The 55,597-nt window shown below is 59.6% G+C and carries 55 protein-coding genes and 2 pseudogenes (1 of these 57 running past the window's edge); 24 read left to right on the top strand and 33 right to left on the bottom strand.

Annotation, left to right across the window (positions count from 1 at the left end; all coding sequences use genetic code 11):
- Positions 1-93: 93 nt before the first annotated feature.
- Both metH and AB4P91_RS17470 read left to right on the top strand, forming a co-directional pair.
- Positions 94-3,804 (top strand): methionine synthase, encoded by a 3,711-nt coding sequence (gene metH, locus AB4P91_RS17475; RefSeq protein WP_395603302.1) that lies wholly within the window; start codon positions 94-96, stop codon positions 3,802-3,804.
- A gap of 143 nt (positions 3,805-3,947) precedes the next feature.
- Positions 3,948-4,166 carry a DUF2970 domain-containing protein gene (locus AB4P91_RS17470; protein ID WP_150592068.1) on the top strand — a complete coding sequence of 73 codons (219 nt, stop codon included), beginning with the start codon at positions 3,948-3,950 and terminating at the stop codon, positions 4,164-4,166.
- Between the two features lie 5 nt (positions 4,167-4,171).
- Here the strand turns inward: AB4P91_RS17470 and AB4P91_RS17465 are convergent, their stop codons facing one another.
- On the bottom strand, positions 4,172-5,245 hold the full coding sequence (locus tag AB4P91_RS17465; protein WP_395603301.1) for an ABC transporter substrate-binding protein: 1,074 nt from the start codon (positions 5,243-5,245) through the stop codon (positions 4,172-4,174).
- 523 nt (positions 5,246-5,768) lie between these two features.
- On the opposite strand from AB4P91_RS17465, the gene AB4P91_RS17460 reads away from it, so the two are divergent.
- Together AB4P91_RS17460 and AB4P91_RS17455 are read left to right on the top strand one after the other, a co-directional pair.
- Positions 5,769-7,427 carry a nitrite/sulfite reductase gene (locus tag AB4P91_RS17460; RefSeq protein ID WP_150597897.1) on the top strand — a complete coding sequence of 553 codons (1,659 nt, stop codon included), beginning with the start codon at positions 5,769-5,771 and terminating at the stop codon, positions 7,425-7,427.
- A complete protein-coding gene (locus AB4P91_RS17455) occupies positions 7,411-7,905 on the top strand; it encodes a DUF934 domain-containing protein (protein WP_042559417.1) in 495 nt (164 codons plus the stop codon). Before AB4P91_RS17460 ends, AB4P91_RS17455 begins: the two co-directional genes overlap by 17 nt.
- Positions 7,906-7,973: 68 nt before the next feature.
- Here the strand turns inward: AB4P91_RS17455 and sohB are convergent, their stop codons facing one another.
- Positions 7,974-9,005 carry a protease SohB gene (gene sohB, locus AB4P91_RS17450; RefSeq protein ID WP_395603300.1) on the bottom strand — a complete coding sequence of 344 codons (1,032 nt, stop codon included), beginning with the start codon at positions 9,003-9,005 and terminating at the stop codon, positions 7,974-7,976.
- A gap of 204 nt (positions 9,006-9,209) precedes the next feature.
- Here sohB and AB4P91_RS17445 point away from each other — a divergent pair, with 204 nt between their 5' ends.
- The 5 genes from AB4P91_RS17445 (at position 9,210) to AB4P91_RS17425 (ending at position 13,927) form a co-directional block, all read left to right on the top strand.
- Positions 9,210-9,920 carry a histidine phosphatase family protein gene (locus tag AB4P91_RS17445; protein WP_150592071.1) on the top strand — a complete coding sequence of 237 codons (711 nt, stop codon included), beginning with the start codon at positions 9,210-9,212 and terminating at the stop codon, positions 9,918-9,920.
- A gap of 64 nt (positions 9,921-9,984) precedes the next feature.
- Positions 9,985-10,299 (top strand): SCP2 sterol-binding domain-containing protein, encoded by a 315-nt coding sequence (locus AB4P91_RS17440; protein WP_007946492.1) that lies wholly within the window; start codon positions 9,985-9,987, stop codon positions 10,297-10,299.
- Positions 10,300-10,722: 423 nt separating this feature from the next.
- Positions 10,723-11,586 (top strand): LysR family transcriptional regulator, encoded by an 864-nt coding sequence (locus tag AB4P91_RS17435; RefSeq protein ID WP_150592072.1) that lies wholly within the window; start codon positions 10,723-10,725, stop codon positions 11,584-11,586.
- 122 nt (positions 11,587-11,708) lie between these two features.
- Positions 11,709-12,854: an SRPBCC family protein gene (locus AB4P91_RS17430; RefSeq protein WP_395603299.1), complete on the top strand. Its 1,146-nt coding sequence runs from the start codon at positions 11,709-11,711 to the stop codon at positions 12,852-12,854.
- Positions 12,851-13,927, top strand: coding sequence for an SMP-30/gluconolactonase/LRE family protein (locus AB4P91_RS17425; RefSeq protein ID WP_395603298.1), 1,077 nt, complete (start codon positions 12,851-12,853; stop codon positions 13,925-13,927). The genes AB4P91_RS17430 and AB4P91_RS17425 overlap by 4 nt, the downstream gene beginning before the upstream one ends.
- Before the next feature lie 131 nt (positions 13,928-14,058).
- Here the strand turns inward: AB4P91_RS17425 and AB4P91_RS17420 are convergent, their stop codons facing one another.
- The gene (locus tag AB4P91_RS17420) at positions 14,059-14,223 is read right to left on the bottom strand and encodes a hypothetical protein (RefSeq protein WP_181818482.1); all 165 of its coding nucleotides are present in this window, start codon (positions 14,221-14,223) and stop codon (positions 14,059-14,061) included.
- Positions 14,224-14,332: 109 nt separating this feature from the next.
- Positions 14,333-14,575: a DUF465 domain-containing protein gene (locus AB4P91_RS17415; RefSeq protein WP_150592075.1), complete on the bottom strand. Its 243-nt coding sequence runs from the start codon at positions 14,573-14,575 to the stop codon at positions 14,333-14,335.
- Between the two features lie 206 nt (positions 14,576-14,781).
- Here AB4P91_RS17415 and AB4P91_RS17410 point away from each other — a divergent pair, with 206 nt between their 5' ends.
- Entirely contained in the window at positions 14,782-15,303 is a 522-nt protein-coding gene (locus AB4P91_RS17410) for a DUF4142 domain-containing protein (RefSeq protein ID WP_150592076.1), read from the top strand.
- 63 nt (positions 15,304-15,366) lie between these two features.
- On the opposite strand, the gene AB4P91_RS17405 is transcribed toward AB4P91_RS17410, so the two are convergent.
- Positions 15,367-15,645: a hypothetical protein gene (locus AB4P91_RS17405; protein ID WP_395603297.1), complete on the bottom strand. Its 279-nt coding sequence runs from the start codon at positions 15,643-15,645 to the stop codon at positions 15,367-15,369.
- Between the two features lie 251 nt (positions 15,646-15,896).
- On the opposite strand from AB4P91_RS17405, the gene AB4P91_RS17400 reads away from it, so the two are divergent.
- Genes AB4P91_RS17400 through AB4P91_RS17375 form a run of 6 tightly spaced genes read left to right on the top strand, consistent with a single transcriptional unit; the run spans position 15,897 to position 21,303 of the window.
- Positions 15,897-16,748: an STAS domain-containing protein gene (locus tag AB4P91_RS17400; protein ID WP_150592078.1), complete on the top strand. Its 852-nt coding sequence runs from the start codon at positions 15,897-15,899 to the stop codon at positions 16,746-16,748.
- 4 nt (positions 16,749-16,752) lie between these two features.
- Positions 16,753-17,115 (top strand): STAS domain-containing protein, encoded by a 363-nt coding sequence (locus AB4P91_RS17395; RefSeq protein WP_150592079.1) that lies wholly within the window; start codon positions 16,753-16,755, stop codon positions 17,113-17,115.
- A complete protein-coding gene (locus tag AB4P91_RS17390; RefSeq protein WP_042559428.1) occupies positions 17,112-17,516 on the top strand; it encodes an anti-sigma regulatory factor in 405 nt (134 codons plus the stop codon). Before AB4P91_RS17395 ends, AB4P91_RS17390 begins: the two co-directional genes overlap by 4 nt.
- Positions 17,513-18,523 (top strand): ATP-binding protein, encoded by a 1,011-nt coding sequence (locus tag AB4P91_RS17385; RefSeq protein ID WP_395604972.1) that lies wholly within the window; start codon positions 17,513-17,515, stop codon positions 18,521-18,523. Before AB4P91_RS17390 ends, AB4P91_RS17385 begins: the two co-directional genes overlap by 4 nt.
- Positions 18,516-19,391: a sensor histidine kinase KdpD gene (locus tag AB4P91_RS17380; RefSeq protein ID WP_150597902.1), complete on the top strand. Its 876-nt coding sequence runs from the start codon at positions 18,516-18,518 to the stop codon at positions 19,389-19,391. The genes AB4P91_RS17385 and AB4P91_RS17380 overlap by 8 nt, the downstream gene beginning before the upstream one ends.
- Complete coding sequence (locus AB4P91_RS17375) at positions 19,381-21,303, top strand: response regulator (protein ID WP_150592081.1); 1,923 nt, start codon at positions 19,381-19,383, stop codon at positions 21,301-21,303. Before AB4P91_RS17380 ends, AB4P91_RS17375 begins: the two co-directional genes overlap by 11 nt.
- A gap of 121 nt (positions 21,304-21,424) precedes the next feature.
- Here AB4P91_RS17375 and AB4P91_RS17370 read toward each other — a convergent pair whose 3' ends face one another.
- From AB4P91_RS17370 to AB4P91_RS17360, 3 genes are all read right to left on the bottom strand, one after another.
- A complete protein-coding gene (locus AB4P91_RS17370; RefSeq protein WP_395603296.1) occupies positions 21,425-24,058 on the bottom strand; it encodes an excinuclease ABC subunit A in 2,634 nt (877 codons plus the stop codon).
- Between the two features lie 29 nt (positions 24,059-24,087).
- Positions 24,088-26,199: an ATP-binding protein gene (locus AB4P91_RS17365; RefSeq protein ID WP_395603295.1), complete on the bottom strand. Its 2,112-nt coding sequence runs from the start codon at positions 26,197-26,199 to the stop codon at positions 24,088-24,090.
- A 134-nt stretch (positions 26,200-26,333) separates the two neighbouring features.
- Positions 26,334-27,023 carry a GntR family transcriptional regulator gene (locus tag AB4P91_RS17360; protein ID WP_150592084.1) on the bottom strand — a complete coding sequence of 230 codons (690 nt, stop codon included), beginning with the start codon at positions 27,021-27,023 and terminating at the stop codon, positions 26,334-26,336.
- Positions 27,024-27,174: 151 nt separating this feature from the next.
- Here AB4P91_RS17360 and AB4P91_RS17355 point away from each other — a divergent pair.
- A pseudogene (locus AB4P91_RS17355) lies at positions 27,175-27,270 on the top strand (metal ABC transporter ATP-binding protein); the annotation flags it as partial.
- 17 nt (positions 27,271-27,287) lie between these two features.
- Here AB4P91_RS17355 and AB4P91_RS17350 read toward each other — a convergent pair.
- The 18 genes from AB4P91_RS17350 to AB4P91_RS17265 form a co-directional block, all read right to left on the bottom strand.
- Complete coding sequence (locus tag AB4P91_RS17350; RefSeq protein ID WP_150592085.1) at positions 27,288-27,947, bottom strand: DUF799 domain-containing protein; 660 nt, start codon at positions 27,945-27,947, stop codon at positions 27,288-27,290.
- Positions 27,944-28,312, bottom strand: coding sequence for a DUF4810 domain-containing protein (locus AB4P91_RS17345; RefSeq protein ID WP_150592086.1), 369 nt, complete (start codon positions 28,310-28,312; stop codon positions 27,944-27,946). The genes AB4P91_RS17350 and AB4P91_RS17345 overlap by 4 nt, the downstream gene beginning before the upstream one ends.
- Before the next feature lie 29 nt (positions 28,313-28,341).
- Positions 28,342-29,028 (bottom strand): CsgG/HfaB family protein, encoded by a 687-nt coding sequence (locus AB4P91_RS17340; protein WP_395604971.1) that lies wholly within the window; start codon positions 29,026-29,028, stop codon positions 28,342-28,344.
- A 198-nt stretch (positions 29,029-29,226) separates the two neighbouring features.
- Entirely contained in the window at positions 29,227-32,304 is a 3,078-nt protein-coding gene (locus AB4P91_RS17335; protein ID WP_395603294.1) for an error-prone DNA polymerase, read from the bottom strand.
- Positions 32,301-33,716, bottom strand: a complete 1,416-nt coding sequence (locus AB4P91_RS17330) for a Y-family DNA polymerase (protein WP_395603293.1) — start codon at positions 33,714-33,716, stop codon at positions 32,301-32,303. Before AB4P91_RS17330 ends, AB4P91_RS17335 begins: the two co-directional genes overlap by 4 nt.
- A gap of 7 nt (positions 33,717-33,723) precedes the next feature.
- Complete coding sequence (gene imuA / locus AB4P91_RS17325; RefSeq protein WP_115147025.1) at positions 33,724-34,341, bottom strand: translesion DNA synthesis-associated protein ImuA; 618 nt, start codon at positions 34,339-34,341, stop codon at positions 33,724-33,726.
- Positions 34,341-34,958: a transcriptional repressor LexA gene (gene lexA, locus AB4P91_RS17320; RefSeq protein WP_047301573.1), complete on the bottom strand. Its 618-nt coding sequence runs from the start codon at positions 34,956-34,958 to the stop codon at positions 34,341-34,343. The genes imuA and lexA overlap by 1 nt, the downstream gene beginning before the upstream one ends.
- Before the next feature lie 65 nt (positions 34,959-35,023).
- Positions 35,024-35,302: a DUF971 domain-containing protein gene (locus tag AB4P91_RS17315; protein WP_395603292.1), complete on the bottom strand. Its 279-nt coding sequence runs from the start codon at positions 35,300-35,302 to the stop codon at positions 35,024-35,026.
- Positions 35,299-36,261 (bottom strand): HEAT repeat domain-containing protein, encoded by a 963-nt coding sequence (locus AB4P91_RS17310; protein ID WP_395603291.1) that lies wholly within the window; start codon positions 36,259-36,261, stop codon positions 35,299-35,301. Before AB4P91_RS17310 ends, AB4P91_RS17315 begins: the two co-directional genes overlap by 4 nt.
- Positions 36,258-37,106, bottom strand: a complete 849-nt coding sequence (locus tag AB4P91_RS17305; protein WP_395603290.1) for an ABC transporter ATP-binding protein — start codon at positions 37,104-37,106, stop codon at positions 36,258-36,260. The genes AB4P91_RS17310 and AB4P91_RS17305 overlap by 4 nt, the downstream gene beginning before the upstream one ends.
- Positions 37,106-37,888, bottom strand: coding sequence for an ABC transporter permease (locus tag AB4P91_RS17300; RefSeq protein WP_395603289.1), 783 nt, complete (start codon positions 37,886-37,888; stop codon positions 37,106-37,108). Before AB4P91_RS17300 ends, AB4P91_RS17305 begins: the two co-directional genes overlap by 1 nt.
- Positions 37,889-38,153: 265 nt before the next feature.
- On the bottom strand, positions 38,154-39,557 hold the full coding sequence (locus tag AB4P91_RS17295) for an ABC transporter substrate-binding protein (RefSeq protein WP_395603288.1): 1,404 nt from the start codon (positions 39,555-39,557) through the stop codon (positions 38,154-38,156).
- A 233-nt stretch (positions 39,558-39,790) separates the two neighbouring features.
- Positions 39,791-40,036: a ferredoxin family protein gene (locus tag AB4P91_RS17290; protein ID WP_042559450.1), complete on the bottom strand. Its 246-nt coding sequence runs from the start codon at positions 40,034-40,036 to the stop codon at positions 39,791-39,793.
- A gap of 26 nt (positions 40,037-40,062) precedes the next feature.
- Positions 40,063-41,793: a fumarate reductase/succinate dehydrogenase flavoprotein subunit gene (locus AB4P91_RS17285; RefSeq protein ID WP_395603287.1), complete on the bottom strand. Its 1,731-nt coding sequence runs from the start codon at positions 41,791-41,793 to the stop codon at positions 40,063-40,065.
- Positions 41,790-42,542 carry a GntR family transcriptional regulator gene (locus AB4P91_RS17280; RefSeq protein WP_150687154.1) on the bottom strand — a complete coding sequence of 251 codons (753 nt, stop codon included), beginning with the start codon at positions 42,540-42,542 and terminating at the stop codon, positions 41,790-41,792. The genes AB4P91_RS17285 and AB4P91_RS17280 overlap by 4 nt, the downstream gene beginning before the upstream one ends.
- A 102-nt stretch (positions 42,543-42,644) precedes the next feature.
- On the bottom strand, positions 42,645-43,610 hold the full coding sequence (locus AB4P91_RS17275) for a Gfo/Idh/MocA family protein (protein WP_395603286.1): 966 nt from the start codon (positions 43,608-43,610) through the stop codon (positions 42,645-42,647).
- A 19-nt stretch (positions 43,611-43,629) separates the two neighbouring features.
- A complete protein-coding gene (locus AB4P91_RS17270) occupies positions 43,630-44,517 on the bottom strand; it encodes a Dyp-type peroxidase (RefSeq protein ID WP_150597917.1) in 888 nt (295 codons plus the stop codon).
- A 183-nt stretch (positions 44,518-44,700) separates the two neighbouring features.
- Positions 44,701-45,798: an AraC family transcriptional regulator gene (locus AB4P91_RS17265; protein ID WP_150597918.1), complete on the bottom strand. Its 1,098-nt coding sequence runs from the start codon at positions 45,796-45,798 to the stop codon at positions 44,701-44,703.
- A gap of 210 nt (positions 45,799-46,008) precedes the next feature.
- Between AB4P91_RS17265 and AB4P91_RS17260 the strand changes: the two genes are divergently transcribed.
- A complete protein-coding gene (locus tag AB4P91_RS17260) occupies positions 46,009-46,956 on the top strand; it encodes a transporter (RefSeq protein WP_395603285.1) in 948 nt (315 codons plus the stop codon).
- An 89-nt stretch (positions 46,957-47,045) separates the two neighbouring features.
- Here AB4P91_RS17260 and AB4P91_RS17255 read toward each other — a convergent pair.
- Positions 47,046-47,192, bottom strand: a pseudogene (locus tag AB4P91_RS17255) (hypothetical protein); the annotation flags it as partial.
- Between the two features lie 260 nt (positions 47,193-47,452).
- Positions 47,453-47,812 (bottom strand): DUF6124 family protein, encoded by a 360-nt coding sequence (locus AB4P91_RS17250; RefSeq protein ID WP_150597920.1) that lies wholly within the window; start codon positions 47,810-47,812, stop codon positions 47,453-47,455.
- A gap of 681 nt (positions 47,813-48,493) precedes the next feature.
- On the opposite strand from AB4P91_RS17250, the gene AB4P91_RS17245 reads away from it, so the two are divergent.
- From AB4P91_RS17245 to AB4P91_RS17230, 4 genes are read left to right on the top strand one after another with little or no spacing between them, the layout of a single operon-like run.
- Positions 48,494-48,991, top strand: a complete 498-nt coding sequence (locus AB4P91_RS17245) for a PAAR domain-containing protein (RefSeq protein WP_150592106.1) — start codon at positions 48,494-48,496, stop codon at positions 48,989-48,991.
- Between the two features lie 2 nt (positions 48,992-48,993).
- The gene (locus AB4P91_RS17240; RefSeq protein WP_395603284.1) at positions 48,994-49,131 is read left to right on the top strand and encodes a hypothetical protein; all 138 of its coding nucleotides are present in this window, start codon (positions 48,994-48,996) and stop codon (positions 49,129-49,131) included.
- Positions 49,124-49,747: a hypothetical protein gene (locus AB4P91_RS17235; protein WP_395603283.1), complete on the top strand. Its 624-nt coding sequence runs from the start codon at positions 49,124-49,126 to the stop codon at positions 49,745-49,747. The genes AB4P91_RS17240 and AB4P91_RS17235 overlap by 8 nt, the downstream gene beginning before the upstream one ends.
- The gene (locus AB4P91_RS17230) at positions 49,744-50,085 is read left to right on the top strand and encodes a hypothetical protein (RefSeq protein ID WP_224787101.1); all 342 of its coding nucleotides are present in this window, start codon (positions 49,744-49,746) and stop codon (positions 50,083-50,085) included. The genes AB4P91_RS17235 and AB4P91_RS17230 overlap by 4 nt, the downstream gene beginning before the upstream one ends.
- Positions 50,086-50,342: 257 nt before the next feature.
- On the opposite strand, the gene AB4P91_RS17225 is transcribed toward AB4P91_RS17230, so the two are convergent.
- The 4 genes from AB4P91_RS17225 to AB4P91_RS17210 all read right to left on the bottom strand — a co-directional run bounded on the left by AB4P91_RS17225 (position 50,343) and on the right by AB4P91_RS17210 (position 53,368).
- Positions 50,343-50,702 (bottom strand): DUF6124 family protein, encoded by a 360-nt coding sequence (locus AB4P91_RS17225; protein ID WP_150597920.1) that lies wholly within the window; start codon positions 50,700-50,702, stop codon positions 50,343-50,345.
- A 547-nt stretch (positions 50,703-51,249) separates the two neighbouring features.
- A complete protein-coding gene (locus AB4P91_RS17220) occupies positions 51,250-51,774 on the bottom strand; it encodes a hypothetical protein (RefSeq protein ID WP_395603282.1) in 525 nt (174 codons plus the stop codon).
- Complete coding sequence (locus AB4P91_RS17215; protein WP_395603281.1) at positions 51,767-52,939, bottom strand: DUF3800 domain-containing protein; 1,173 nt, start codon at positions 52,937-52,939, stop codon at positions 51,767-51,769. The genes AB4P91_RS17220 and AB4P91_RS17215 overlap by 8 nt, the downstream gene beginning before the upstream one ends.
- A 60-nt stretch (positions 52,940-52,999) precedes the next feature.
- Positions 53,000-53,368, bottom strand: coding sequence for a hypothetical protein (locus tag AB4P91_RS17210; protein ID WP_150597925.1), 369 nt, complete (start codon positions 53,366-53,368; stop codon positions 53,000-53,002).
- Positions 53,369-53,987: 619 nt separating this feature from the next.
- Between AB4P91_RS17210 and AB4P91_RS17205 the strand changes: the two genes are divergently transcribed.
- Positions 53,988-54,224, top strand: a complete 237-nt coding sequence (locus AB4P91_RS17205; RefSeq protein ID WP_395605011.1) for a hypothetical protein — start codon at positions 53,988-53,990, stop codon at positions 54,222-54,224.
- An 18-nt stretch (positions 54,225-54,242) separates the two neighbouring features.
- Here AB4P91_RS17205 and AB4P91_RS17200 read toward each other — a convergent pair whose 3' ends face one another.
- Positions 54,243-54,683: a carboxymuconolactone decarboxylase family protein gene (locus tag AB4P91_RS17200; protein ID WP_150687144.1), complete on the bottom strand. Its 441-nt coding sequence runs from the start codon at positions 54,681-54,683 to the stop codon at positions 54,243-54,245.
- A gap of 310 nt (positions 54,684-54,993) precedes the next feature.
- Here AB4P91_RS17200 and AB4P91_RS17195 point away from each other — a divergent pair, with 310 nt between their 5' ends.
- On the top strand, positions 54,994-55,597 hold the beginning of the coding sequence (locus tag AB4P91_RS17195; RefSeq protein WP_150592117.1) for a PLP-dependent aminotransferase family protein. It continues 830 nt past the right edge of the window; 604 of the gene's 1,434 nt are visible here — the first part of the coding sequence; its start codon is at positions 54,994-54,996; the stop codon falls past the right edge of the window.

The raw sequence follows: 55,597 nt of genomic DNA, 5'->3' as shown, positions 1-55,597 counted from the left end.
GAGCGATATTCATGCAAAACCTTCACATGCTCCAAAACCGCACAGGTTTGTTATGATCCCGCTCCTTCGTAATGGTCTTTCCGAGTAGTCCAAATGTCCGATCGCAGCGTCCGCCTTCAAGCTCTCAAGCAAGCTCTCAAAGAGCGCATCCTGATACTCGACGGCGGCATGGGCACGATGATTCAGAGCTACAAGCTCGAAGAACAGGATTATCGCGGCAAACGCTTCGCGGACTGGCCGAGTGACGTCAAGGGCAACAACGACCTCTTGGTACTCACCCGTCCGGACGTGATCGGCGGCATCGAAAAAGCCTACCTGGATGCTGGCGCCGACATTCTGGAAACCAACACCTTCAACGCCACGCGCATTTCCATGGCCGACTACGGCATGGAAGAGCTGGCCTACGAGCTAAACGTAGAAGGCGCACGCCTGGCGCGCAAGGTCGCCGATGCCAAGACCGCAGAAAACCCCGACAAGCCACGCTTCGTCGCCGGCGTGCTCGGCCCTACGAGTCGCACTTGCTCGCTCTCGCCTGATGTCAACAACCCTGGCTACCGCAACGTCACCTTCGATGAGCTGGTGGAGAACTACACCGAAGCCACCAAAGGCCTGATCGAGGGCGGCGCCGACCTGATCCTGATCGAAACCATCTTCGACACCCTCAACGCCAAAGCGGCGATCTTCGCCGTGCAAGGCGTGTTTGAAGAGATGCACCTCGAACTGCCGATCATGATCTCCGGCACCATCACCGATGCGTCCGGCCGCACCTTGTCAGGCCAGACCACCGAAGCGTTCTGGAACTCCGTGGCCCACGCCAAGCCGATTTCGGTCGGCCTGAACTGCGCACTCGGCGCCAGTGAATTGCGTCCATATCTGGAAGAGCTGTCGAACAAGGCCAGCACCCACGTTTCCGCGCACCCGAACGCCGGCCTGCCGAACGAGTTCGGCGAGTACGACGAACTGCCGATCGAAACCGCCAAAGTCATCGAAGAATTCGCCCAGAGCGGCTTCCTTAACATCGTCGGCGGCTGCTGCGGCACCACGCCCGGCCACATTGAAGCCATCGCCAAAGCCGTGGCCGGTTACGCACCACGGCAGATTCCGGACATTCCCAAGGCTTGTCGCCTGTCGGGCCTGGAGCCGTTCACCATTGATCGCAGCTCGCTGTTCGTCAACGTTGGCGAGCGCACCAACATCACTGGTTCGGCCAAGTTCGCCCGTCTGATTCGTGAAGATAACTACACCGAAGCGCTCGAAGTCGCCCTGCAACAGGTCGAAGCCGGCGCCCAGGTGATCGACATCAACATGGACGAAGGGATGCTCGATTCGAAGAAGGCGATGGTCACCTTCCTCAATCTGATTGCCGGTGAACCGGACATCTCCCGCGTGCCGATCATGATCGACTCCTCGAAGTGGGAAGTGATCGAAGCCGGCCTGAAGTGCATTCAAGGCAAGGGCATCGTCAACTCGATCAGCATGAAAGAAGGCGTCGAGCAGTTCATCCACCACGCCAAACTGTGCAAGCGCTACGGCGCTGCGGTAGTGGTGATGGCGTTTGATGAAGCCGGTCAGGCCGACACCGAGGCGCGCAAAAAAGAAATCTGCAAACGCTCTTACGACATCCTGGTCAACGAAGTCGGCTTTCCGCCGGAAGACATCATCTTCGACCCGAACATCTTCGCCGTGGCCACCGGCATCGAAGAACACAACAACTACGCTGTCGACTTCATCAATGCCTGCGCCTACATCCGCGACGAGCTGCCGTATGCGCTGACCTCTGGCGGCGTGTCCAACGTGTCGTTCTCGTTCCGAGGCAACAACCCGGTGCGAGAGGCGATTCACTCGGTGTTCCTGCTGTACGCGATCCGCAACGGCCTGACGATGGGCATCGTCAACGCCGGTCAGCTGGAAATCTATGACCAGATCCCGGTCGAGCTGCGCGATGCTGTCGAAGACGTGGTGCTCAACCGCACGCCGAACGGCACAGACGCCCTCCTCGCCATCGCCGACAAGTACAAGGGCGACGGCAGCGTCAAGGAAGCCGAGACCGAAGAATGGCGCGGCTGGCCGGTCAACAAGCGCCTCGAACACGCGCTGGTCAAAGGCATCACCACGCACATTGTTGAAGACACTGAAGAGTCGCGCCTGTCGTTCGCCCGTCCGATCGAGGTGATCGAAGGCCCGCTGATGTCCGGCATGAACATCGTTGGCGACCTGTTCGGTGCCGGCAAAATGTTCCTGCCGCAGGTGGTGAAATCCGCCCGCGTGATGAAACAGGCCGTGGCCCACCTGATCCCGTTCATCGAACTGGAAAAAGGCGACAAACCGGAAGCCAAGGGCAAGATCCTCATGGCCACGGTCAAGGGCGATGTGCACGACATCGGCAAGAACATCGTCGGCGTGGTGCTCGGATGCAACGGTTATGACATCGTCGACCTCGGCGTGATGGTGCCGGCGGAGAAAATCCTCCAGGTTGCCAAAGAACAGAAGTGCGACATCATCGGCCTGTCCGGCCTGATTACGCCGTCGCTGGATGAAATGGTCCATGTGGCACGTGAGATGCAGCGTCAGGACTTCCACTTGCCGCTGATGATTGGTGGCGCAACCACCTCCAAAGCCCACACGGCGGTGAAGATCGAACCCAAATACAGCAACGACGCGGTGGTCTACGTGACCGACGCCTCCCGCGCCGTCGGCGTGGCGACGCAGTTGCTGTCCAAAGAGCTGAAGGCCGGTTTCGTCGAAAGAACCCGCGCCGAATACGTTGAAGTGCGTGAGCGCACGGCCAACCGCAGCGCCCGTACCGAGCGTTTGAGCTATGCCGCCGCCATCGCCAAGAAGCCGCAATTTGACTGGAGCACCTACGCCCCCGTCAAACCGACCTTTACCGGTGCCCGCGTTCTGGACAACATCGACCTCAAGGTGCTGGCCGAGTACATCGACTGGACGCCGTTCTTCATCTCCTGGGACCTGGCCGGCAAATTCCCGCGCATCCTCGAAGACGAAGTGGTCGGTGAAGCCGCCACTGCGCTTTACAAGGACGCGCAGGAGATGCTCGCCAAGCTGATCGACGAGCAACTGATCAGCGCCCGCGCGGTATTCGGCTTCTGGCCGGCCAATCAGGTGCATGACGACGACATCGAACTGTACGGCGATGACGGCAAGCCATTGGCCAGGCTGCACCACTTGCGCCAGCAGATCATCAAGACCGACGGCAAGCCGAACTTTTCGCTGGCCGACTTCGTCGCGCCGAAAGACAGCGAAGTCACTGACTACGTCGGTGGCTTCATCACCACTGCTGGCATCGGTGCCGAAGAAGTGGCCAAGGCTTATCAGGATGCTGGCGACGATTACAACTCGATCATGGTCAAGGCCCTCGCCGACCGTTTGGCCGAGGCTTGCGCAGAATGGTTGCACCAGCAGGTGCGTAAAGAACACTGGGGTTATGCCAAGGACGAAGTGCTCGACAACGACGCACTGATCAAAGAGCAGTATTCGGGTATCCGCCCTGCCCCGGGCTACCCGGCCTGCCCGGATCACACCGAGAAAGCCGCGTTGTTTGCGTTGCTTGACCCTGAGGCAGAAGAAATGCGTGCCGGTCGCAGCGGTGTTTTTCTCACCGAACACTACGCCATGTTCCCGGCTGCGGCGGTCAGTGGCTGGTACTTCGCTCACCCCCAGGCGCAGTACTTTGCCGTTGGCAAGATCGACAAGGATCAGGTGCAGAGCTACACCTCGCGTAAAGCTCAGGAGCTCAGCGTGACCGAGCGCTGGCTGGCGCCGAATCTGGGTTACGACAACTGATCCAGTTTCAGCGCATTACCCTGTGGGCGCTGGCTTGCCAGCACCCACAGGGATTGTGATTGAACTGACCTCTTCTGGGGTTTTGCGGTGTTCTTCAGTGGGTTGGCTATGCTTGTCTGACACACACGGCAGACGAGGGATTTATGGACGATCCAGTCGACAACAAACCGCCGAGTTTCTGGCAGATGCTGCACAGCGTGATGGCGGCGGCGTTCGGGGTGCAGAGTGGCAAAAACCGGGCAAGGGACTTCACACATGGCAAGCCCAGCCATTTCGTGATGTTGGGCATTCTGTTCACGGCGATATTCGCTTTGACGCTGTTTGCCATCGTCAAACTGGTGCTGCATTTCGCCGGGATTTGACGGGCTCAGCGCATCAGGGTCTGCAGCGTGAACGGATAGCGGTAGGAAACCGGCCGCCCCTTGGCCGAGAGCTTGCGAAAATTCACGTTGTAGCCCGGCGAGTCGCCCATGGCGAGTATTTGCCGAGCCTGGGATTTGTCGATCAGTTGCAGTAATGGCAACTGACGGTCGCGGCCGCCGTAGTGGTCCAGATCAACGCCTTGCTCATAGTCATGCAACTCGACCAGCGCCCAGCCGCCAAGGGTAAAGTGCCCGCCGACCAACGCGCTCAGGCGCCCGTCAACCACCGCCTGCAAGGCAGTGCGAGACGTGTTGACCGCACTGAACAACGCATCCTTGCCCGCAACCTTGCCGCTCTCGGCGTAGGCACGCATCGCGCCGAATGCCATTTCATCGTTGGCCGACCACACCAGTGACACCTGCGGATACCGGGCGAACAACTGTTTGGCCTGCTCATAGGCGCGCTGCTGCGTCCAGCCGCTGTAGACCAGTTGACGCAAACGCACTTGCGGATGCTCGGCCAGTGCGCGCTGCATGCCCTGCTCGCGCAGTTGCGCCGAGGGTGTGATTTTCAAACCGGAGAAAGCCAGCACTTCAATTGGCTCACCCTTTTTCACGGGCGGATGCAACCGAATCAACTCCTTCATCATCAGGTAGCCACCCTCCTCATCGTTGGGCACCAGGCTGCCGATCCGGTCGCTGCGTTTGCCCATCAGCGCCTGCTGATCAGGGGTCAGCGCCGCGTTGACCATGAACAGCTTCACGCCACTGCTCTGCGCCAGGCGCAGGATCTGCGGTGCCACGTATTGCTCGTTGACGAACATCAGGTAATCAGGACGATTGGGGCCCAGCAATGCAAGACGTGCCTGAGCCAGAGTCAATTCAGGCTGACGCTGGGAATAGAGGATTTGCAGATCGATGCCCAGATCCTGGGCGGCTGCCTGCATGAATTGCGAGTAACTGACCCAGAACGTTTCGTCGGTGTAACCGGGATTCAGAAACAGCACGGACTCGGCTCGCACAGCATTCGCGAAAAATGCGCCGAACAGGGCAAGGCTGATGTAGAGAAACTTGAACATGAAGCATCCGGGCCCGAGGAAAAATGGCCGCGCATTATAGCCATTGAAACCCGGCTATTGACGCCTGATCCCGCTTTTTGTCCGACAATCGTCGGAAGCGGGCCCGGACGGGTCGTTTACTGATGGCTGACCCAGAACACCGCTGTTCCTACGACGAGAATGATCAGGAACAAAATGGCCCACGCATCCACACTGCTATCGGTTTTTCTTGCCTTGGTCGGGTTGCTCATTGCATCGCCTCTTATCGGTTTTATCGGTGATTGCAGAAAGACTCGACCACAGTTAAGACGATGATTGTCCGCACGACAAATGTGGATTAGTTAATAACTGTTATCGTTAGGCGATTTGGTTCTTTACATATACTCAAACATCACTTTTGCGCATAACTGCAAACGGGTATATTGCCCCGGCTCCCTTAGGGAGCGCGCGGCCGTGCGCGCAGAATTGCAGAGGCAACATCGGACTCCAGCACGCGAAAACGCAGCGTTTTCCGAGTAGCCCAAAGCCTGAGAACAGGACTTATATGTACGTATACGACGAGTACGATCAGCGGATCATCGAGGACCGCGTCAAGCAGTTCCGTGATCAGACCCGACGCTATCTGGCAGGTGAGCTGAGCGAAGAAGAATTCCGCCCGCTACGCCTGCAAAATGGCCTCTACATTCAGCGCTTCGCGCCGATGCTGCGCGTGGCGGTGCCTTACGGCCAACTGACCTCGCGTCAGATGCGCATGATGGCAAAGATTGCCCGTGACTACGACAAGGGCTACGCCCACATCAGTACCCGACAGAACGTTCAGTTCAACTGGCCGGCGGTGGAAGACATCCCGGACATCCTCGCCGAACTGGCCACCGTGCAGATGCACGCGATCCAGACCAGCGGCAACTGCCTGCGCAACGTCACCACCGACCAGTTCGCCGGTGTCGCTGCCGACGAGCTGATCGACCCGCGCCCATGGTGCGAGATCGTCCGCCAGTGGACGACCTTCCATCCGGAATTCGCCTACCTGCCGCGCAAATTCAAGATCGCCGTCAACGGTTCGACCGCTGACCGTGCGGCCATCGAAGTACACGACATCGGTCTTGAGCCGGTGCACAACGAAGCTGGCGAACTCGGTTTCCGCGTCCTGGTGGGCGGTGGCCTCGGTCGTACGCCAGTGGTGGGCGCGTTCATCAACGAGTTCCTGCCATGGCAGGACCTGTTGAGCTACCTCGACGCCATCCTGCGGGTCTACAACCGTTATGGTCGTCGCGACAACAAATACAAGGCGCGGATCAAGATCCTCGTCAAGGCGCTCACCCCTGAAGTGTTCGCGCAGAAAGTCGATGCGGAAATGGAACACCTGCGCGGTGGCCAGACCACGTTGACCGAAGCCGAACTGCAGCGCGTCGCCAGGCACTTCGTCGATCCGGACTACAAAGCGCTGGAAAACCAGACCGCGCAATTGGCCGATCTGGACAAAGAACACCCAGGATTCGCCCGCTGGCGCACCCGCAATACCCTGGCGCACAAGAAGCCGGGTTATGTGGCCGTGACGCTGTCGCTGAAACCGACTGGCGTAGCGCCGGGCGACATCACCGACAAGCAGCTTGACGCCGTCGCCGATCTGGCCGAGCGCTACAGCTTCGGTCAACTGCGCACCTCCCACGAGCAAAACATCATTCTTGCCGATGTCGAGCAAAGCCAACTGTTCGCCCTATGGGGCGAATTGCGTGAAGGTGGTTTCGCCACGCCGAACATCGGCCTGCTGACCGACATCATCTGCTGCCCTGGCGGTGATTTCTGCTCGCTGGCCAACGCCAAGTCAATCCCGATTGCCGAATCGATCCAGCGCCGTTTCGACGACCTGGACTACCTGTTCGACATCGGTGAACTGGACCTGAACATCTCCGGTTGCATGAACGCCTGCGGTCACCACCACGTCGGCCACATCGGCATCCTCGGCGTGGACAAGAAAGGTGAGGAGTTCTATCAGGTCTCCCTCGGCGGCAGCGCCAGCCGTGATGCGAGCCTGGGCAAGATTCTCGGCCCATCCTTCGCACAGGAAGTCATGCCTGACGTGATCTCGAAGCTGATTGACGTGTACGTGGAACAACGTACCGAAGACGAGCGCTTCATCGACACCTATCAGCGTATTGGCATCGACCTCTTCAAGGAACGCGTCTATGCAGCGAATCATTAAGAACAACGAAGTCGTCGACGAAACCTGGCACTTGCTGCCCAAGGATTTCAACATCGACGAGATCAGCAACTGCGACGATCTGATCGTTCCGCTGCAACTGTGGCGTGAACACAGCCGCATGCTCATGGCGCGCGACGGCGGTCTGGGCGTGTGGCTCGACGCGGACGAGGAAGCAGAGGAAATCGGTGAGGACGTTGATAAGTTCCAGGTGATTGCGCTGAACTTTCCGGCATTCACTGACGGGCGCAACTACTCCAATGCGCGCCTGTTGCGTGATCGCTATGGCTTCAAAGGCGAGCTGCGAGCGATTGGCGATGTGCTGCGCGATCAGCTGTTTTACATGCGCCGCTGCGGTTTCGACGCCTTTGCTGTGCGTGCAGATAAAGATCCGCACGAAGCGCTGGAAGGTCTCAAGGATTTCTCGGTGACCTATCAGGCCGCCACTGACGAACCGCTGCCGCTGTTCCGTCGCCGCTAAGTCTTCACCACAAAGCTGCGGACAAAAAAACGCCGGTCATTGACCGGCGTTTTTTTTGCCTGACTGACTTACCAGAAGCGCTGCTGGGTCAGACGGCTCCACCAGCTCAGCAGCACGCGATCTACCGAACCGCTGGCTGCCATGCCGATGCGCTCCTGCAGACTTTTGCGTTCGGCGTAATGCAGGTGGTAAACCTCCGCCTGCCTGGCCTTCTGCGAGAGGTATTCATCGCTGGTCTTGAGTTCGTCGACCAGTTGCTTGTCCAGCGCCGCGACGCCGAGCCAGACTTCGCCGGTCGCCACGTCATCGATGGCCAGTTGCGGACGGTAGCGGGCAACGAAGTTCTTGAACAGTTGATGGGTGATGTCCAGGTCTTCCTGAAACTTCTCGCGGCCTTTCTCGGTGTTCTCACCAAACACGGTCAGGGTGCGTTTGTACTCTCCGGCGGTCAGCACTTCGAAGTCGATGTCGTGCTTCTTCAGCAGACGGTTGACGTTGGGCAACTGCGCAACCACACCGATTGAGCCGAGAATGGCGAACGGCGCACTGATGATCTTCTCGCCGATGCACGCCATCATGTAGCCGCCGCTGGCCGCGACTTTGTCGATGCACACGGTCAGGGGCACGCCGGCTTCGCGGATACGCGCCAGTTGCGAGGACGCCAGGCCGTAGCTGTGGACCATGCCGCCGCCGCTTTCCAGACGCAGGACAACTTCGTCCTTCGGCGTAGCGAGGGTCAGCAGCGCAGTGATTTCATGGCGCAGGCTCTCGGTGGCCGAGGCTTTGATGTCGCCGTCGAAATCGAGCACGAACACCCGTGATTTGGCCTCGGGTTTTTTCTTCTGCTTCTTCTCGTTCTTTTCGGACTTGGCCTCGCCCTTGCGCAAGGCCTTGAGCTGATCCTTGTCGAGCAGGGTCTGCTCCAGGCGCTCACGCAGGCCTTTATAGAAATCATTGAGCTTGCTGACCTGCAACTGCCCCGCCGACTTGCGCCGGCCCTTGCTGCGCAACGCGGCAAAACTGGCGAGCACCACCAGAATGGCGATCACCAGGGTGACGGTCTTGGCCAGGAAACTGGCGTATTCGGTGAAAAACTCCACAGAGACTCCTCAAAACGAAGCGTGGATGTGATTTCCACGCGTAATGGCCCCAGCATACCCATGCGCCGGCTCGTCGGCCAGTCGTGAAACCTCTGGCAACACGCCTGTAACGGGCATTTCAAACAAGCGTATGTTTTTTCATTGACAGCTCCCCGGCATCCTCATAATCTCGCCAAACCTTCAACGTACCGGGACGACGCGGACGTGGGCAGCATCTATTTGATTCGACATGGCCAGGCCTCCTTTGGTGCAGACGACTATGACGTCCTGTCGCCGACTGGTGTGCGTCAGGCAGAAATCCTCGGTCAGCACCTCGCTGAACTGGGGATCCGCTTCGATCGCTGCCTGGCAGGTGATCTGCGCCGCCAACAACACACGGCCACCAGTGCGCTGGAGCAATTCACTGCCAAAGGCCTTTCGGTGCCGACGCTGGAAACCGATTCCGCGTTTAACGAATTCGATGCTGACGCGGTCATCCGCGCCCTGCTCCCGGCAATGTTGCCAGACGAGCCTGAAGCCCTCGACATCTTGCGCAACGCCGCGCAAAACCGCGGCGAGTTCCAGCGCATTTTTGCCCTGATCATCGAGCGCTGGCTGGCCGGCACCTATGACACACCGGGGCTGGAGAGCTGGCTGGGTTTCGTTGAACGGGTTCAGGCCGGGCTGCATCGAATTATTGAACAGGCCGAAAAGAACCAGAAAATCGCGGTATTCACCTCTGGCGGCACGATCACCGCCCTGCTCCACCTCATTACACAAATGCCTGCGAAACAGGCTTTTGAATTGAATTGGCAAATCGTCAACACCTCGCTCAACCAGCTGAAGTTTCGCGGCCGCGAGGTGGCCCTGGCTTCCTTCAACAGTCATGCCCATCTGCAACTGTTGAAGGCCCCGGAACTCATCACTTTCCGCTGAGTCCGGATTACTGTGACCCTTGCTGTAATCACCCAGCTCCTATTACCCAAGAAAGGATCGAACCATGACCTCCGTAGCTGATGCCGTACAAGCAATGAAAGCCAAGTTCAACCCAGCCGCTGCTGCCGGCCTGGACCTGGTCTTCGGTTTCCGCATCGACGACACCAAGAACTTCTCGCTGATCGTCAAGGACAGCACCTGCGAGCTGCAAGAAGGCGAGAACCCGGACGCCCAGGTCACTCTGGTCATGGACGGCGAAACCCTGCAAGGCATCGTTGACGGTTCGACCGACGGCATGCAAGCGTTCATGGGCGGCAAACTGCGCGCTGAAGGCGACATGATGCTGGCGATGAAACTGTCCGAGCTGTTCCCTTCGTAATACCGCTGTTCAGTCACACGAAAATCCCGCCCCTGTGGCGGGATTTTTGCGTGCTGGCACAAAGAAACCTGGCGGTGTGCGGACAGCCCCCCCGCATCGTCGGCGCGGCGGGTGAGATTGAGTTGGCGGTTGATTCTGTGGCGACTGTTTTCCCCCTCACCCTAGCCCTCTCCCAAGGGAGAGGGAACCGATTCGGGGACATGGGCGATGTACACCGACTTGAAAGACGTGTTCTGAATCCATAGTCGACCGGCCTGAAACTTAGGCGCTGGATCCATAGTCAACACGGCGGTTCAGGTCGATGCGTGACGAAAGGCACCTCGGTCGCTCCCCTCTCTTTCGGGCGGTTCGACGTTTCGGGAGGGTTAGGGTGAGGGGCTCTTTGCATTTACAATGCCGCCCACCTCAAACACCGGCCCGCCCATGGACATCGACCTCGCTCGCACCTTTCTGGAAATCGTCCGTCACGGCAGTCTCGCGGCGGCGGCGCAGAAGCTGTTCGTCACCCAGACGGCGATCACCGCCCGGGTGCAAAAACTCGAAAGCCAGTTGGGCAGTACGCTGTTCGTGCGCAATCGCGCCGGGGCCAAATTAACGCCCAATGGCGAGGCCTTCGTGGTCTATGCCAATCAACTGGTGCAGACCTGGGAAGCGGCGCGGCGCGACCTGCCGCTGCCTGAGGGTTATCACAACGTGCTGCACATCGGCGGCGAAGTCAGCCTGTGCAACCCGTTGATGCTCAGTTGGGCGGCCGAGTTGCGCGACAAGATCCCCGGACATGCCCTGCGCATGGAAATCCGCGACGGTGAGAACCTGCTGCGCCAACTCGAACTCGGCGTGCTCGACGCGGCGCTGGTCTACCAACCGGAATACTGGCCGGGGTTGCAGGTCGAGCAGGTGCTGGAGGAAAAGCTGATTCTGGTGCGCGCGCCTGATCGCCCGGACCCCTACGTTTATATCGACTGGGGCCCGGACTTCCGCCGCCAGCACGACGCCGCCCTCCCGGAAAAAGCCAAAGCCGCGCTGAGTTTCAACCTGGGCCCGCTCGCCCTGCAATACATCCTGGAGAACGGCGGCAGCGGCTACTTCCGCACCCGCGTGGTGCGCACCTATCTGGAAAGCGGCGCACTGGAAACGGTGACCAAAGCCCCGGAATTCGGCTATCCAACCTATCTGGTCTACTCGCGTGATCGCGACTCGGCGACATTGCAGCAAGCCTTCAATCTGCTGCGCGAAGTGATCCGCACGGATGACGACTGGTCACAACGCTGGAACCCGCTGAGCTGATCGAGCACGCGGGTGTGCGCTTTACACCGGATCATGGCGCATGTGGCCTCAAGGTCCGGCCTGCATGAATGGCCGGATCGGCTAATCTGCCGGGTACAACAAAATACCCGCAGGTGAACGCAGTGAGGCAGACCACCGAGGCATTTCGCAGCCGCTACCGCGCGGCCATCCATCCGCTCTACAACCCGTGGCTGCACGGTGCCTTCGTGCTGCTGTTCGGGGTGCTGGCCATCGGCGCGTTCTGGAGCAGCGTGCATCAGGTGAGCTGGCTGGAATGGCTGAGCGTGCCGCTGACCCTGCTGTTTTTCAACTTTGGCGTGTACATGGTCCATCGCCATCTCGGCCACCACAAAAAAACCTTTGCCAAAATGTTCTACGCCCGGCATGCGGGCGACCATCACAGCTTCTTTACGCCCGGCCACATGACCTACGACAGCGCTCGCGACTGGCGGGTGATTCTGTTTCCGGCGTGGCTGATCGTGATCCATACGCTGGTGATTACCCTTCCGCTGTGGTGGCTGTTCGCGCAGTTCAACGCCAACGTCGCCGGGCTGTTCGCTGGCAGCATGGTGCTGGGTTATCTGACCTACGAGGTGTTTCATGCCGCCGAACACTTGCCGCCGCACAACCCGCTGACGCGCCTGCCGTGGATCCGTCAGATGCGTCATTTGCATGAGCTGCATCACCGTCGCGAACGCATGCAAGCGCGTAATTTCAACATTGTTCTACCGCTGATGGACTACCTGTTCGGCACCCTTTACTGGGAGCCGCAAGCCGCCCCTTTGAGCTATTCGAGAATGCCCATGACCCGCATGCAGCACCAGATCGATATCGCTGGCGACCCGATTGCCGTACTCGCCTACGCGGCCAGTGTCGGCCGCTGGCCCGAGTGGCATCCGTCATCGCTGAAGATCGACGGGCCATCAGGGCCGCTGCATGCAGGCGCATGCTTTGAAGAAGACATTCATGCTGGCGGCCGCGCAGGCCACCTGAGCTGGACAGTCACCGAATACCTGCCCGGGCGACGCTGGTGTGCGCGAGCCCGGGGGGATCATGGGTTGTCGCTGGCGTTGACTTACGCGTGCTACGCCGAAGGTGACGGCACGCGGTTTGTGCGTACGCTGAATTATCGTTTCGACGGCTTGGGCATGCGTATCGCCAATCAGTTGCTGCTCAAGCGACGCATCGACCGTGAGTCCGCTGCATCCATGCTCGCACTGCGTGACATGGCTGCGCAGTATCTGGCTTCAGCGAGGGCCAGCGCATGAGGTGGGGGCAGGTTTTGTTGTTGCTGATAGTCGCCGTCATCGCGTTTCTGCTGCTGATGCCCACCAAGGTCGAGCCGGTCGCCTGGACACCGCAGGCGGCGCCCTCGTTGAGCACAGGGATCTACGCCGATAACCAGCGCCTCAAAGGTGCGGCACAGGTCGGCCCCAGTGACATCGAAGGGCCGGAAGCGCTGCTGCTGGAAGGCGAATTCCTGATCACCGGTCTGCATGACGGTCGGCTGATTCGCAGCAGTCTTGATGGCAAGGAACGCAAGGTACTGGCCGACACCGGTGGCCGGCCGCTGGGGCTTGCGCGGCACCCCAACGGGCTTCTGGTGATCGCCGACGGGGTAAAGGGTTTGCTGTCCCTCGATGCACAGGGCCAGGTGACGGCCTTGACCAAAGAGGCCAATGGGGTAGCGTTCGGTTTCACCGATGATGTGGCGATCGACGAGTCCGGGCATTACGCCTATTTCAGCGATGCGTCCAGCCGCTGGGGCTACGGCCATGACGGCGAGGCGATCATTGAGCACGGCGGTGACGGACGCTTGCTGCGCTATGACTTCCAGACCGGCAAGACCAGCATCCTGCTCGATAAACTGCAGTTCGCCAACGGCGTGACTCTCGGCCCGGATGACGCTTACGTGCTGGTTAATGAAACCGGCGCCTACCGCATCAGTCGCTTCTGGCTGAAGGGCCCCCAGGCGGGCACCCATGACCTGTTTATCGACAACTTGCCGGGGCTGCCCGACAACCTGTCATTCAATGGCCACGACCGTTTCTGGGTTGCTTTGTACGCACCGCGTAATGCCTTGCTCGATGGCACGGCCGGGCATCCATTCGTGCGCAAGATGATTGTGCGGGCCTTGAGCGTGCTGCCCAAACCGGTGGAGAAGCGCGGGTTTGCGTTGGGGCTGGATTTGCAGGGCAAGGTGATTGCTAATTTGCAGGATGCGAGCGAGGGCAATTATTCGCCGATTACAACGGTGAGGGAGTATGGGGACTGGTTGTATTTCGGGTCTTTGAAAGCGATGCATATGGCGCGGATGCCGTTGGCGGATGCGCTGAAGTGAGTCTGTCGGTTTGGCGTGGAATTGACTGACGCCATCGCTGGCAAGCCAGCTCCCACAAGTATTGGGTTGTGCACATAATCTGTGAACTACATGAACCCTGTGGGAGCTGGCTGGCCAGCGATAGCGCTCTGTCAGTTGGAGGACTTGTCGAACTTGTCAGGGTCTTCGTCTTCAGGAAGATCCTCGACAGGCTCATCCGGATTGGCCGTGGTATGCGCCGGGCTGTTCGGCTCCGGATGCGTCGGCACGGGGTCGAATGCGCCCTGCTCTTCACTCGGGAATTTGGGATCGCTCATGAGGCACCTCGCAAGAAGTCGATGAATTCGGACTCTGTACATTCGAGGTGCCGGCAGGGGCTGTCGTTCCCGTCCATTCGCAACCGTAAGTCGGCGGACAATTAGAGGATCACGACGGTGACTGCAAGTGGCTGACGATCTCGTCCTTGACCTTCAGACGTTTCTCTTTGAGTTTTTTCAATGCGTCGTCGCTGGGGGCGTCCGAGGTGGCTGTCTCTGCCTTGACCACGTCGGCATCAACCTGAGAATACTTGTTGATCAATGAATCCAGTCGCGGATCCTGGGTGCGTTTTTGCTGGATCTCTTCCTTCGTGCAGCTCAAGTCCTGAAACAGGTCATGGGGAACCGGCATGTAACACCTCCGTGAGTTGATCGGTGTCCAACGCGACCGATTGCGCTGGCCCACCATCAGAATGGCCTCGGTCGGGGCATCCTGTCGACTCCCTGTCAGACCAGCGGTGGCCGTTCGTCGCCCTGTCGCAAACGCGATAAAACCTTTCGTCGGCGCACTCGATCCATTGCATAACGCTCACAAAAACCTGCGTGGAGATCTACCAAATGGACGGATTCAACCTGCGTCACATTGCTCTGGCCGTTGCCCTGAGTGCCGGCATGGGCAGCGCTTTTGCTGCTACCGACAATGACTTCGTCGACAATGCCGCTGCCGGTGGCATCGCCGAAATCGAAACCAGTCGCCTGGCACTGGAAAAAAGCCAATCGGCCGACATCAAGAAGTTTGCCGAAATGATGATCACCGATCACAGCAAGGCCAATGACGAGCTGGCGACGATTGCCAAGGCTCACGACATCGAGGTGCCGGACACCACCACGCTGGTCAAACAGGCCAAAGAGAAAATCCTGGAAGTACGTGACGAGTCATTCGACGCGGCCTACGCCAACAATCAGGTGAAGGCTCACGAAGACACCATCGAGTTGTTCAAGAAACAAGCGAATACCGTCACGGATGACAAGACCAAAGGCGCGACCGAGCTGAAAGCCTTCGCTCAAAAAATGCTGCCGGGGCTGGAAAAACATCTGACAGCGGCGAAAGAGCTGCAAGCCAAATACCCAAGCAAGTAAGTATCGGGCAGTAAAAAAAGAGGCCGCATCCAATGGATGCGGCCTCGTCGTTTTCAACTTCGATTAACCCCCGTCAGTATCAATATCCGCGTCCGTCTCCTCACCCGGCTTCGCCCGGTCTGGCTCAGGTTCAAAACCGGGGCTGAACTCGTTGTCGTTATCGGTGTTCTGGTTCTTCTGATCCACTGCCGGATCCGCACTTTGCGCCTGGTCTGTATCGCCCTGTTGCTGCGCGGGCTGCGTCGGCGCCGATTGCCCCGGCACTTGCGGGTCAATCGCCGGGTCATTGCGACCGATCGGTTCCCCGGATTGATTGTGCTGCTGTGTCGATTGCTCGTTCATAAGCACCTCTTTAGTCATCGCCAGCGCGACTGAAACCAGTCGGGCCTTGCAGTTTCGAAGCCGCCATCGCGCCAACGTTCAAAACATCGCGCCTTGCAGCCATGCCGACTAGAGTTACTCGGGCCTTTATTGAGGTAAATCACAAATATCCTCGTTAGACTGCACAACTATTTGAAACGGCAACGGTCACTGACTTCGCGCCGATCAATTTGATGAAATCGGCCCCTCATTCGTTACGGAGCAACAGGCACATGGCAGCACTGCAGAACAGCACACTCGATGCGATTAAAAACAAGCAGTCACAACTGCTGGGCGAATGGATCAATGGCCTCGAAGCGAACGGCGCCACGCGCAACTTGAAAGAACACGACCTGCAGCAGCAAACCAGCGAATTCCTGCAACTGGTGATCACGGGGCTTGATAACGGCAACGGCGCCAACGTCACTGCGCAGGGTTGGGAAGCGACCCGCCTGTTCCTTGAAAAGCTCTCCCATAGCCGCGCCCTGCTCGGCCAGGACTCGCAACAAACCGCGAGTTTCATCTTCGCCCTGAAAGGCCCGTTATTCACGCTGCTGCAAGCGCACTACAAAGAACAACCGGCGCTGCTCGCCGAGCAGCTCTGGGAAATTTCCGAATTGCTCGACGCCTTTGGTCTGCACACCATCCGGACCTTCCAGAAATCCCGCGAAGCGGTGATCAAGCGTCAGCAGGAAGAACTGCTGGAACTGTCCACTCCCGTGGTCAAGCTTTGGGACGGCGTGCTGGCGCTGCCAATGATCGGCACCCTCGATTCGCAGCGCACACAGGTCGTGATGGAATCGTTGCTGCAACGCATCGTCGATACCGGTTCGGAAATCGCCATCATCGACATTACCGGCGTGCCTACCGTCGATACCCTGGTTGCCCAGCACCTGCTGAAAACCGTTACCGCGATCCGCCTGATGGGCGCAGATTGCATCATCAGTGGCGTGCGTCCGCAGATCGCGCAGACCATCGTGCACCTGGGGCTCGACCTGCAAGGCGTGGTCACCAAGGCCAATCTGGCCGATGCGTTGAAGCTCGCCCTGACACGCCTGGGCATCACCCTCAGCAAAGCGGTCTGACGCCATGGAAAGAATTCCGATTCTTCAGATGGGTGAGTTCCTGCTGGTGACCATTCAGGTCGACATGCATGACCAACTCGCCTTGACCCTGCAGGACGATCTGTCCGAACGCATCAGCAAAACCTCGGCGCGTGGCGTGTTGATCGACATCTCGGCGCTGGACATGGTCGACTCATTTATCGGCCGGATGATCAGCACCATCTCCGGCCTGTCGAAAATCATGGACGCCGAAACCATGCTGGTCGGCATGCAGCCGGCGGTGGCGATTACCTTGGTCGAACTCGGCCTGACTCTGCCCGGTGTCAGCACAGCGCTCAATGTCGAGCGTGGGATGAAAGTGCTGCGGGAACGAGTAAGTCAGCAATGACCGTGCGCAGTAGCGGTACTCAACCCATTCACATTGAGCAGGATGTGGTGCTGGCCCGCCAGACCGCACGCAAACTGGCCACCGAGTGCGGCATGCGCCTGATCGACCTGACCAAAATGGTCACGGCTGTCAGCGAACTGGCGCGCAACACCATGGTTTACGGGGGTGGCGGCGACATGGACTGGCAGATTCTCGATGAGGATCACAAGGTCGGTCTGCGCCTGACCTTTCGCGACGAGGGGCCGGGCATTGCCGACATCAAACTGGCAATGACCGACGGCTGGACGTCCGGCAGCGGCATGGGCCTGGGTCTGACCGGTGCGAAACGGCTGGTCCAGGAGTTCGAACTGGATACGGAGCCCGGCAAGGGCACCCGCATAACGATTACGCGATGGACATGAACATTAACGGGTCACTGACCCAAGTATTACTGATCGAAGACAGCAGCCAGATCGGCTTTGCAAGACGCACGGCTCAACGGCTTGCCGAACAGCACGGTTTCAGTGAAAGCGATGCCGGACGCGTGGCACTGGTGGTCACCGAACTGGCGAGCAATCTGCTCAAACATGCCGGCCGTGGCGAGCTGCACTTGCGCGTGCTGCCACGTCAGGGCGATGCAGGGATCGAACTGCTGGCGGTGGATCGTGCCAAGGGTTTTGACCTGGAGGCATGCCTCACTGACGGCTTTTCTACCGGCGGCACCCAAGGCATCGGCCTTGGCGCGGTGTCACGCCAGGCCGATGTGTTTGACGTGTATGCCGACCACCGTGGAGCCGTGTTGCTCGCGCGTTTGTATCCGCGCAACAACCGTCAGCCGGACCTGCTTTACGGCGTCAGTCAGCACTCGCTGCATAACGACCCGGCCTGCGGCGATGTCTGGCATCTGGCGTATCACGGCGCGGACATCAGCGCGCTGATCGTTGACGGCCTCGGCCATGGTGAAGATGCCGAACTTGCCGGACGGGCCGGCGAGCAAGCGTTTGCCCGGGCGCCATTCAGTGCGCCAACGACGCTGATGGAAGACCTGCACCGGGACATGATCGGCACTCGCGGCGGCGCGGTGGCGTTCGCACAGTTTCACGGCGATCGCGCCAACCTGAGTTTCACCGGGGTCGGTAATATTGGCGCCAGCCTGCTTACCGCCGACAAATCTCGCGGACTGGCGTCGCACCCTGGCATCGTTGGCAGCCAATACCGGAAAGCCCAGCCCTTTGACTATGCTCACGTGAACGGACATCTTTTGATCATGTACAGCGACGGTTTGCAGTCCCGTTGGAATCTTCAAGACTACCCCGGCCTGGTGCACCGCCATCCTGCCGTGATAGCCGCCATTTTGCATCGCGACTTCTGCCGCGGTCGGGATGATGTAACGGTACTGGTCGTTGCCCTGGAGGCCGCCCATGGCTGAGTCGCCCATTGCGAGCAATGCTGAACAGGCTGCGCTGATCGCCCAGTTGCAGAGCGAAACCGAAGCCTTGCGCGCAGAACTCGATGAAACCAATCAGGGCGTGCTGGCGCTGTACGCCGAGCTCGACATTCAGGCAGAAGAATTGCGTCAGGCTTCGGACCTCAAAAGCCGTTTCCTGTCGTACATGAGCCATGAGTTCCGCACCCCGCTGGGTTCGATCCTGAGCATCAACAGCCTGCTCGCCGACGAGCTGGACGGGCCGCTGAGCCCCGAGCAACACAAACAGGTCGCCTTCGTCAGCACGGCCGCCCGCGAACTCAGCGACATGGTCGACGACTTGCTCGATCTGGCGAAAATCGAGGCCGGTCGCATCAGCATTTCCCCGGCGTGGTTCGACATGTTCGATCTGTTTTCAGCCCTGCGCGGGATGTTTCGACCGATCGTTGATGCGTCCGCGGTGGACCTGATCTTCGAGGAACCCAAAGGCCTGCCGCGTCTGTACACCGACGACAAGAAACTCGCGCAAATCCTGCGCAACTTCATTTCCAACTCGCTGAAGTTCACCACGCGTGGCGAAGTGCGGGTTTCGGCGCGACTTGAAGGCACGGACAAAATACGTTTTGCCGTCAGCGACACCGGTATTGGTATCGCGGCGGAGCTGCATGGTGCATTGTTCGAGGACTTTTCCCAGGTCGACTCGCCGCTACAGAAACGCTTGCGCGGCACCGGACTGGGGCTTTCCTTGTGTAAACGCTTCGCAGCCCTGTTGGGTGGAGAGGTCGGAATGGACAGCGCACCGGGCGTCGGCTCGACCTTTTACGTGATTATTCCGTTGGCGATCGCTTTGGAGAACGTCGATGAAACGTGACATCCGCCTGTTGATCGTCGATGACAACGTCGCTACCCGCTATGCCTTGCGCAAACGCCTGGAACGCCACGACTATGAAGTCCTCGAGGCTGGCACCGGCACCGATGGTCTGGCATTGATCGAGAGCGAAGCGATCGATGCGTTGATTCTCGACGTCAACCTGCCGGACATGAGCGGCTTCGACATCGTGCGCATCCTGCGCGCCGATACCCGCACCGCCCTTCTGCCGGTGATCCACGTTTCGGCGGCATCGATCCAGACCGGCGACATCATCACCGGTCTGAATGCCGGTGCCGATGCCTACTTGATTCACCCGGTCGACCCGGACGTGTTGCTCGCCACCCTGCGCACGCTGCTGCGGGTGCGCGACACGGAAAATGCACTGCGCGAAAGCGAAGCGCGGTTCCGCGAGATTTTCGTCAATGTGTCCGCGCCCATTGCGGTGCTGGATGCGAGCCTCAAGGTGCATGAGTGCAACCACGCGTTCAATCAGTTGATTCTGGATAACCGCGACCCGCAGGCCCTGAGCGAATGCTTCGCCGACGATCAAAATGCGATTCTCAATGAACTGCGCCTGCGCCTGGTCGATGGCGAGCGCTGGAAAGGCACGCTGAACATGCGCGTGCAGGGCGAGATTCGCGAGACCGAATGGCAGATTTCGCCGTACCGCACCCCCGAGTTGAGCCTTGTATTTGTCGAAGACGTCACCGAACACCGCCATCGCGAACGCACGCACCTGGCACGCCTGGATGACACGACCTCACAACTGGAACGCGCCGAATCGCAGTTGCTGCAAGTGCAGAAAATGGATGCGCTGGGCAAGCTCACGGGCGGCATTGCCCACGACTTCAACAACCTGCTGACCGGCATCATCACCAGTCTTGAGCTGATCCAGAAGCGCATCGCTGACAATCGTCCGGAAAAGGTCAAGTTGTATGCCGAAGCGGCGCTGAACTCCGCGACGAGCGCAGCCTCGCTCACCCATCGCTTGCTGGCGTTCGCCCGTCAGCAACCGCTGGACACCCGGCCCGTGGATATCAACGAGCACATGCGGTCACTGGAAGAACTGCTGGTGCGCACCATCGGTGAACGGATTGCCCTGAAGCTGGAGCTGACCAGCAAACCGGCAATTGCACTGGTCGATCCGAGCCAGCTGGAAAGCGCGATGCTCAATCTGGTGATCAACGCCCGCGATGCACTGCCTCAGGGAGGCAACATCTGGGTCAACACCTACGCGGCGTATTCCCACGGCGACCCGAACCTGGCCGATGGCGCGTACGTGGCGTTGTCGGTGCGCGATGACGGCACCGGGATCGAGCACCACGTGATCGACAAGGTCTTCGACCCGTTCTTCACCACCAAACCTTTGGGCCAAGGCACCGGGCTGGGCTTGTCGACGATTTACGGTTTTGCCCGGCAATCGGGCGGTGATGCGCACATCCGCAGTGTCGCCCGGCGTGGCACAGAAGTGACCATCATGTTGCCGGCCACCAGCAACCCGGTCGGCGTTGAAGCTTCACCAGAGGTAGTCAATGCGCAGGGCACTGGCGAGCATGTGTTGATTGTCGAGGACATGCCCTCGGTGCGGATGTTCGTCACAGAAGTGCTGGAAGATGCCGGTTATCGCTGCACTCAGGCCGCCGACATCGAGACGGCGCTGGAGCGCTTGCAGAACGATCCATCGATCGACCTGTTGCTGAGCGACGTCGGCTTGCCGCGCATGAGCGGGCGCGAACTGGCAGATGTTGCGCGAGGCTGGCGCGAAGGATTGCCGATCCTGTTCATGACCGGCTATGCCGAAACCGCGATCAACCGTCAGGTGTTTCTCGGCGAAGGGATGGACATGCTGGTCAAACCGTTTCAGATCAGCGAATTGCTGGACAAGGTTCGCCGTACCCTCGACGGCGCCTGAACCACCGCTATCGCTTGCAAGCCAGCTCCCACACGGAGTGAAGGGAACTCGTAAATCGAGTACAACCCAATAACCTGTGGGAGCTGGCTTGCCAGCGATCAGGCCGTCGGGATCGACGCGATTATCGGCTCAAGGCACGGGCCAGAAACGGCGCGGTCCGGCTCTTTTTGCTGGCAGCCACTTTCTGCGGCGTGCCCGCCACGACAATTTTGCCGCCCTCATCTCCCGCCCCCGGGCCAATGTCGATCACCCAGTCGCTCTGCGCCACCACGCGCATTTCATGCTCGACCACGACGACCGTGTGCCCCGCTGTCACCAGCGAATCCAGTTGTTCCAACAGTCGGTCGACATCCCGCGGATGCAGGCCGGTGGTCGGTTCATCCAGCACATACAACGTCGCGCCGCGCTGATTGCGCTGCAACTCGGTGGCCAGTTTGATCCGCTGCGCCTCACCGCCCGACAACTCCGTCGCCGGTTGTCCAAGTCGCAAATAACCAAGACCAATATCGCGCAACACCTCCAGCGAACGGCGAATCCCCGGTTGCCCGACAAAAACTTCCACCGCCTCATCGACCGTCAATTGCAGCACCTGCGCGATGCTCAAGCCCTCCCACAAAACCGCCAGTGTCTGCGGGTTGTACCGCGCGCCATGACACGTCGGGCACGGCGCATACACGCTGGGCATGAACAGCAACTCGACACTGACAAACCCCTCACCCTCGCACGTCGCGCAACGGCCCTTGGCAACGTTGAAGGAAAACTGCCCGGCGTCATAGCCCGCCACCCGCGCCTGGGGGGTGCCAGCAAACAGCTTGCGCACGTTATCGAACAGCCCGGTGTAGGTCGCCAGATTGGAGCGCGGCGTACGGCCGATGGGTTTCTGATCGACCTGCACCAGGCGCTTGATCGACGCCAGCCCGGCCGTGATCTGGCCGCTGCTGACTTGCGGCGCGTCGTCCTCAAGGCTCAGCTCTTCAGCCTCAGCCTCAGCGCTCGGCCGTCCCAGTTGTGCACCGACCAGTTCCAGCAACGCCTGACTGACCAGACTCGACTTGCCGGAACCGGAGACACCGGTCACCGAAGTGAAACAACCCAGGGGAAATTCGGCGCTGAGGTTGTTGAGGTTGTTGCGAGTGATGCCCTCCAGCTTCAGCCACGCCGTCGGCTTGCGCGCGGCACGCGTCTGGCGTGGCGCTTCGGCGAACAGATAAGCGCGGGTCTGCGATTGTTCGATGTCGGCCAGCCCCGCAGGTGGGCCGCTGTACAACACCTGACCGCCCTTCTCACCCGCCGCCGGCCCGACGTCGATCAACCAGTCAGCGCGGCGCATGGTTTCCAGATCATGCTCAACCACAAACAGCGTGTTGCCGTCCGCCTTCAAGCGCTGCAAGGCTTCGAACAACGCCTCTCCGTCGGCCGGGTGCAAACCGGCGGAGGGCTCGTCGAGCACGTAAATCACGCCGAACAACTGCGAACCCAATTGCGTCGCCAATCGCAGGCGCTGCAACTCACCCGACGACAAGGTCGGCGTGCTGCGTTCCAGAGCCAGATAGCCCAGCCCCAGTTCGGTCAACGTGGTGACCCGTTCCAGCAGATCCTCGGCAATGCGCTGCGCCGCCAGGCGCTTTTCCAGTGACAGGTTCGGTGTGTGGCGCACATCTGGCGCGCTGGCGTGACCACTGGCCCCCTTCGCGACGCGCTGTTGCCGGGCTTCGCGGGTTTGCGCGTGACTGAGGGTTTCGCCGGTTTCCTCGGCGTGCTCCAGATAACTGGCAGCCGCCACCGGTTTCAGAACTTCGGCGACTTGCAGCAGCGGCATCTGTGACAACTCACCGATGTCGTACCCGGCAAATGTCACTGCCAACGCCTCGCGCTTCAGCCGTTTGCCATCGCACAAGGGGCAAGGACTGCCGAGCATGAACCGCGCCACGCGCTTTTTCATCAGCGCACTTTGCGAGTGGGTGAAGGTGTGCAGGATGTAGCGGCGGGCGCCGGTGAAGGTGCCTTGATAACTCGGCTCCATTTTGCGCTTGAGGGCGACACGCGTCTCTTCCGGGGTCAGCCCGGCGTACACCGGCACGGTCGGGGTTTCTTCAGTGAAGAGAATCCAGTCGCGCTGTTTTTTCGGCAACTTGCGCCATGGGATGTCAACGTCGATGCCCATCGTCACGAGGATGTCGCGCAGGTTCTGCCCCTGCCATGCCAGCGGCCAGGACGCCACGGCACGCTGGCGGATGGTCAGGCTCGGGTCCGGCACCATCAACGCTTCGGTCACTTCATAGACCCGCCCGAGACCATGACAATCCGGGCAGGCGCCCTGAGGCGTGTTCGGCGAAAAGTCCTCGGCGTACAGCATCGCCTGCCCCGGCGGGTAACTGCCGGCGCGGGAATAGAGCATGCGGATCAGGCTCGACAACGTCGTGACACTGCCGACCGAGGAGCGCGTGCTCGGCGTGCCCCGCTGCTGTTGCAGGGCCACGGCGGGAGGCAGGCCTTCGATGGAATCGACATCCGGCACTCCGACCTGATCGATCAGCCGCCGCGCGTAGGGCGCGACCGATTCGAAGTAGCGGCGCTGGGCTTCGGCATACAAAGTGGAAAACGCCAGGGACGACTTGCCCGACCCGGACACGCCGGTGAACACCACCAATGCATCACGGGGGATGTCGATGTCGACGTTCTTCAGATTGTGCTCACGGGCGCCGCGCACGCGAACCATGCCGGCGGGTGCTTTGGAGGTGCGTTTTGAAGTCATCAGCCTGCCTTGGTGGGAAGTTTTCAAGCTCAGCCGCTTAGCACCGAACGAATCATCTGCAACAACGATTCCGGGCCATACGGCTTGCCGAGCAAATGGGTGTCGGGACTCAACTGGTGATTGCGCGAGATGATGTCGCGGGTATGGCCGGAGGTGAACAGCACTGCCACCGGTGGCTTCTGCACCTTGGCCCAGGCAAACAGGTCGGAACTCTTGATCAGCCCAGGCATGACCACGTCGGTGAAAATCAGATCCACTTCAACGCCTTCCAGCAGCATCTGCATCGCGGCGTCGCCGTTGCCGGCAATCAGTACCTGATAGCCCTCATCGCGCAGCAATTCCACTGCCGAGGCCCGCACCGCGTCGTTGTCCTCGACCACCAGAATGGTCTCGTTGCCGCCGCCCAACACTTCATCAGCAACGGAGGACTCTTCGCGAATCGGCCGCAAACTGCGCGGAAAGTACAGCTCTACCCGCGTACCTTCGCCCAGCTTGCTATCGATCTCGACATGCCCGCCGCTCTGTTTGACGAAACCGAACACCATGCTCAAGCCGAGCCCGGTGCCCTGGCCATCGGCCTTGGTGGTGAAGAACGGTTCGAACACCTGCTCCAGTATCTGCGCGGGAATGCCGGCGCCGGTATCGCTGACCGTCACCCGCACGAACTCGCCGGGGACGATGCCTTTGCCGACGCAAAACGTGCTGTCCAGAAACGTATTGAAAGCGCTCAGCACAATCGTGCCCTCGCCTTTCATGGCATCGCGAGCGTTGATTGCCAGGTTAAGAATGGCGTTTTCCAGTTGATTGCGGTCGACGTTGATGTGCCACGGTGCTTGTGGCAATTGCACATCGATGTGAATGGTTTCGCCGAGCGCCCGTTGCAGCAACTCGCCGACGCCTTCAAAGATTTGCTGCGGATTGCACACGGCCGGCGACAGCGGTTGACGCCGGGCAAACGCGAGCAGTTGCGAAGACAGCTTGGCCCCGCGCTCGACCGCCGCCAGCGAAGCGCTGACGCGCCGCTGCACGTTGGCGTTATCCGGCTCATGCCGCGCCAGCAGGTGCAGGTTGCCGGCAATTACCTGCAACAGGTTATTGAAGTCATGGGCCACGCCACCGGTAAGTCCGCCAATGGACTCGAGCTTTTGCGATTGGCGCAGTTGTTCTTCGGCAGCGAGCCGCGCTTCGACTTCATCGGCCACCCGCTGTTCGAGGTTACGGGTGAACTTGAGCAGGGACTCTTCGGCGCTCTTGCGCTCATGGATGTCGATCAATACCCCGGGGAAACGCAGTGCTTCACCGCGTTCGTCGAACTCGCAACCGCCGCTGGCCAGCACCCATAGGTAACTGCCATCGCTGCGCAGCACGCGGTATTCGACGTTGTATGGCGCGCCGGTCTTTACGCAATGGTCGATACTTTCCTCAACCCAGGCACGGTCATCGGGGTGAATTCGCGAATGCGCAATATGTTGTGCCAGGTTGCTCAGATCATAGTCCGGCGGGTAAGAAAACGTGCGAACAAAACGCTCGTCCGCCGACAGCACATTGTTCTTCACATCCCAGACAAACGAACCGAGCAAAGCCCCTGCGTTGAGCGCCAGGCGTACCCGTTCGTTGTCGGCCCGGAAGGCTTCTTCCGCGGCTTGACGCAATTGCTCCGAGCGCACGAGTTCGGTGGTTTCCACCACCATTGCCATCACCCCGGACGGGCAACCTTCGTCATTGGCCACGGGGCTGTAATAAAGATCCATCCAGACGTCTTCAGGAACCCCGTCGCGCAACAACACCAGCTCTTTGTTGCGAAACGACAAAGTGCCACCCGCCAGGCAAGTGTCGACCACATGCCGATTGAACTCGGCCACTTCCGGCCAGCCCAACTCCACCGGCACGCCAAGCAGGTAAGGATGGCGGCCACCGGCAAACTCCGAGTAGGCGTCGTTATAGATCATGTAACCGGCGCGGCCCCAGAGCATGACCATCGGCAACGGCGAGGCGAGCATCATCTGCACGGCGCAGCACAGACTGGCGGGCCAATGATCGAGCGGGCCCAACTCGGTATGGCTCCAGTCGAACGCGCAGATGCGTCCGGCCATTTCGCCTTTCCAGCCTTCACAACCGTGGCTATCGGATAAAAACTGCATCGAGTGACTCGGTGTCCTGTGTGTTTGCCCGAATGATCGCGAAGCCAAATCGCCGCGATCGCACGTCTGTTTCGAGCATCGTCTGACTCATTGGTTTCATTAGAGGTATAGCCGATTTCAACGCCGGCTCAGGATTAAACGCCGATCAGGTGTTTGAGCGGATGGTAGCCAGTTTTCATTTTCGCGGCGACGTCGAGAATCGCCTTCTCGATGCCGTTGAGGTGCGTGCAGGTCAACTCGATGGCGGCATTCTGATTACCGGCCTCGATGTACTCGATCAGGCGCAGGTGTTCGTCGTCGCGGCAGACTTGATGGCTGTCGTCGTCCAGCGCTGCGGCATACAGCGAGGCACGGGAAATCAGCTTCTGGAACCAGTCGAGCAGCACCGGGTTATTGAGACTGCGCGCGAGTTTGATGTGGAATTCACCAAGCAGGTAAATCAGCCGCGGATGGTCCCCGGCCGCGTGAGCCTCATCCTCCAGCAGCAGGTGTTCACGCAGCGCTTGCATCGCTGCGGTGTCCTTGCGGCGGCACAGTTCAGTGACGATGCCGATCTCGATCAAGCGCCGGGTTTCGAACAGCGAACGGATCTCTTCATTGCTCGGCAACGACACCGATGCACCTTTATTGGGCTCGGTCGTCACCAGTCCGTCGGCCTCCAATTGCTTGAGCGCGGCGCGAACCGACGTGCGGCTGACATTAAATAACTCCGCCAGCGAGGCTTCGCCCAGTTTCATCCCCGGCCGCAGCGAACGCTTGCTGATCGCCTCGTAAACCCCTTGGTAGACACGGTTGACCGTGGTTTCCGGTTTCTTCTCGGTCATTCGAAAGCTCCTTCAGTGCTGGCAACGCAGCAGTGGCGCATGAACTGTCGCGCAGAATATCGCCTTCGGCCGGAAGATGCAGGGTCTTGATGGTAAGTCGATGGGGTCGAGGCAGGGTTGCCGCTGATGCGCTCGTTGCAAGCGCGATCGAGTGCCTGTGGGAGCGAGCTTGCTCGCGAAAGCGGTGGATCAGTCAGCATCCATGTTGAATGACAAACCGCCTTCGCGAGCAAGCTCGCTCCCACAGGGATTAATGTCGCAGCTTTAGTCCGTGCCGTACTTCGGCGAACGCGGACCGTACAACAGACCTGCCGGATGACCGGCCGACAACAGGCGGTTACTCGCCACGCCGGCAATCGGGAAACCGGCATCGGTGGAACTGTTGATGATCTGCTTCACCGCCGCCGTGATCAGCATGCCGATCAGGCCGCCGCCACCGTTGTTACCGCCCTCTTCGCTCGAAGCACGGGCCGAGCCGGTCCACAGCGTGGTGCCGCTCTTCAGGTCAACCAGTTTCGCCGTTGCAGTGACTGCGGTTTCGCTGCTGATCACCATGTAACGCGTCCCGTATTCGGTCACGGTGATGTACAACGCCGCGTCGGCGCCGAAAATTTCCTGCAGTTTGTGCGCCGGCGCCTGGTGGATATCATCCGGCGTGGTCAAACCGTTCTGGCGAAAGGTCTCGTCAACCAGTGTGATCGGCAATACGTAGTAACCGGCCTCGGCCAGTGGAAACGTCACCTGCGACAGCAGGCTGTAAGACGCTTTGACGTCAGGCGATGTGTTCAGCGGCGGCAATACCAGAATGGTCTTGGGCCGTGCCTGCTTGTACGCCGAATAGTCCACGGTCTTGGGCTTGACGCAGCCACCGAGCACGCTCAGCGCCAGCACGCCGACCAGCAGTTTCACTGCACGCGGGATCATTTGGCGTCTCCGGTCTTGGCGTTTTTAAGCAGAAAATCCATATACGTGCCGGACTCGGGAAACAGCGTCTTTTCGGTGCGGAACTGCTGCACCATCTGATCATCCTTGCCCATGCTCAGATAGAGCAGGCCCAGGTGCGCGTGGTAACCCGGTGGTACGGCCTTGCCGGTGGAGCGGATCTTTTGCAGGTCACGCTCAAGCGCTTCGGCCTGGGCTTCTTTCGGCTCTTCGCCCTTGAAGTATTCATAGACCTGCGGTTCGTAGCCTTCCCACTGGTACAGGGTTTTCGGGCCGGCACAACCGGCCAGCAAGGTGCTGGCGGCCAGGGTCAAGGTCAGCAGCGACCGCGACAGAGTCAAATTCATGTGTTGTTGCTCCTTGCAATGGGCGTCGATCAGTTGCCCGGTTTCCAGGCACCGGCGTTCAAGCCATCCACCAGACGATTGATCGCCTCGCGCATGGCCAGATCCAATACTTTGCCGTTGAGGGTAGAGTCGTAGGCAGCGGTGCCGCCGAAGCCGATGATTTCGCGGTTGGACAAGGCGTACTCGCCTGCGCCCTGGGTCGAATACACCACTTCCGACGTGCTGATGTTGACGATATTCAGGTTGACCTTGGCGTAAGCCACCTGGGTCTTGCCACGGCCGAGAATGCCGAACAACTGGTGATCGCCGGTCTCTTTGCGGCCGAACTCGGTGACGTCACCGGTGACCACGTAATCGGCGCCTTTCAGACGCTGGGCCTGGCCCTTGATTACCGCTTCCTGCTGGATTTCGCCCATGTTGTCGCGATCCAGCACGGAGAAACGGTTGGTCTGCTGCAAGTGCGTGATCAGGATGGTCTTGGCCTGACCGCCGAGACGGTCAACGCCGTCGGAAAAAATCCCGCGCATGTAGCTGGAACGGTTGTCGAACTTGCCCACCGCCATCGGCACGCGAACGCCGGCCCAGACGTGAGAAGCACTTTCAACTTTGGCCACCGGCAACGCACGGGAGCTTTCGGTGGCGCAACCGGCGAGCGAACTGGCCAGCGTGCCGAGTACCGCAATTGCAACGCCTGAGACCAACATCCGGGAGATCATTCTCACTGGGTATTCCTTCTTGAAAAACGGTGTGTCCCGGCACAGCAACGCGGTGGGGAGCGGAAAAAGGGGCGGCATTATGACAAAGTGCCATCATTCGCGACAGATTTTTTTGGCGTCAATTAATCGGCTCAACATGACTGCGACTGGCGCGTCCTCGCGCACCCGAATGATGCGTGTCGGCAGATATAAAGCGGGTCAATGAAAATCGCGGCTCTGCACGCGGATGCCGTTGAGCAGCGGGCTCAGATCACTCAGGCGTCCGGCGATCAGGTGGCGCACTTCGCCCTGGCGCTCCCAGCGGCCATCGACCCTGAGCAGTTGCGAGCCGACCAGCACCTGGCGCTGACGCTCGGCGAGGTCGCGCCAGACCACCACGTTGACGTTGCCGAACTCGTCTTCGAGCGTGACAAACGTCACGCCGCTGGCTGTGCCCGGACGTTGCCGGCCCGTGACCAAGCCGGCAATGCTGACCGGGCGTCCGTGCTCGATATCGAGCAACTCTTGCGAACTGCGGCAGCGCCGCGCCTTCAACTCATTGCGCAGCAGCGCCAGCGGATGCGGCCCCAGCGTGGTGCCGACCGTTGTGTAATCCGCATGCAAGTCCTCGCCGACACTGGGTTTGGGCAGCACCACGTCAGGCTCTTCCTGACTCGACAACCCGGCAAACAACCCAAGCTGTTTCTGCACTCCGGCCACTTCCCAGCGCGCCCGATGCCGATGTCCGGCCAGACCACGTAACGCCCCGGAATCTGCCAGCAACGCCTGCGCCCGACTGTCGAGCCCGGCGCGCTCCCCCAGATCGGCGACATCGGCAAATGCTCCGCGTGCCCGAGCCGCCTCAATACGCCGGGCGTCGTCCTCACGAAAACCCTTGATCATCCGCAGCCCCATGCGAATCGCCGGTTGCGCGCCGCTGATCGGTTCCAGGCTGCAATCCCAGTCACTGGCGCGCACATCCACCGCACGGACCTGCAACTGATGCCGGCGCGCATCCTGCAGAATCTGGTCAGGACTGTAGAACCCCATCGGCCAACTGTTGATCAGCGCACAGGCGAACGCCGCCGGTTCATGGCACTTGAGCCAGCAACTGGCATACGTCAGCAAGGCGAAGCTGGCGGCGTGGGATTCGGGAAAACCGTAACTGCCGAAGCCTTTGATCTGCTCGAAAATCTGCGCGGCGAACTCCGGTGTGTAGCCATTTTTCTTCATGCCGGCAGCGAGTCGTTCCTTGTGTGGCTCAAGCCCGCCGTGGCGTTTCCAGGCGGCCATTGAGCGGCGCAACTGATCGGCCTCGCCGGGGCTGTAGTCGGCGGCGACGATGGCGATCTGCATCACCTGCTCCTGAAACAGCGGCACGCCGAGGGTGCGTTTAAGCACCACTTCCAGTTCCGGCGAAGGATAGGTTTCCGCCTCTTCCTTGTTTCTGCGGCGCAGGTAGGGATGGACCATGCCGCCCTGAATCGGCCCCGGCCGGACGATGGCCACTTCGATCACCAGATCGTAAAACTTCGCCGGTTTCAGGCGTGGCAGCATCGACATCTGCGCGCGTGACTCGATCTGGAACACGCCGATGGTGTCGGCACGGCTGATCATCTCGTAGGTCGGTTTGTCTTCGGCAGGAATCGTCGCCAGTGTCAGGTCTTGATGGCGATGACGGCGCAGCAGGTCGAAACAGCGGCGGATCGCACTGAGCATGCCCAGCGCAAGAATATCCACCTTGAGCAGCCCGACCGCATCGAGGTCGTCCTTGTCCCACTGGATGATCGTGCGGTCAGCCATCGCCGCATTCTCCACCGGCACCAGACTGTCGAGCGGCTGTTCGGAAATCACGAAACCGCCGGGATGTTGCGACAGGTGCCGGGGAAAACCGATCAGTTGCCCGGTCAGGCTCAGCACCCGGCGCAGCACCGGACTGTCCGGGTCGAACCCGCCTTCGAGCAAACGCGCGAGCGGCGGCGTTTCATCGCTCCAATGGCCGCAGCAATCGGCCAGCGCGTTGATTTGATCGGGCGGCAGGCCCAGGGCCTTGGCCACATCGCGCACCGCGCCGGCCGCGTGATACGTGCTGACCACCGCCGTCAACGCCGCACGGTTGCGACCATAACGACGAAACACGTATTGCAGGACTTCTTCGCGACGTTCGTGTTCGAAATCGACGTCGATGTCCGGCGGCTCGTTGCGCTCTTTCGACATGAAGCGTTCGAACAGCAGCGTGGTGCGATCCGGATCGATCTCGGTAATGCCCAAGGCAAAACACACCGCCGAGTTGGCCGCCGAACCGCGGCCCTGACAGAGGATGTGCTGTTCGCGGGCGAAGTTCACCACGTCATGCACCGTGAGGAAGTAGCTTTCGTAACCGAGTTCGGCGATCAGCTTTAATTCCTTGTTGATCTGCCGCAGCACCTTGAAGGGCGCGCCTTGTTTCCAACGCCAGGCGATGCCCGCTTTAGTCAGGTGCCGTAACCAGGAACTGCCCGTGTGCCCGTCCGGCACCAGCTCTTTGGGATATTGATAACGCAACTGACTCAGGTCGAATGTACAACGCCGAGCCAACGCGACTGACTCATCCAGCAACGCCGGCGGATACAGTTCCCGCTGCACCTCGACGCTGCGCAGATGCCGTTCGCCATTGGGGTGCAGGCGCAATCCGGCTTCGGCCACCGGCACGTGGTGCCGAATTGCCGTCATGGTGTCCTGCAAGGCACGCCGGCCACGGGCGTGCATGTGCACATCGCCACTGGCCACCGCGGCAATCCCCAACTCAGCGGCCAGGCTCAACAACGCCGCCAACCGCCGCTGATCGTCCTGCCCGCGATGCAATTGCACCGCCAGCCACAGCCGTTCGCCGAAGGTTTGCCGGAGCCAACGGCCCTCCTCGACGTCATCAATGCTGTCCGGCACCCAAAGCGTCAGCAACCCCGGCAACGGCTCGCTAAAGTCCTCGCGCAGCACCTGATACTGGCCTTTTTGCGTACGCCGCCGGGCGCGGGTGATCAAACGGCACAGTGCCTGATAACCGGCAAGGTTCTCCACCAACAGCACCAGTTTCGGGCCGTTTTCGATGCGAATTTCGCTGCCGATAATCAATGGCAGCTCAACGGATTTCGCCGCTTGCCAGGCACGCACGATCCCGGCCAGGGTGCATTCATCGGTGATCGCCAGCGCCTGATAGCCGTGCTTTTTCGCCCGCTGGAACAGCTCCAGCGCACTGGAAGCACCGCGCTGGAAACTGAAGTTCGACAGGCAGTGCAGCTCGGCGTAACCATCGTTCATGCAAACCAGCCCTGCAGCCACAACGGACCGCCCTCGCCCACCGCCCGGTAGGCCCAGCCCTGCTGCCCGGCACGGTTCTGGATCAGGTAGTAATCGCGGCGCACATCGTCACCGTCCCACCAGCCGGATTCGATCCGTTCAGGCCCCATGAGGATGCGTGCCGAACCCTCCGGTACGCTTTGCGGTTCGCCCAGCAACCAGCCCGGACGCTGGACACTGGGCAAACCGGCGCAGCGCTGTTTGTCGACGGCGTATTGCCACGCACACTCCGGACGATGGTCGGCCTGAAAACGCAGGCCTTGCACCGCGTCGTCGCCCAGCCTTGCGCGCAGGCGTTCGCGCAATTGCTCCCAAGGCAAGGTCTGCTGCGGACGGTCGTCGAACAATTCCTGAAACTGCGGCACGAAACTCGGCAGATCTTCGGCGCGCAACCGAAAGCCGCGCACCGGAGCCTCAACCTGCACTTGCTCCAGTCGGCCACGGGCCAGCTCGAAGAGCATCGCCGGGTCGCGTTCGGCGCTGAGCAGGCCGACCTTGATCAGCGTATCCGGCAACCCGGCATGTTCCAGGTGCAGATCGAAACGCTGCACGCCGCTGTCGCGCCCACACAGGAACGCCGATAGATCGCCGGTCAGGCGGCGCAGCGGAAACAGCAGCGCCTGATGGGATTGCACGTCGAAATTGAGTTCGATGCGCACATCGAAACGATCCGGTGGCAGATAAAACGCCAGCGCCAGCGGACGTGCGCCAAACAAGGTGTCGAGATGCTTGAGCATCTGCGCTTCGAAGCGCCGTGCCAAGGCCTGACGCGGCAGGCTCTGCACCTGAATGAGACTGCGCAGGCCCATGCGCGACAATGCCGTGGCCACACCCGGCTCAAGACCAACGCGGTCGATGGGCAATTGCCCCAAGTGATGCTGCAAGGCTTCACCGTCCGGCACCACCAAACCGTCATAAGCATTGGCCAGCACTCGTGCCGCCACCGGGTTGGGCGCGGCGACGATGCGATGACGGAAACCCAGCTCGGTTAGCTCTTTGCGCAGCCGCACTTCTAACTGCGCCCAGGAACCGAACAGGCCCAGGCTCGATTCGATCTCGAACACCACGGTACGCGGGTAATGCACGCTGACCTGTGAGCTGAAACGATAGGCCCATGCGGCGAGAAACTGCTGCCAATGCTCGACCTCGGCAGCGTCGTAATCGGCAGTGGCAAAGCCTTTGCTCAAGGCTTGCGCAGCGGTCATGGACTGGCCGGGGCGCAAGCCAAGTTTGCGCGCCGCGCCATTCACGGCTTGCAGCACCCGGCGCTGGGCCGGACCGCTGAGTAGCACCAACGGCTCATCAGGTTCGGGGCGTTGACGCAGCACGGCGTCGAGGGCCAATTGCGGGAACAGAATACACACCCAGCGCATGACGACCTCAGTGACCCACGGCAAAGGCAATGGGCGTCGCGCGCGCCAGGCCGCCACGGCATTTGAGCACGCGCAACTGGGCAGGTTTGGCATCAATGGCAATGCGCAACGCCGCCGGTGAAGGGTTGATCGCCTCGCTCAGCGAGCGCCAGGCAAAGGCCAGGGTCTGGCCGGTTTCCGCCGCCACCTGCAAACGCCGTAACGCGCGGTCATCCGCCTTGTGCGGCCAGCACAGCACCGCGCCGCAACTGCCGGAGCGCAGGCATTGTTCCGCCGCCCACAAGGCATCGCGCTCACTGGCTTGAATCACCGACAACTGTCGCAGATCGACTCCGGCGTTTTCCCACGCTTGCGGGTAGGGCACGAACGGCGGCGCCACCAGCACGATGCGCTCGCCCGCCGCCGACAGCCGCGCCAGCGTCGGCCAGACCAGTTGCAGTTCGCCGACCCCGGGGCCGGCCAGAAGGATTTCGCTCAGCGCCGCTTCCGGCCAGCCGCCACTGGGCAACGCTGCGTCCAGTGCGGCATGCCCGGTCGGTTGTGGGCTCGCGGCCGGTGGCGCAGGCCGGCCCTTCCAGACCTGGCCGCCATTGAACAGCGTATCCAACGCAACGACGGCGCCCATCAGCCTTGCCTCACCAGGCCACAGAACACTCCCTCAATAGCCAGGTCCTGATCATCACGCACGACAATCGGCTGGTAGGCCGGGTTGCGCGGCAGCAGGCGAACCTCATCGCCCGTGCGCTCAAAGCGTTTGATGGTGACTTCACCGTCGAGCCGCGCCACGACGATCTGGCCGTTGAGCGCCTCGGGATTGCGCCGCACGCCGACCAGATCGCCGTCGAGAATGCCGTCCTCGATCATCGAGTCGCCCTGCACCCGCAGCATGTAGTCGGGCGTACGGGAGAACAGCGCCGGGTCGAGCAGCAAACGACTATGGAGATCGGCATCGGCACCAATCGGCGCACCGGCGGCCACTCGGCCGAGCACGGGAATATCGAGCAACTCCGGTCGCGCCGGTTGCCCGAGCAAGCGAATGCCCCGCGCCTGATGCGGGTTGACCTCGATAAACCCGGCTTCGGTGAGCGCCAGCACATGCTTGCGCGCCACGCTGCGCGAGGCAAAACCAAAAGCCTCGCTGATTTCAGCGAGGCTTGGGGGCTGACCGTGTTCGGCGATGCGTTCGCGGATAAAAGTCAGAATGGCGGTACGGCGGGGAGTCAGGTTTGTCATGGAGTACATTTGTACTCCTGTGGGATTTTCCTGACAAGCACCGGCAGTCGGCCTAAGCCGACGCAGTATCGGGTTCAAGGGGTGAGTTGTGCCAGGTAGGTCCACGGGTAGATGCCGCGTTGATGGCCATCGCTGAACACCAATTGCACGCCGTAACCCTGCGGGTTGAGTTCGATGATACGGACTCGCTCGTCCACCAGAGGCGCCGAGCCGCGCAGGCGAAACGCACGGCATTGCGAGCAGGGGCACTGGCGGCGCAGGTCGGCGTGATTGAGCACCGATTCGCGACCGTCCGGCCAGCTCAGGCGCAGGGTTTGCTCGCCCTGCGAATTGCCGATCGCCAGCGGACTCATTGCAACTGACTCAAGGCAATCCGCACCGCTTTGCGTACTTCCGGATCGCCGTCATCCTGTGCCGCCTGCAACGCAGCCACTGCGCCGCGATCATTCAACTCACCCAAGGCCAATGCGGCTTCCTTGCGCAGGTTGCTGATGCGATGCCCGAGGGTGTCGATCAAAGCGTCCAGCGCTGGGCCAAAACGCAAGCGGCCGAGGCTGCGGGTGGCGCGCAAACGCACTTGCCAATAGTCGTCGCTCAAGGCTTCGATCAATGCCGGGCCGGCGTCGCTGTGGCCGACTTTGCCCAAGGTGGTGGCGGCTTCTTCACGCACTTGCCAGGCGTTGTCCTGCAAGGCCTGACGCAGCGCTGGCAGGACTTCAGCGCTGGACGCCAGGCCGAGCGCACCGGTGGCAGCGCGGCGCACTTCGGTGTCCGGGTCAGCGCTGGCCAATCGGGCCAATGCCGGTAGCGCGTCGAGTTGCTTGAGCCAGCCGAGCACGCCCACGGCCTCGCGGCGCACGTTGGCATCGGCATCATTCAGCGCCGCAACGGCGGCGGGCGCAGCATCGGCAAAGCGCAGTTCGCGCAGGGCCCGAAACGCGGCATTGCGTACGCTGACTTCAGCATGATCGGTCCACGGCAGAATCACCCGCCCGGCCGCTTCGGTCTTGAGCAAACTCAGACTTTGCGCTGCGGCAGATTTCACGGCGGGCGATGGATCGGTCAGCGCCTGGCACAAGGCTTCAACCACCGGTTCGTTCTCCCAGGCCTCCAGCAGACGCGCCGCTTCAGCACGCACCTCTTCGGCGGGATCGTCGGACAGTCGCTCGACCAGCCAGAGCAAGCCATCCGGCTCTTCCAGATCCGCCAGCTCAATCAGCGCAATGCGCCGCACGCCGGCGTCCGCAGCGGTCAGGCGTGGTTGCAGGGCAAGAATGTCAGGGTTATCGGTCACGGTAAAAAAAGAGGTCATAGGGCAAATCTCGGCAAAGGGTTTTCGCGCGGCAGGCCGAGCGGATTGAGGCGCGGCAGCGGTCGGTCGTCGTCATGGCGCAGCAGGTCGAGGCAGTGGCGCTTGAGTCGGGAGAATTCGGCGCTGGTGACCAGATCGCTGGTACGTGGTCGAGCGAAGTCGAGGCGCAGATCTTCGATGATTCGCCCCGGCCGTGCGCTCATGACCAGCAAGCGATCAGCGAGAAATAGCGCCTCATCGATGTCATGGGTGACGAACACCACGGTGGTGCGAATTCGTGTCCAGATGTCCAGCAGCAGCGCTTGCATGTTCAATCGGGTCAGCGCATCGAGCGCGCCAAACGGCTCGTCCATCAGCAACAGCCGCGGGCGATTGATCAGTACCCGGGCGATTTCCACCCGTTGCTGCATGCCGCCAGAGAGTTGATCGGGCCAGCGCTCGGCGAAGCCGTCGAGGCCGACCAGTTGAAGAATTTCATCAGCGGCGCGATGACGCTCGACCTTGCCGATGCCCCGCATCTTCAGGCCGAAGGCGACGTTGTCGCGCACCGTGCGCCACGGGAACAGTGTGTGATGCTGGAACACCATGCCACGCTGCGGCGAAGGGCCGGACACCGCACCGCCATCGACTTTCAGGCTGCCAGCATACGCCTTCAAGTGCCCGGCCAAGGCGCCGAGCAGCGTCGACTTACCGCAACCGGACGGGCCGAGAATGCACACGAACTGGCCGGGTTCGATCTGGCAATCGAGGTCCTGCACCGCCTCGAAGGCTTCGCGGCCTTCGCCGAGGACGATCGACAGCTGGCGAATATCGATCCGCCCTTCGGGGGTTTGCATCACGCTCATCAGGCTTTTCCTCGCGGTCGATGCCAAGGCGTGAACAAGCCGCCCAGACGTTTGATCAACAGACTGCTGCCCATGCCCAACACACCGATCAGCAACATGCCGACGACGATGTCGGCGTAGTTCTGAATGGTGTAGGACTCCCAGGTGTAGTAACCGATGCCGAACTGGCCGGAGATCATTTCCGCCGTCACCAGGCAGAACCATGAAGTGCCCATGCCGATCGCAAGGCCGGTGATGATGCCCGGTGCGGCGCCCGGCAGGATGACTTCGAGCAGGATCGCCCGACGCCCAGCCCCAAGGCTTTTGGCTGAGGCGATCAAGCGTGGATCAACGCCTTCGACGCCGTGCACGGTGTTGAGCAGGATCGGGAACAGTGCGCCGGTGAAGGTGATGAAGACCATCGACAACTCGGACGATGGGAACATCAGGATCGCCAACGGAATCCACGCCACGGCCGGGATCGGGCGCAGCACTTCCAGGGGTGGCAACAGCACGTCTTCGGCCCATGTCGAGCGGCCGATGGCCAGGCCCATGGCAATGCCGACCGCCAGCGCAGCGAGGTAGCCGGCAAACACGCGGCCGAGGCTGGCGGTCAGGTGTTGCAGCAGCTTGCCGGAGTCGCCCAGGCCCAGCGCGGCTTCAATCACGGCCAATGGCGTGGGGACGTTGGCGAAGATGACCAGGCCGAGGTTCCAGTGATGGCTGGCGGCGAGTTGCCAGAATAGGAGGCAGAGCAGCAGTGAGACGGATCTTACGGCCCAGCGGTTGTTGAATGATTTCATGGAGCGGGTTTCCAGTTCTGGATCTGTGTGATGGCTGAGATTTACCCCCTCACCCCAACCCTCTCCCCCAGGGGGGAGAGGGGGAAAGGGAGCCGATCTTCATCTTTTCAAAACCTGAGTTCGGCTCGGTATAGAGACGACCTGCCTGCTTTTTCAAAACCTGAGTTCGGCTCGGTATTTCAGGTCGGTGTACCTCGCGCAAACACCTCGATCAGTCCCCTCTCCCTCCGGGAGAGGGCTAGGGTGAGGGGCTCTTGATCTGCTGTTAACGGGCCGCTACGGCCTGGGTCGTGGCGTCGGTGAAGTCGAAAACCTTGCCGCCCTGCGCCGCTGCAAATTGCTGCGCCTGCCCCTTGAGCAGAAACGCGCTCAAACGGCCCTTGGCATCACTGGCAAACCACGCCTGATCCGCCAGCAACTTGATCCCGCTGTCACTCGCCTGCGCATACACCGCGCGAATGGTTTTGCCGTCCTGCTTCAAACCGGCCAACGCGGTGAAGGCAGATTCGGCGGAGGCGTAATGGCGCACCTTGTCTTCGCCACGTACCCAGATTTCGGCGACATGGCTGAAGTCAGTGATGGCCTTGCCGCTGGCCGCATCCACAGGCTTGAGCGGCGTCTGCGCGTAGTTGGCCAACTGCGCGGCGTAATCAAGATGGGAGGCCTTGAACGCCGCACGGATGTATTGATCGTCGATGAAGGTGTTCAAATCGAGACCACGATCGGCTTTCTTCAGCAGCTTCAAGGTATCAATGGCCGTACCCACCGCCTGACGGTACTCAGGCTTCCAGCTCAGGTCGCGCGTCTGCACGCCGAGCGGGCCGTGGAACAGGTAATTGACCTCGGCATCGACGCCGGTGACTTTGGCGATCAGTTCGCTGTACTTCTCCGGTTCGGCGGCCAGCAGTTGATTGGCCTCGATGCTCGCGCGCAGGTAAGCGACGACGATCTCCGGGTATTTTTTCGCGTAGGCCTGATCCACCAGCGCACCGTGGAAGGTCGGCGCATTGGCCTGGGCGCCGTCGTAGATCTTGCGAGCGAAACCACGACTCGGGAACAACTCGGCAAACGGCACGAAATCGGCGTGGGCGTCGATCTTGCCGGCCTGCAATGCGGAGCCAGCGACTTCTGGCGGCTGGGCGATGATGTTCACATCCTTGAGCGGATCCCAGCCCTGCTCCGCCATCGCACGCAGCAACATGCCATGAGCCGTCGACGCGAACGGTACCGAAATGGTCTTGCCCTTGAGTTCGCTCAGCGACTGCACGCCGGACGCACTCGGCACGACGATACCGTTGCCGCTACCCTTGATGCTGCCCGACAGCACGCTGATGAACAGGCTGTGTTTGCCGGCCGTTTCGAACGCCACACCGTTGAACGCGCCGGGGAAATCGGCCATGGCGCCGAAGTCGAGTTTGCCCGCGACCATCTCGTTGGTCAGCGGCGCGCCGCTGGTGAAGTTTTTCCATTGCACGTCGTATTTGGCGTCCTTGTAGACGCCGTTGTGGGGCAGGTATTTTTCGAGCAAACCGAGCTCACGGATCAACAACCCACCGGCGGCGCAGTTGATGGTGGTGTCCTGGGTGCCGATGGCAATGCGGATGGTCTCGGCCGAGGCCGACAGGGTGAACGTAGCCAGTACCAGACCGGCGATTACTGCACGCAACATAAGTGGTTCCCCTCGAATCAGTTATAGGAGGTTCGTCTCCGCCACGATCAGGGCGCGGTGGGAAACGAGGGGTGTTTTTGAATCCAGCGTCCGGGGTTTCGGATGGCTTTGGTTGACTGGGGCGGCCTCATCGCTGGCAAGCCAGCTCCCACAGGTTTCTCTGGTGTTGCGAAATCTGTGGCCCACTGCAAATCCCTGTGGGCGCTGGCTTGCCAGCGATAAGGCCCTATCAGTCAACGCAGTAAATAAGGAATATCGACCTTCACGGCTCCCGTCGGGCAATCCTTTTCACACGGCATGCAGTACCAGCATTCATCGAACGCCATGTAAGCCTTTTGCGTGGCCGGGTTGATCGCCAGCAAGTCCATCGGACAGACATCGACACACACGGTGCAGCCCTTGTCGGCGATACATTTGTCCTCGTCCACGGTGACGGGGGCGTTGGAGCGGAAGAAGATTTCCTGAGCTTGATAGGCCATGGTTCGGGCTCTCTTTTAGTGATGCATCACGCGGCGAAGGCGCCAACCCGCAAGCGGTCATAAGTCTGCATTTCCTCGGCATCGAGCGGGATGATGTAGGGCTCGACGGCTTTCTTGAAACTGGTCATCTGACCGTCATCGCCCTTCTTCAGGTGGCAATGGCAGAACCACTCGCCGTCGTTACGCTGCGGGTGATCGACCCGGTAGTGGTACAGACCCCAGCGACTTTCGGCGCGGAACAACGAGGCGCGGGCAGCCATTTCGGCGCAGTCACGGATCACGCTGGTTTCCATTGCGCGCATCAATTCATGGGCGTTGTTGGCCTTCATCTGATCGAGATCACGCTCGATGTCGCTGAAGCGCTGCAAGCCGATCTGCATTTTTTTGGTCACTTTCGGCGGTTGCAGGTAGTCGTTGACGAAGCGTCGCAGCTTGTATTCGACCTGGGCCGGCGGCAGACCGTGTTCGCGATCCAGCGGGGCGTAGACCCGTGCTTTTTCTTTCTCGATCTGTGCGCTATCCAACGCCGAAAACTCGCGCCCGGCGACAAAATCCGCCGCGTTGTGGCCGGCGAACCAGCCGTAGGTAAACGCGCCAAGCATGTAGTTGTGCGGCACCGCTGCCATGTCCCCGGCGGAGTACAAACCTTTCACAGAGGTTTCGGCACGCTCGTTGACCCACACGCCGGACGCCGAATGGCCGCTGCAAAAACCGATCTCGGAGATGTGCATCTCGACCATTTGCGTGCGGTAGTCGGTGCCACGGTTGGCGTGGAACTGACCGCGACTCGGGCGTTCATTGCTGTGCAAAATCTCTTCGATGTTCTGGATGGTTTCTTCGGCGAGGTGATCGAGTTTGAGGAACACCGGACCGTTGCCGCTCTCCAGTTCCCGATGGAACTCCCACATCATCTGCCCGCTCCAGTAGTCGCATTCGATGAAGCGTTCGCCCTTGTTGTTCGCGGTGTAGCCGCCCAACGGGCCGGTCACGTAGGCGCAAGCCGGGCCGTTGTAATCCTTGATCAGCGGGTTGATCTGGAAGCATTCCAGATTCGCCAGTTCGGCTCCGGCGTGATAGGCCATCGCGTAACCGTCGCCGGCGTTGGTCGGGTTTTCGTACGTGCCCATCAGGTAACCGGAGGACGGCAGACCCAAGCGACCAGCAGCGCCACACGCGAGGATGACGGCCTTGGCCTTGATCACATGGAAGTCGGCGGTGCGGCAATCGAAGCCCATCACACCGTTGACCGCGCCCTCCTCGTCGGTCAGCAAACGCGTGCAGACCAGCCGATTGGTGATGCTGACTCGCGCGCGCTTCAACTGGCGATACAGCACCTTTTTGATGTCGTGCCCTTCCGGCATCGGCAACACATAGGCGCCCATGTGGTGGACTTTTTTCACCGCGTAATCACCGGTTTCGTCCTTCTCGAACTTCACGCCCCAGCGGTCGAGCTGTTCGATGGTTTCGAAGCTGTGCGTCGCGTAGGCGTACACCGCTGCCTGATTGACGATGCCGTCATTGGCGATGGTGATTTCCTTGGTGTACTGCTCAGGCGTCGAGTGGCCGGGGATGATCGCGTTGTTCAGGCCATCCATGCCCATGCTGATCGCACCGCTGCGTTTGACGTTGGCCTTGTCGACCAGCAACACACGCAAGTCGCGGTTCTTCTCTTTGGCCTTGATCGCCGCCATCGGCCCGGCCGTGCCACCGCCGATCACGACGATGTCGTATTCCTGCTCAAGCGTGTTGCGTGTCATGCCTGCTCCCCTTTTTGCCGATCGATCCGCAGGCGGTACTGGAACGCATCGCCACGGTAGTAAAGGTGTTCGAAGTCCAGCGGCTGGCCCTGCGCGTCGTGAGTCAGGCGCTCGATGCGCATGATCGGCGAGCCGGCCTCGACGTTGAGTGCCTGGGTCAAATCGCTGTCGGCGAGCACGGCGTCGATGGCCAGGTCGGCATGGCCGAGGGCGATGCCGCAGTCGTTTTCGAGAATCAGAAAGATGTCGCGGGTGACCAGATCAGCCTTCTCCAGCCGTTCGCCGATGGCTTTGGGCAGGTAGGTGATTTCCAGCGAGATCGGCTCGCGATTGATCAGCCGTACGCGTTTGATCTGCGCCACGGTTTCACCCTCGGCGACCTGTAATCGCTCTGCCACATGTTTGTCCGCGGGGATGAATTTGAAGCTGCGCAGGCGGTTGATCACTTCGTAGCCACGGCCGGTCATGGATTCGGCGAGGCCTTGCAGGCTGCTGACGTTCTGAAAGGTTTTCGGCTTGGCGACGAAGGTGCCCTTGCCGTGGATCTTGAAGATCAGTCCTTCCTTTTGCAGATCGCCCAGTGCCTGGCGCACGGTGATGCGGCTGACTTTGAACAGCGCACCGAGTTCACTTTCGGAGGGCATTTGGCTGTCTTGCGGGTATTCGCCGTCGAGGATGCGGGCGCGCAGGACGTCGCGCAGCTGGGTGTGCAGAGGAACGCTGCTGAGAGAGAGAACGTTATCGGTCATCACGGGATCACTTGTCATAACGAGTTATGACGTGATCTTAGAGACGTTATGACAAGGTTGAGAAATACCGAATGGGCATAACCTTAGATTCGGCTTTTGATCTTAGCGCTTGAGAATCTGGTCCATGACCCAGTCGGTCTTGACGGCCTGTTCGGCCATCGCCGGATGCTCTGATTCACCACGAATATGCGCATTCATGCCCAGCACGTGATGCCACTGAATGTGTTCGTGATGGGCAATGTCCAGGCTGATCTGCTCATCGGCATGCAGCTCGACCGGATGCTCATCAAACACTGAAAAGCTGATCCGACCGAGGCTGCCGATGATCTCGACCCGATCCTCGCGCCGATCAGCAGCAAAACTCCAGCAGCCCATGCCCAGCGCCCCAGAGGCAAAGCGCCAACTGGCACTGACCGCATCTTCCGCCGCGTACAACCCGGCCTGCCGCGCGGTGAAACCGGCGACCTCGACGATGTCGCCGAGCAAATACTGGAACAGGTCGAAACCGTGGCTGGCCAAATCTGCGAAGTAACCGCCGCCCGCTACCGCCGGGTCGGTGCGCCAGTTGTCGCGGCCCTCCAGATCGGCCGGCGACGGTGCCTTGGTCAGCGTCCAGCTCAGGTGCCGCACTTCGCCGATCCGTCCGTGTTGGAGCCATTGCCGCACCTGCGCGAAGCGCGGCAACGAGCGGCGATAATACGAAACGAACAGATGCAAACCGGCGCCGGCAAACGCCTGCTGCATCTCCCGGCTTTGCCCGGCGTTGAGGGACATGGGCTTTTCCACGCAGCAATGTTTGCCGGCGGCGGCGACTTTCAGACTGTAATCACGGTGGCTGTCGGGCGGCGTGGCGATGTACACCGCGTCCACCTCGGGATCGTTGATAAGTGCATCGACGTCGGTGTAAACCCGAGCGATACCGTGGCGCGCGGCGTAATCACTGACGGCTTCAAGGCGTCGGCCCATTACCGCCACCAGTGCGGACCCTGGCGCCTTGTAGAAGGCCGGCCCGCTCTTGCGTTCAGCGACACTGCCGCAACCGATCATGCCCCAGCGCACCCCGTTCATCTTTAGTCCTTTTGCAGAATCAGCCGATGCGCAAGGCGCGCAGATCAAGATGACCGTCCTTGAGCGGCGGGCACCAGTAATAGCCGCCGGTGATCGGCCGGCTGATGCGGTACAAGCCATCGGCGATGCCGTCTTCCAGACCGCTCATGCGCCGCAATTGGGCTTCGAAGGCATCCAGCGAGAAACCGAACGCGAGGAACATCAGCCCCGCGCGGTCACCTTCAATCCACGGCATTGAGCGACGCACGACGAACGCTTCAGGCGCAAAGCTTTCCTGCGCGGTGCGTTTAACGTGAGCGGACACCGGCGCGTCGTCGATCTCTTCGTTATCGCTCAGGCGACGGCCCATGATGTTGTCTTTGTCGTCGGCGGACAGTTTGTGGAAACCCTTGAGGTCGTGCTGCCACTGCTGGATCGCGGCGAAGCTGCCACCGACCAGACCGTCAGCGCCTTCGCTTTGCAGCGCGGCAGCCATAGCGGCTTCGTCATGAGGGTTTTCGGTGCCGTCTTCGTAGCCGGTCAGGTCATGGCCTTCCTTGTGGCGGAAGGCTTCCTGCATCTCTACCAGGCGCAAGGCCGGGGCCAGCGCCGCTTCAATGGCGTTGCAGCGATTGAGCAGGTCGCCACGGTCGACGCCGTGCAACCAGACCCACAGCGCCTGTTGAGTCGACGGGTTGTTCACGCCCACGCCGCTCATGGCCGGGAAACTGCGCAGACCGGCGATTTCCACGTTGAGGGCCTTGGCCAGGGATTCACCGAAACCGACCACCGCAGACTTGCCGTCCACCAGGCTCAGCAGGTTGTCGATCGCCTGCGGCAAGCCTTCGATCGAGGCCAGGGCGAAAAACAAATGACGTGCTTGCAATGGAACGGGGGTGGCGAGAATGCCCGGCTGGTAGTGACTCATGTGAACTCCTTGAAAAAGTGCGCGGAGTTTACCTGTGGCCGGAGGTTTTGTGTGGGTTTGGATGGAGTCAAAAGCCCCCTCACCCTAGCCCTCTCCCGGGGGGAGAGGGAACTGATTGGGGGATGCTGTGAAGATACGCCGACTTGAAAGTGCTGTACCGAATCCATAATCGACCAAAATCTTTCAGGTCGATGTAAAACGCAAGACACCTCGGTCGGCCCCCTCTCCCTCTGGGAGAGGGCTGGGGTGAGGGTTTGCGTCCTGGCGCCAGGCACTCGGGCTCAGCCCCGTCCAGCGCTTGAACGCCCGGCGAAAGCTGCGCACATCGCTGTACCCGACTTCCTCGGTGATCCGCTCGATCGGCATGTCCGGATTGGCCAGCAGACTCATCGTCCGCGCCTGCCGCACTTGTTCCAGCAACGTTTCAAAGGTCAGCGCATGCTCGGTCAGCCGCCGCCGTAAAGTGCGGCTGCTCATGTTCAGGTCGCCGGCTATCTTTTCGATATGACTGCCCCGGCTCAGGTCGCGGGCGATCGCACGCTCCACGGCTTGAATCAAGTCGATTTTCTGGTGCACCTGCGCCGCTTCCAGTTCCAGCAACGCGACCGCCTGACGCAACGCCAGTGAATGATGATTGGGCAAGTTGACGTCCAGCCATTGCACATCAATCAGCATGCGATTGTGCAAGCAACCAAAGCGCACCTGCGGCCCAAGCAGACGCTGATATTCACTCAGGTAATCCGGCGCCGCATGCACGAATTCCACGGCGATCGGCTTGAAATCGGCGCCCGCCAACGCGCGGCCGTACACCAGCAAACTGGCGAAAAACTCCTCGACCGCGAACACCTGCACATCGGCGAATGGCAGACGACATTCGGCATCGAGATGCACCTGATCACCGACCACATCGACGCTGGAAACCACAATCCCGCCCGAGGTGTGTTGATGGCGAATTCCCACGGCAAACGCATCGCGCAAGGTTTTACTCAGTGAAAGCACGTGCCCGAGCAGCCCCAGCGTGCCCAGTACGTTCTGGGCGCCCACCCACAGGCCCAACCCTTGGTTCGGCAGGGCTTTGAGCGCGCGTTGAATCATCGCCACGGCCTGACGATAGGAAATCCGCTGCGCCGGGTCCTGCAGATCTTCAAGGGTAAACCCCAGGCCACGGCACAGGCTCTCGGGATCGACGCCTTTGTTCTGCGCGACCTCGGCGAGGGTTTGCAGGAGAAATGGCGACACCAGCGCCAGTTCAAAGGTCGGGTCTTGGACTTTTACGTTCATGTGGGCTGACATTCCGGATCACGCTTGATTGTTATTTTTGTTACCGGTTATGTCGAAAGAAGTTAGCACAGGGTTCGTCGAGTGTCCGCAGAAGTCCCCCTAACTGTCCGCCAATACCCTGCCCCGTCGGGCCCAGAGCGCTTATTTCTATCGTGCCGGGCGACCTGCGTGCCCGCATTGCGCTCCAAAACAATAATAATGAGGACGGATATGCACCCGAACCACGCGGCATTGCCCCTGCGTCTGGCCCTGATTTTGCTGGGCTGCACCGCGACGCTTCCGGCCCTGGCTACCGAAGCCGGCGTCGACAACATCGGTACCGGCACCGACGGCTTCTTCATGCTGCCGATGGATGTCGACAGCCTTCCGGAAAACATGGTCGCGTTCAACCTCTACTACAACCATTACAAGGCCAGAAAGCTCAATATCAGCTCGTTGGGCGGCAAGGTGCCGAATGTCGAAATCGAGTCGACGGCGGTGATTCCGCGCCTCGATTACTTGAGTCCGGTGCGGATCTTTGGCGGACGCCTGGCCGGTTACATCGCGCAACCGTGGCTGAAGCAGGAAGTGTCGGTGTTCGGCTTGAGCGACACCCGCGAAGGCATGGGCGATACCACCGTCGCGCCGATCATCCTGTGGGACATGGGCAAGGACCTGACCCTCGGCGCCGCGCTGGAAATCACCTTACCCCCTGGCGAATACAGCGTCGATCGGCTGGCCAATACCAGCAACAATTTCTACACCTACAAGCCGCTGTTCTCGTTTACCTGGTTGCCGACCGAAAAGACCGAAGTCTCGATGAAGACCACCTACAGCTTCAACGAGAAAAACAAGGACACTGACTACAAGTCCGGGCAGATTTTCCACTTCGACTACTCGGCCAGCTACAAGCTCACCGACGACTTGATGCTCGGCCTCAACGGCTACTACCTCAAGCAGACCACCGACGACAAACAGTTTGGCCGCACCGTGCAGTTCGCCGGGCAAGACGTGAACGACGGGGTGCGCGGCGAGGTGTTTGCGATCGGCCCGGCGCTGCACTTCACCTTCCTCAAATACGCCAGCGCGGAGATTCGCTGGGCCAAGGAATTCGATGTCGAGAACCGCCCCGAGGGCGAGATGCTCTGGGCCAAAATCAGCATTCCCTACGCGTTCTGACAGCCACCACCGCCCCTGCAGGCTTAACGTCAACCGGCTGAAAAAAAGGGCGGCCAAACGGCCGCCCGAACGTACTGCACGAGAGTCTGTTACAGCGTCAGTTGCCCACGCTCCTCCTCGGTCAACTGCTGTTTCGCCTGTTCATCCAGCGCCCCGGCGCCCAGGACTTGCACCGGACTGTTCGGGTTGTAGCCCGAGGCCGCTGCACGACTGGCGCCATCGCGGGATGGCGCGAGGACTTTCAACGAACAGCAGTCGATTCAGGTCACTAGGCCGGAACAGTGGGCTCGGGACAACCTGGCAGTCGACTGACGCAAAGAAAGCACCCCGCCATTCGCGGGCACAGATACGCGTACATCGCCTCAACATTTATCGCGGCTGAAGAGCCAGCGCACTCCCTCCCACCTTGCAACGCGCTCAAAGGTGGGAGCGAGCCTGCTCGCGAAGGCGCCGGAACGGACACCCAATCAATCACCAGGTAATCCCGATACGCGCATCACCCCGGCAATTGCAAATTATCCAACGCCCGATTCACCGCCAACTCCCCGAGCATGATCAACTGCGCAATCCCCAACAACGCCCGACGCTGCGACGCAGGCAACAGGCTGGCGACGTTCTGGGCAATGGTTTGCGCCGAAGCGAGTGTTTCACTGGCATCGATCAGCAGTTCTTCGTTTTTGTTGTCAGCAGTCACGGCGTACATCCCACGGGTTTTGCGTGGCGGCGGCGTGGAACCGGGTGGACAGAGGTAGTGGTCGAGGGCGCGGTCGGCGGCTTCGTGGAGTTTTTTTGAGTCGAGGGATTCGTAGGGGGAAACCGAGTCGGTTTCGGGCGGGTTGGGTGTTGGTTTGATCATGGTGAAGCTCCATTTTTATACCTGGTGGAACCACCAACACCTGTCGCTAAACAAGTAAGGGTGGCGGCTGTACGCGGGTTAGCGAACCGAGAGGTATAAGACCCGGCAGACCCGAAGGTCTCCCACGCACAGCCACCATATCGTCGTCGCAAACGTCTGCGACAAACTGGAGCGTCGTTGTACTTATACCTGGTCAGGTCGCTAAACCCGGTCACTGGGTTGCCAGCGACACGTAGACGATAAAGACCAGGTACAAAGCGCACAAGCCGGCGGATTCTGGCGTAGCTGTAGGCAAAGGCGCAAGGATATGTAGCCTGAGAGAGTGTTTGGAGATGTCTTTTTAAACGTTGGTGTTTATCGAGCCTCATCGCATCCCGATTTCTAAAATCGATCCCGTCACGTGTTGCTAGAGATCACCCGAGCTTGCCCCCGCATTGCGACCGCCTCCTACAGTCAACCAATAATTTGTAAGTAAATATTGAGCGCACCGCCTGCCTCGGGCATGCTGCGCGCAGCACATTTACATGGACAGTAAAACTTTATGCGCCCCTCCCAGGACATGCCCATTCTTCTCGCGTACACGCTGGTCACCCCCGCATTATTTTGGCAGCCGATATCCCCCGCCCCCATATCGACTCCATTCCGGTCAAGGAAAACTGAAACTTTGAAAAGGAACATTTCATGAGTGGCAAACCTGCTGCGCGAGTGACAGATCCAACCAATTGCCCGCTCCCGGGGCATGGCACCAACCCTATTGTCAGCGGCTCGCCCAATGTGAATTTCGACGGCCTTGCCGCCGCCCGAATGACCGACAAGTCCGCCTGCGGTAGCCCAATCACGGGCGCCGTCAGCGCTACGGTTTTCATCAATGGGCTGAACGCTGCGACCAAAGACAGTACCGGTGGCCACGGCAACGTGGTTATCGGCGGATCCGGCACGGTCATTATCGGCGACACCGTCGTATCAGCGCCTTTCAGCGGTCTGACGTCGATGCCCGTGCACTTCAGCGACAAGTTCAGGCTTATTGATGACGAGTCAGGGGAGCCGCTCGCTAATTTTGATTACGCCATTCAGCGAGCTGACGGCAGCATTGAGCACGGTGTCAGCGATTCAATGGGGTACACGCACGTAATTAGCTCGCACCTCGCCGAAACGATCCAACTGTTTTTGGAGGATTGAGAATGGATGTAGATAAAACTCAAGAAAACTACCGTGTACATGGCTCCATGGCCAAAAGCATAAACTTCTTTATTTCCACTCTCCAAAACAGCCACCAGCACAGCGTCAAAGAAAATAACGGAAGTTTTCCTCATGGCTGAAGTCATTAGCAAAAACGGCCGAAAAATGTCATCTGTAGCCACCAGAACGGTGACGCCTGTCAAAGACTCCAGCCCTAAAGCTGTATCCGTAGACGCAAAGCAACAAAAGAGGCGTGCCGAGAATGCGGAGTTCTTAAAGAATAAAAATGTGAAAGCCTTTCTGGATACGTTGGCACAAGTCGAGGGTGGCAATTATCACGCGAAATTCGGATATGGTTGGGCAGCCGGCTGGAAATCCGGAAAGTGGACATTCAGTGACGAGTCTACTCACCCAGGACCAGGTCATGGTGGTTCAACTACAGCTTCTGGAAGGTACCAAATCACAAAAGCCACATGGTCGGAACTCTCCATCAAAGCAATGGGGCTATCTGACTTCAGCCCCGGAACGCAGGACTTGATTGCCGTTGAACTCCTGCGCAACGTGAGTGCCATCGAACCGCTGATCGGTGGCGACTTAAAAACTGCAGTTGGAAAAGCATCAAAAAAATGGGAAGCGTTGCCTATGGGGCCGGGCTTGGCAAATCGACCAATCAATGGAAAGCCTTCCGGCCAACCTTATACTGAGTACGACGAAGTAGAAAAAATATATAAAGGCTTTGGCGGTACTGTTAAATGAAACTAAAAATATTAGCCATCAGCCTTTTATGTTGCGTCAGTTTATTTTCTAGCGCAGCAGACGTTCCTATCAAAGAGGGGATGCCATTTTCGAAAGCCCGAAAAGCTTTGATTAAAAATGGCTGGAAGCCGAATCCGTCCTACTCAGGTGAGTTCGGGGTCGAAAACGTCATCCAAAGAAAAGGCTTCATTGAAATCGAGTCTTGCACGGAGGGCGTCCGTTTCTGCAGCTTCAACTACATCAAGAACGGAGCTTGTTTAGGTGTAGGAACTGTCGGCGAAGAAGTCAAAGACATGAAAATTTATTCCTGGAACTTCAAATGCCCTGAAAAGGATTGAAACCAGAAATCGACAACAAAGTGATAACAAAAGGGACTGATTTATTTTATGGAAATAAATCAGTCCCGTTTTTTTGCTCAATAACACATCAAAACGGCACAGGACAGTAGCCGACCGCTCCCACAGGTTCAAGCGCCGAACACGATATCCGTGACCAACACAAAACCCTGTGGGAGCCAGCCTGCTGGCGATAGCGGAATATCAGGCAGCAGAAACAGCGCATGTGTCATCACCATAGCTGCCAGCCCTACTCCGAATCACCCCGGCAACTGCAAATTATCCAACGCCCGATTCACCGCCAACTCCCCGAGCATGATCAACTGCGCAATCCCCAACAACGCCCGACGCTGCGACGCCGGCAACAAACTCGCGACGTTCTGGGCAATGGTTTGCGCCGAAGCAAGTGTTTCACTGGCATCGATCAGCAGTTCTTCGTTTTTGTTATCCGCAGTCACGGCATACATCCCACGGGTTTTACGTGGCGGAGGCGTGGAACCGGGTGGACAGAGGTAATGGTCGAGCGCGCGGTCGGCGGCTTCGTGGAGTTTTTTTGAGTCGAGGGATTCGTAGGGGGAAACCGAGTCGGTTTCGGGCGGGTTGGGCGTTGGTTTGATCATGGTGAAGCTCCATATTTATACCTGGTGGAACCACCAAAACTGTCGCTAAACAAGTAAGGGTGGCAGCTGTACGCGGGTTAGCGAACCGAGAGGTATAAGACCCGGCAGACCCGAAAGTCTCCCACGCACAGCCACCATATCGTCGTCGCAAACGGCTGCGACAAACTGGAGCGTCGTTTTACTTATACCTGGTCGGGTCGCTAAACCCGGTCGCTGGGTTGCCAGCGACACGTAGACGATAAAGACCAGGTATAAAGCGCACAAGCCGGCGGATTCTGGCGTAGCTGTAGGCAAAGGCGCAAGGATATGTAGCCTGAGAGAGTGTCTGGAGATGTCTTTTTAAACGTTGGCGTTTATCTGGACCTCATCCCGGCTCGGACCCTACGACATATCCGTCCCCGCCTCAACAGACGAAAGAAAATGGCCGAGGTTGCGAGACAACAGCGAGGATCATTGCGATAAACTGATGGTTAATGCGCCTTAATGGGGACATTAGACTTGCACGTCATACGGGATATATCCGAAGCACTCGGCTTCAAGACGGCAGTTAACTCTCTGAGTCTCCAGCCCTATGGCGAGCCCAGCGCAACGTGGCTATCGACATAAATTGCCTAATAGCCAACGCTCCACGTTCATTTCTGGCTTTGGAACCTGGCAAAGTCAGAGCTGCTTCGACCTTGGCACGACTCGCTTCGTACATTGCAAATGCGTTGAACTCAGAATCAAGCAGCACCAAGAGCACAAAATCGAACGGGTTTCGTAGGTCAATTGCACCCATACGGCCCGTAATCTTTAGCGGGTTCAGGATACAGCGGCCCTTGATCTGGATTCTCGCGACGCCATCTTCCAGTATCTCAGTAGCGTCGTAACCTGCCTGCCTTGCAGGATGTAGTGACAGGCCAAGTCTAGTAGCAGCTTCATACTCTGCTACCTCGCCGGTCACGCCCAGTGGCTTGCCGGTTAGACTATAGAATCTACGCGCGAGCACCTTGGCCTCTTTCAAAATCTCTAAGATTTCATCCTGAATCAATGCGACCCGCTGAGGCTCGTTGCAATTATTGAGCTCATTCATCCGCAAATGCCTCAAGCGCAGCGAGCAGTTTAGCCAGCTCACTCAAGTTGGCTGCCGTCACGATGTCATATTCGCCTCGACTGCTCAGCCGATACACCTCTCGGGCCTTTTTGACACGCTCCAGTAGAGGAACAACAATGCCTAACGCTTTTTCAAGAAACTCATTGATGTCCGCACGGGTCTGGGGGATTTTGTAGCCCTTCGCTGCGCTTGTAATGATCACGTCCGAATCGCGAAGCTTGGCAATGCCGCTAGAGCGGATTCTCTGGTCGTTAACGTCTCCGAAACCGCTATCTTTTAGATGGGCGACTATTTCTGCAGTTGGCACGTAGTCTTTGGTGACGAATTCGCTTTGGAATCTCAAGAACCGCAAGATGCTTAGCTGCAAGCGCTCATCTTCATTAGGGTGCTCACCAACCCGTTCGCCAAAAAGGTCAGCCTGGCGGAGAGCTTCTTGGTGTACTTGGTAGTCTGCATACCCAGATGCATCCATCGGCGGAGGCAAAAGAGGCTGGTACTTGGATGGCCACTCAAGCATCCCAAGAGTCAGGCTGCGGAGAATTTTCTTGTAGGCAAGAACTGCTTCTTCGGAAGCTTTATCCTCGTATATCTGAGCCACTGAGCCAGCAAAAAAATCTGCAACCTGAACCAAAACGTTGTCCTTACTGGACATCGTCTGGAAGGCATCCCGATCGCCAAATAGGTCGTCGACGAACCTTTCTACAACGTAGCTTTTAAGACTCTTCTGAAACTCCTGTCCACCATGTTCGTCTACGATCATCTGGAGGTCAGGGTATGCGCGGAACAAACGTTCATAGAGCAACCCGTTCACGTATTTCATGAACGAAGACTTGAACCGGAGTCCGCCATCTTTGTGGATTCTGGACTTATCCACCACGGTGAAAAAGAGCTTGAATGGCAGCTCGGCTAGCTCGTTGAGGATTCGGGCACGGCGGTATAAATCCTTGGGCTTCAGACTGCTGGATTTGATCTCGCCTGTTTGAAAATGGCGAATGCGAAGTTCTTCAGCTTGGGCATAAGCAGCTTCCAGGTCTTTCTCTGCCACGAGAATGGAGCACACGATGAAGAAGCCCGAGCTTCCTCCCTTCGACGTATCAAGGTCAGCATTCCCGGACTCATCTACGAATGCATATGTTCTGTCCATGATCTTGCTCCATCGACGACTTGCTGAGCGCGGTGGGGCGCCCAATGGCAAAAGGCGATCTCAGTTCGTCGCGGTGGTAGTGCCTGGAGCGGGGCCTTCGCTGAACGTGTAGTTGATGACTATGTCATTACGGATCAGGACGTCGAGAGTTTTTTGGGTGCCAGTAGTCGTCACCTTCATGGTGACCACGTAGCTTTGAGCATGGGCTGAGCCGTTTGTGTAGGTGTAGATCCACTTCTCGTCAGTCTCGCTGACTGCGCTCTTGGTATATGGCTCACCGAACAGCGACTTCAACTCGGCCGTCGTAGTTTTGCCTTTGGTGATGTTCGTCACACCAGCGGACGGAAAGTCCCTGCCTACGGTGTAGTGCGACGTAGCGCAACCGCCAAGTGCTACACACATCCCCATAACTGCAATGAGCTTTTTCATATCCTTCCTTGATCGTGGAAAGCTCCAAATCTAGCTGGCATCGATGCTAAAAGCCATCAACCATGTTCATCAAATACTTCCACACTTTCACGAAAAAATCAGAGCACCCTCGGAGCGCCTTACAAACTTGACCTTCGCATCTGCAACCTGGCCTTGACCGTCTACAACTTGTCTAGCTAGCTCCTACATTTGGATTGGTTGAAATCAGTGGGAAATTGGTCGGCTTTCAAGCCGCCATCGCTGGCAAGCCAGACTCCCCCAGGGGTTGAGTACAACCGGTAGATCTTGGTTGGCTGGAAGGCCGCCTTCGCGAGCAAGCTCACTCCCACAGTTTTTTATTTTGCGTACACCCCCAAGCGGCAAAGCCGCCCCACTCAACAGGATGAGCGCAAGCTCGGCTGCGGCTTTTGATCTTGATCCACGGGCGACGTCGGGAGGCTGAGTGGAGGGATTCATCCGGGGAGGACATCGAAAGGAGGTGCAGCGAAGCAAACCGGAATCGATGCCCCGGATGGATTCCGGAGCGAAGGAACCCCGAGCCTCAGCGAGCGGGCCGGACGTTGGAGCAAGCCTTTTTGGTTACTTTTGGCTGGGCCGGCATTCCGGGCGTTTGTCAAAAGTGACCCGCCGTAAGGGCGGAACCCCAGGCCGCCGTTACCGCAGCAACGGATATGTACCCAATCAAACCTTCGGTGGGCTGTTGCTGAGCGTGTTCGCCAGTGCCCACGCCGAGCAGCCGCTGGGCTGCGTGGAGGTGACGGTCGGCGGCTACAAGGCACCGAATTCCGATTGCCTGAGTCAGCAGATGGGCAACACGTTTGGAACGTCGGTGAAACCGCAGCGCCCACCCAATTAGGCTGCGAACTTTTGGCCTTCAGTCACTTGGGGTTTGGCGAAAGCTCACTGCCAGCCGATTCCAGCTGTTAATGGTGGTGACGGCCATAGTCAGGTCGACCAGTTCGCCTTCGGTGAATTGCTCGCGTGCCAGTTGATAGACGTCGTCCGGCACATGGCTTTCGGATAACAACGTCACCGCCTCGGCCCACGCCAGCGCCGCGCGTTCGCGGGGGTTGAAGAAGTCGCTGTCGCGCCACACCGCAATCGCATACAACCGCCGATCACTCTCCCCGCCACGCCGCGCGTCCACCGAATGCATGTCGGTGCAGAACGCGCAGCCGTTGAGCTGTGAGGCGCGGATCCGGATCAGTTGCAGCAATGGCTGCTCGATGCTCAAGTTAGCGGTCAGTGCCTCCATGGCAATCATGGCTTTCATGGCCTTGGGCGAAGCGTTGTAGTAATCCAGGCGCGGGGACATGGCTGTTCTCGGTAGACGGAATAATGACTACACCGTGAACGCCGAGAGCAAAGCGTTACAGCCCCAATTTGTCGAATTGTGGGTACACCACTCAATTGCGGCTCCCCACGATACCTGTGGGAGCGAGCTTGCTCGCGAAAGCGCCAATCCAAACACCCTGTTCGGCGACTGATACACCGCATTCGCGAGCAAGCTTGCTCCCACAGGGATTTAGGCCAATTTCGGGTTTTTGTGGTGCGCAACTATTGCCAATCAAACAACAGCGGTAATCTGGCGGACACACCCAATAGCCCCCCGGAGCCTCGTCGGTATGGAACTTCACGTCGTGATCAACGGCCGCAAGGATCTTGCCGGTCAGTTGTATCAGCAACTGCGCGAGGCCATCGAATCCGGGCGTCTGGCCGCCGGCACGCAGTTACCGCCCAGCCGTCTGCTGGCCGAGCAACTGGGTATTTCGCGCAAGACCATTTCCGACACTTACGCGCAGCTGACGTACGAAAACTTCCTCACCGGCGTGATCGGCAAAGGCACCTACGTCAATGCGCGCCCGGCGCAAGTCCAGCGCAAGCAAAGCCACACCGAGCTGGCCGGTGCAGCGGTGATCGAGAGTTGGCGCAACTTGCCGGTGTTCCTGCGCCATCCGACGCTGCAAGGTGCGCTGCGCTACGACTTCATCGGTGGCGCCACCAGCAAGGGCCAGTTCCCCCATGACGACTGGCGCCGCTGCGTCTCCCACGCCATGCGCCAGATGGCCGCGTCCAAAGGTTTCTACAGCGTGCCCGAAGGCCTGCCGGCGCTGCGCAATGCGATTGCCCGGCACATCGCGTTTTCTCGCGGGGTCAACTGTCAGGATGAAGACATCGTGGTGTGCAACGGCGCGCAACAGGCGCTGGACCTGATCACTCGCGTGTTGA

Source organism: Pseudomonas sp. B21128 (assembly GCF_044218865.1).
Classification (GTDB): domain Bacteria; phylum Pseudomonadota; class Gammaproteobacteria; order Pseudomonadales; family Pseudomonadaceae; genus Aquipseudomonas; species Aquipseudomonas iridis.
This window is presented reverse-complemented; position numbering and strand designations above follow the sequence as displayed.

Bases quoted from the DNA above. Each gene is read 5' to 3' on its own strand.
- AB4P91_RS17335 (WP_395603294.1), bottom strand. From the start codon at position 32,304: ATGAACGATGGTTACGCCGAGCTGCACTGCCTGTCGAACTTCAGTTTC.
- AB4P91_RS17290 (WP_042559450.1), bottom strand. From the start codon at position 40,036: ATGGCCTATCAAGCTCAGGAAATCTTCTTCCGCTCCAACGCCCCCGTC.
- AB4P91_RS17200 (WP_150687144.1), bottom strand. From the start codon at position 54,683: ATGTCCCCGCGCCTGGATTACTACAACGCTTCGCCCAAGGCCATGAAA.
- AB4P91_RS17250 (WP_150597920.1), bottom strand. From the start codon at position 47,812: ATGATCAAACCAACACCCAACCCGCCCGAAACCGACTCGGTTTCCCCC.
- AB4P91_RS17360 (WP_150592084.1), bottom strand. From the start codon at position 27,023: ATGACCGAGAAGAAACCGGAAACCACGGTCAACCGTGTCTACCAAGGG.
- AB4P91_RS17240 (WP_395603284.1), top strand. From the start codon at position 48,994: ATGGATGTAGATAAAACTCAAGAAAACTACCGTGTACATGGCTCCATG.
- AB4P91_RS17345 (WP_150592086.1), bottom strand. From the start codon at position 28,312: ATGAATTTGACTCTGTCGCGGTCGCTGCTGACCTTGACCCTGGCCGCC.
- AB4P91_RS17265 (WP_150597918.1), bottom strand. From the start codon at position 45,798: ATGAACGTAAAAGTCCAAGACCCGACCTTTGAACTGGCGCTGGTGTCG.
- AB4P91_RS17470 (WP_150592068.1), top strand. From the start codon at position 3,948: ATGGACGATCCAGTCGACAACAAACCGCCGAGTTTCTGGCAGATGCTG.
- AB4P91_RS17245 (WP_150592106.1), top strand. From the start codon at position 48,494: ATGAGTGGCAAACCTGCTGCGCGAGTGACAGATCCAACCAATTGCCCG.
- AB4P91_RS17365 (WP_395603295.1), bottom strand. From the start codon at position 26,199: ATGCAGTTTTTATCCGATAGCCACGGTTGTGAAGGCTGGAAAGGCGAA.
- AB4P91_RS17305 (WP_395603290.1), bottom strand. From the start codon at position 37,106: ATGAGCGTGATGCAAACCCCCGAAGGGCGGATCGATATTCGCCAGCTG.
- AB4P91_RS17415 (WP_150592075.1), bottom strand. From the start codon at position 14,575: ATGCCGGTTCCCCATGACCTGTTTCAGGACTTGAGCTGCACGAAGGAA.
- AB4P91_RS17400 (WP_150592078.1), top strand. From the start codon at position 15,897: ATGGCAGCACTGCAGAACAGCACACTCGATGCGATTAAAAACAAGCAG.
- imuA (WP_115147025.1), bottom strand. From the start codon at position 34,341: ATGGGCGCCGTCGTTGCGTTGGATACGCTGTTCAATGGCGGCCAGGTC.
- AB4P91_RS17435 (WP_150592072.1), top strand. From the start codon at position 10,723: ATGGACATCGACCTCGCTCGCACCTTTCTGGAAATCGTCCGTCACGGC.
- AB4P91_RS17280 (WP_150687154.1), bottom strand. From the start codon at position 42,542: ATGACCGATAACGTTCTCTCTCTCAGCAGCGTTCCTCTGCACACCCAG.
- AB4P91_RS17385 (WP_395604972.1), top strand. From the start codon at position 17,513: ATGAACATTAACGGGTCACTGACCCAAGTATTACTGATCGAAGACAGC.
- AB4P91_RS17295 (WP_395603288.1), bottom strand. From the start codon at position 39,557: ATGTTGCGTGCAGTAATCGCCGGTCTGGTACTGGCTACGTTCACCCTG.
- AB4P91_RS17330 (WP_395603293.1), bottom strand. From the start codon at position 33,716: ATGCGCTGGGTGTGTATTCTGTTCCCGCAATTGGCCCTCGACGCCGTG.
- AB4P91_RS17225 (WP_150597920.1), bottom strand. From the start codon at position 50,702: ATGATCAAACCAACGCCCAACCCGCCCGAAACCGACTCGGTTTCCCCC.
- AB4P91_RS17460 (WP_150597897.1), top strand. From the start codon at position 5,769: ATGTACGTATACGACGAGTACGATCAGCGGATCATCGAGGACCGCGTC.
- AB4P91_RS17375 (WP_150592081.1), top strand. From the start codon at position 19,381: ATGAAACGTGACATCCGCCTGTTGATCGTCGATGACAACGTCGCTACC.
- AB4P91_RS17370 (WP_395603296.1), bottom strand. From the start codon at position 24,058: ATGACTTCAAAACGCACCTCCAAAGCACCCGCCGGCATGGTTCGCGTG.
- AB4P91_RS17395 (WP_150592079.1), top strand. From the start codon at position 16,753: ATGGAAAGAATTCCGATTCTTCAGATGGGTGAGTTCCTGCTGGTGACC.
- AB4P91_RS17440 (WP_007946492.1), top strand. From the start codon at position 9,985: ATGACCTCCGTAGCTGATGCCGTACAAGCAATGAAAGCCAAGTTCAAC.
- AB4P91_RS17235 (WP_395603283.1), top strand. From the start codon at position 49,124: ATGGCTGAAGTCATTAGCAAAAACGGCCGAAAAATGTCATCTGTAGCC.
- AB4P91_RS17390 (WP_042559428.1), top strand. From the start codon at position 17,112: ATGACCGTGCGCAGTAGCGGTACTCAACCCATTCACATTGAGCAGGAT.
- AB4P91_RS17410 (WP_150592076.1), top strand. From the start codon at position 14,782: ATGGACGGATTCAACCTGCGTCACATTGCTCTGGCCGTTGCCCTGAGT.
- AB4P91_RS17230 (WP_224787101.1), top strand. From the start codon at position 49,744: ATGAAACTAAAAATATTAGCCATCAGCCTTTTATGTTGCGTCAGTTTA.
- AB4P91_RS17350 (WP_150592085.1), bottom strand. From the start codon at position 27,947: ATGATCCCGCGTGCAGTGAAACTGCTGGTCGGCGTGCTGGCGCTGAGC.
- AB4P91_RS17215 (WP_395603281.1), bottom strand. From the start codon at position 52,939: ATGGACAGAACATATGCATTCGTAGATGAGTCCGGGAATGCTGACCTT.
- AB4P91_RS17420 (WP_181818482.1), bottom strand. From the start codon at position 14,223: ATGAGCGATCCCAAATTCCCGAGTGAAGAGCAGGGCGCATTCGACCCC.
- AB4P91_RS17210 (WP_150597925.1), bottom strand. From the start codon at position 53,368: ATGAAAAAGCTCATTGCAGTTATGGGGATGTGTGTAGCACTTGGCGGT.
- AB4P91_RS17380 (WP_150597902.1), top strand. From the start codon at position 18,516: ATGGCTGAGTCGCCCATTGCGAGCAATGCTGAACAGGCTGCGCTGATC.
- AB4P91_RS17425 (WP_395603298.1), top strand. From the start codon at position 12,851: ATGAGGTGGGGGCAGGTTTTGTTGTTGCTGATAGTCGCCGTCATCGCG.
- AB4P91_RS17405 (WP_395603297.1), bottom strand. From the start codon at position 15,645: ATGAACGAGCAATCGACACAGCAGCACAATCAATCCGGGGAACCGATC.
- lexA (WP_047301573.1), bottom strand. From the start codon at position 34,958: ATGTACTCCATGACAAACCTGACTCCCCGCCGTACCGCCATTCTGACT.
- AB4P91_RS17315 (WP_395603292.1), bottom strand. From the start codon at position 35,302: ATGAGTCCGCTGGCGATCGGCAATTCGCAGGGCGAGCAAACCCTGCGC.
- AB4P91_RS17285 (WP_395603287.1), bottom strand. From the start codon at position 41,793: ATGACACGCAACACGCTTGAGCAGGAATACGACATCGTCGTGATCGGC.
- AB4P91_RS17465 (WP_395603301.1), bottom strand. From the start codon at position 5,245: ATGTTCAAGTTTCTCTACATCAGCCTTGCCCTGTTCGGCGCATTTTTC.
- AB4P91_RS17220 (WP_395603282.1), bottom strand. From the start codon at position 51,774: ATGAATGAGCTCAATAATTGCAACGAGCCTCAGCGGGTCGCATTGATT.
- AB4P91_RS17270 (WP_150597917.1), bottom strand. From the start codon at position 44,517: ATGAGTCACTACCAGCCGGGCATTCTCGCCACCCCCGTTCCATTGCAA.
- metH (WP_395603302.1), top strand. From the start codon at position 94: ATGTCCGATCGCAGCGTCCGCCTTCAAGCTCTCAAGCAAGCTCTCAAA.
- AB4P91_RS17455 (WP_042559417.1), top strand. From the start codon at position 7,411: ATGCAGCGAATCATTAAGAACAACGAAGTCGTCGACGAAACCTGGCAC.
- AB4P91_RS17340 (WP_395604971.1), bottom strand. From the start codon at position 29,028: ATGATCTCCCGGATGTTGGTCTCAGGCGTTGCAATTGCGGTACTCGGC.
- AB4P91_RS17310 (WP_395603291.1), bottom strand. From the start codon at position 36,261: ATGACCTCTTTTTTTACCGTGACCGATAACCCTGACATTCTTGCCCTG.
- AB4P91_RS17275 (WP_395603286.1), bottom strand. From the start codon at position 43,610: ATGAACGGGGTGCGCTGGGGCATGATCGGTTGCGGCAGTGTCGCTGAA.
- AB4P91_RS17260 (WP_395603285.1), top strand. From the start codon at position 46,009: ATGCACCCGAACCACGCGGCATTGCCCCTGCGTCTGGCCCTGATTTTG.
- AB4P91_RS17300 (WP_395603289.1), bottom strand. From the start codon at position 37,888: ATGAAATCATTCAACAACCGCTGGGCCGTAAGATCCGTCTCACTGCTG.